The organism is Streptomyces sp. NPDC058691 (genome assembly GCF_042714775.1).
Taxonomy (GTDB): domain Bacteria; phylum Actinomycetota; class Actinomycetes; order Streptomycetales; family Streptomycetaceae; genus Actinacidiphila.
Genome location: NZ_JBHXSO010000012.1, coordinates 35,156 through 91,304, shown reverse-complemented (window position 1 = coordinate 91,304; position 56,149 = coordinate 35,156). Strand labels below are relative to the sequence as shown.

General features: G+C 70.5%; 54 protein-coding genes and 3 tRNA genes (1 of these 57 only partly in view). 26 read left to right on the top strand and 31 right to left on the bottom strand.

All coding sequences use genetic code 11. From position 1 onward, the window contains the following. Window positions 1-631: the start of a ParB N-terminal domain-containing protein gene (locus tag ACFWVC_RS11330; RefSeq protein WP_384282261.1), read on the bottom strand. The gene continues 848 nt to the left of window position 1, outside the view; the window shows 631 of its 1,479 coding nt (coding positions 1-631); it begins with the start codon at window positions 629-631; the stop codon falls past the left edge of the window. Next, window positions 628-1,389, bottom strand: coding sequence for a ParB/RepB/Spo0J family partition protein (locus ACFWVC_RS11325; protein WP_384282253.1), 762 nt, complete (start codon window positions 1,387-1,389; stop codon window positions 628-630). Before ACFWVC_RS11325 ends, ACFWVC_RS11330 begins: the two co-directional genes overlap by 4 nt. A 427-nt stretch (window positions 1,390-1,816) precedes the next feature. Here ACFWVC_RS11325 and ACFWVC_RS11320 point away from each other — a divergent pair, with 427 nt between their 5' ends. Beyond that, a complete protein-coding gene (locus ACFWVC_RS11320; RefSeq protein WP_384282245.1) occupies window positions 1,817-3,412 on the top strand; it encodes a hypothetical protein in 1,596 nt (531 codons plus the stop codon). Between the two features lie 71 nt (window positions 3,413-3,483). On the opposite strand, the gene ACFWVC_RS11315 is transcribed toward ACFWVC_RS11320, so the two are convergent. From ACFWVC_RS11315 to ACFWVC_RS11285, 7 genes are all read right to left on the bottom strand, one after another. Next, a complete protein-coding gene (locus ACFWVC_RS11315) occupies window positions 3,484-4,221 on the bottom strand; it encodes a hypothetical protein (RefSeq protein WP_384282242.1) in 738 nt (245 codons plus the stop codon). After that, entirely contained in the window at window positions 4,188-4,598 is a 411-nt protein-coding gene (locus ACFWVC_RS11310) for a hypothetical protein (RefSeq protein ID WP_384282239.1), read from the bottom strand. Before ACFWVC_RS11310 ends, ACFWVC_RS11315 begins: the two co-directional genes overlap by 34 nt. 11 nt (window positions 4,599-4,609) lie before the next feature. After that, complete coding sequence (locus ACFWVC_RS11305; RefSeq protein WP_384282237.1) at window positions 4,610-4,951, bottom strand: hypothetical protein; 342 nt, start codon at window positions 4,949-4,951, stop codon at window positions 4,610-4,612. Window positions 4,952-5,211: 260 nt separating this feature from the next. Further along, window positions 5,212-5,427, bottom strand: a complete 216-nt coding sequence (locus ACFWVC_RS11300; RefSeq protein WP_384282234.1) for a hypothetical protein — start codon at window positions 5,425-5,427, stop codon at window positions 5,212-5,214. A gap of 56 nt (window positions 5,428-5,483) precedes the next feature. Continuing rightward, window positions 5,484-6,455 (bottom strand): ParB/RepB/Spo0J family partition protein, encoded by a 972-nt coding sequence (locus ACFWVC_RS11295; RefSeq protein ID WP_384282232.1) that lies wholly within the window; start codon window positions 6,453-6,455, stop codon window positions 5,484-5,486. Window positions 6,456-6,627: 172 nt separating this feature from the next. Then, window positions 6,628-6,801, bottom strand: a complete 174-nt coding sequence (locus tag ACFWVC_RS11290; protein ID WP_384282230.1) for a hypothetical protein — start codon at window positions 6,799-6,801, stop codon at window positions 6,628-6,630. Between the two features lie 174 nt (window positions 6,802-6,975). Further along, the gene (locus ACFWVC_RS11285; RefSeq protein WP_384282227.1) at window positions 6,976-7,218 is read right to left on the bottom strand and encodes a hypothetical protein; all 243 of its coding nucleotides are present in this window, start codon (window positions 7,216-7,218) and stop codon (window positions 6,976-6,978) included. A 193-nt stretch (window positions 7,219-7,411) separates the two neighbouring features. Here ACFWVC_RS11285 and ACFWVC_RS11280 point away from each other — a divergent pair, with 193 nt between their 5' ends. Continuing rightward, the gene (locus tag ACFWVC_RS11280) at window positions 7,412-8,383 is read left to right on the top strand and encodes a hypothetical protein (protein WP_384282225.1); all 972 of its coding nucleotides are present in this window, start codon (window positions 7,412-7,414) and stop codon (window positions 8,381-8,383) included. A gap of 17 nt (window positions 8,384-8,400) precedes the next feature. On the opposite strand, the gene ACFWVC_RS11275 is transcribed toward ACFWVC_RS11280, so the two are convergent. Then, the gene (locus tag ACFWVC_RS11275) at window positions 8,401-9,363 is read right to left on the bottom strand and encodes a recombinase zinc beta ribbon domain-containing protein (RefSeq protein ID WP_384282223.1); all 963 of its coding nucleotides are present in this window, start codon (window positions 9,361-9,363) and stop codon (window positions 8,401-8,403) included. A 35-nt stretch (window positions 9,364-9,398) separates the two neighbouring features. Further along, window positions 9,399-9,602, bottom strand: a complete 204-nt coding sequence (locus ACFWVC_RS11270; protein ID WP_384282220.1) for a DNA-binding protein — start codon at window positions 9,600-9,602, stop codon at window positions 9,399-9,401. A 174-nt stretch (window positions 9,603-9,776) separates the two neighbouring features. Between ACFWVC_RS11270 and ACFWVC_RS11265 the strand changes: the two genes are divergently transcribed. Next, on the top strand, window positions 9,777-11,342 hold the full coding sequence (locus ACFWVC_RS11265; protein WP_384282218.1) for a tyrosine-type recombinase/integrase: 1,566 nt from the start codon (window positions 9,777-9,779) through the stop codon (window positions 11,340-11,342). A 97-nt stretch (window positions 11,343-11,439) separates the two neighbouring features. Here ACFWVC_RS11265 and ACFWVC_RS11260 read toward each other — a convergent pair. Beyond that, a tRNA-Arg gene (locus ACFWVC_RS11260) sits at window positions 11,440-11,512 on the bottom strand. Between the two features lie 225 nt (window positions 11,513-11,737). Further along, window positions 11,738-12,241, bottom strand: a complete 504-nt coding sequence (locus tag ACFWVC_RS11255) for a MarR family winged helix-turn-helix transcriptional regulator (RefSeq protein ID WP_384282215.1) — start codon at window positions 12,239-12,241, stop codon at window positions 11,738-11,740. Window positions 12,242-12,346: 105 nt separating this feature from the next. Here ACFWVC_RS11255 and ACFWVC_RS11250 point away from each other — a divergent pair, with 105 nt between their 5' ends. The 3 genes from ACFWVC_RS11250 to ACFWVC_RS11240 all read left to right on the top strand — a co-directional run bounded on the left by ACFWVC_RS11250 (window position 12,347) and on the right by ACFWVC_RS11240 (window position 15,363). Beyond that, complete coding sequence (locus ACFWVC_RS11250; protein ID WP_384282212.1) at window positions 12,347-12,757, top strand: organic hydroperoxide resistance protein; 411 nt, start codon at window positions 12,347-12,349, stop codon at window positions 12,755-12,757. 267 nt (window positions 12,758-13,024) lie between these two features. Then, window positions 13,025-13,651 (top strand): TetR/AcrR family transcriptional regulator, encoded by a 627-nt coding sequence (locus ACFWVC_RS11245; protein WP_384282209.1) that lies wholly within the window; start codon window positions 13,025-13,027, stop codon window positions 13,649-13,651. A 197-nt stretch (window positions 13,652-13,848) separates the two neighbouring features. Next, the gene (locus tag ACFWVC_RS11240; RefSeq protein WP_384282206.1) at window positions 13,849-15,363 is read left to right on the top strand and encodes an MFS transporter; all 1,515 of its coding nucleotides are present in this window, start codon (window positions 13,849-13,851) and stop codon (window positions 15,361-15,363) included. Window positions 15,364-15,457: 94 nt separating this feature from the next. Here the strand turns inward: ACFWVC_RS11240 and ACFWVC_RS11235 are convergent, their stop codons facing one another. Continuing rightward, a complete protein-coding gene (locus ACFWVC_RS11235) occupies window positions 15,458-16,216 on the bottom strand; it encodes a dioxygenase (protein ID WP_384282533.1) in 759 nt (252 codons plus the stop codon). A gap of 15 nt (window positions 16,217-16,231) precedes the next feature. After that, a complete protein-coding gene (ribA, locus tag ACFWVC_RS11230) occupies window positions 16,232-16,861 on the bottom strand; it encodes a GTP cyclohydrolase II (protein WP_384282203.1) in 630 nt (209 codons plus the stop codon). Window positions 16,862-16,968: 107 nt separating this feature from the next. Here ribA and ACFWVC_RS11225 point away from each other — a divergent pair, with 107 nt between their 5' ends. Continuing rightward, window positions 16,969-17,472: a MarR family winged helix-turn-helix transcriptional regulator gene (locus ACFWVC_RS11225; protein WP_384282200.1), complete on the top strand. Its 504-nt coding sequence runs from the start codon at window positions 16,969-16,971 to the stop codon at window positions 17,470-17,472. 37 nt (window positions 17,473-17,509) lie between these two features. Here ACFWVC_RS11225 and ACFWVC_RS11220 read toward each other — a convergent pair whose 3' ends face one another. Continuing rightward, complete coding sequence (locus tag ACFWVC_RS11220; protein ID WP_384282197.1) at window positions 17,510-18,151, bottom strand: GNAT family N-acetyltransferase; 642 nt, start codon at window positions 18,149-18,151, stop codon at window positions 17,510-17,512. Between the two features lie 124 nt (window positions 18,152-18,275). Here ACFWVC_RS11220 and ACFWVC_RS11215 point away from each other — a divergent pair, with 124 nt between their 5' ends. Then, on the top strand, window positions 18,276-19,265 hold the full coding sequence (locus ACFWVC_RS11215; protein ID WP_319663063.1) for a sigma-70 family RNA polymerase sigma factor: 990 nt from the start codon (window positions 18,276-18,278) through the stop codon (window positions 19,263-19,265). A gap of 139 nt (window positions 19,266-19,404) precedes the next feature. Next, window positions 19,405-19,614 carry a hypothetical protein gene (locus tag ACFWVC_RS11210; RefSeq protein ID WP_384282193.1) on the top strand — a complete coding sequence of 70 codons (210 nt, stop codon included), beginning with the start codon at window positions 19,405-19,407 and terminating at the stop codon, window positions 19,612-19,614. A gap of 16 nt (window positions 19,615-19,630) precedes the next feature. On the opposite strand, the gene mscL is transcribed toward ACFWVC_RS11210, so the two are convergent. Both mscL and ACFWVC_RS11200 read right to left on the bottom strand, forming a co-directional pair. Beyond that, the gene (gene mscL / locus ACFWVC_RS11205; RefSeq protein WP_384282190.1) at window positions 19,631-20,110 is read right to left on the bottom strand and encodes a large conductance mechanosensitive channel protein MscL; all 480 of its coding nucleotides are present in this window, start codon (window positions 20,108-20,110) and stop codon (window positions 19,631-19,633) included. 204 nt (window positions 20,111-20,314) lie between these two features. Then, window positions 20,315-20,737, bottom strand: a complete 423-nt coding sequence (locus ACFWVC_RS11200) for a hypothetical protein (RefSeq protein ID WP_384282187.1) — start codon at window positions 20,735-20,737, stop codon at window positions 20,315-20,317. 459 nt (window positions 20,738-21,196) lie between these two features. Between ACFWVC_RS11200 and ACFWVC_RS11195 the strand changes: the two genes are divergently transcribed. Further along, window positions 21,197-21,883 (top strand): helix-turn-helix domain-containing protein, encoded by a 687-nt coding sequence (locus ACFWVC_RS11195; protein ID WP_384282184.1) that lies wholly within the window; start codon window positions 21,197-21,199, stop codon window positions 21,881-21,883. 45 nt (window positions 21,884-21,928) lie between these two features. Here ACFWVC_RS11195 and ACFWVC_RS11190 read toward each other — a convergent pair whose 3' ends face one another. From ACFWVC_RS11190 to ACFWVC_RS11175, 4 genes are all read right to left on the bottom strand, one after another. After that, a complete protein-coding gene (locus tag ACFWVC_RS11190) occupies window positions 21,929-22,939 on the bottom strand; it encodes a zinc-dependent alcohol dehydrogenase family protein (protein ID WP_384282530.1) in 1,011 nt (336 codons plus the stop codon). Between the two features lie 195 nt (window positions 22,940-23,134). After that, window positions 23,135-23,476, bottom strand: coding sequence for an FmdB family zinc ribbon protein (locus ACFWVC_RS11185; protein WP_384282181.1), 342 nt, complete (start codon window positions 23,474-23,476; stop codon window positions 23,135-23,137). A gap of 66 nt (window positions 23,477-23,542) precedes the next feature. After that, entirely contained in the window at window positions 23,543-24,787 is a 1,245-nt protein-coding gene (locus ACFWVC_RS11180) for an MFS transporter (RefSeq protein ID WP_384282527.1), read from the bottom strand. A gap of 297 nt (window positions 24,788-25,084) precedes the next feature. Beyond that, the gene (locus tag ACFWVC_RS11175) at window positions 25,085-26,584 is read right to left on the bottom strand and encodes a potassium/proton antiporter (RefSeq protein ID WP_384282525.1); all 1,500 of its coding nucleotides are present in this window, start codon (window positions 26,582-26,584) and stop codon (window positions 25,085-25,087) included. Between the two features lie 221 nt (window positions 26,585-26,805). On the opposite strand from ACFWVC_RS11175, the gene ACFWVC_RS11170 reads away from it, so the two are divergent. After that, window positions 26,806-29,646 carry a penicillin acylase family protein gene (locus ACFWVC_RS11170; protein ID WP_384282178.1) on the top strand — a complete coding sequence of 947 codons (2,841 nt, stop codon included), beginning with the start codon at window positions 26,806-26,808 and terminating at the stop codon, window positions 29,644-29,646. Window positions 29,647-29,707: 61 nt separating this feature from the next. Here ACFWVC_RS11170 and ACFWVC_RS11165 read toward each other — a convergent pair whose 3' ends face one another. Continuing rightward, window positions 29,708-30,334, bottom strand: a complete 627-nt coding sequence (locus ACFWVC_RS11165) for a 5-formyltetrahydrofolate cyclo-ligase (RefSeq protein ID WP_384282175.1) — start codon at window positions 30,332-30,334, stop codon at window positions 29,708-29,710. Window positions 30,335-30,415: 81 nt separating this feature from the next. Here ACFWVC_RS11165 and galU point away from each other — a divergent pair, with 81 nt between their 5' ends. The 7 genes from galU (at window position 30,416) to ACFWVC_RS11130 (ending at window position 35,462) form a co-directional block, all read left to right on the top strand. Further along, window positions 30,416-31,324, top strand: coding sequence for a UTP--glucose-1-phosphate uridylyltransferase GalU (galU, locus tag ACFWVC_RS11160; RefSeq protein ID WP_384282172.1), 909 nt, complete (start codon window positions 30,416-30,418; stop codon window positions 31,322-31,324). Continuing rightward, complete coding sequence (glp, locus tag ACFWVC_RS11155; protein WP_384282169.1) at window positions 31,321-32,682, top strand: gephyrin-like molybdotransferase Glp; 1,362 nt, start codon at window positions 31,321-31,323, stop codon at window positions 32,680-32,682. Before galU ends, glp begins: the two co-directional genes overlap by 4 nt. A 63-nt stretch (window positions 32,683-32,745) precedes the next feature. Next, window positions 32,746-33,228: a cyclic pyranopterin monophosphate synthase MoaC gene (moaC, locus tag ACFWVC_RS11150; RefSeq protein ID WP_384282164.1), complete on the top strand. Its 483-nt coding sequence runs from the start codon at window positions 32,746-32,748 to the stop codon at window positions 33,226-33,228. After that, window positions 33,225-33,713 carry a molybdenum cofactor biosynthesis protein B gene (locus tag ACFWVC_RS11145; RefSeq protein WP_384282159.1) on the top strand — a complete coding sequence of 163 codons (489 nt, stop codon included), beginning with the start codon at window positions 33,225-33,227 and terminating at the stop codon, window positions 33,711-33,713. Before moaC ends, ACFWVC_RS11145 begins: the two co-directional genes overlap by 4 nt. Next, window positions 33,710-34,330 carry a GNAT family N-acetyltransferase gene (locus ACFWVC_RS11140; RefSeq protein WP_384282522.1) on the top strand — a complete coding sequence of 207 codons (621 nt, stop codon included), beginning with the start codon at window positions 33,710-33,712 and terminating at the stop codon, window positions 34,328-34,330. Before ACFWVC_RS11145 ends, ACFWVC_RS11140 begins: the two co-directional genes overlap by 4 nt. 140 nt (window positions 34,331-34,470) lie before the next feature. Beyond that, window positions 34,471-35,331, top strand: coding sequence for a hypothetical protein (locus ACFWVC_RS11135; protein ID WP_384282155.1), 861 nt, complete (start codon window positions 34,471-34,473; stop codon window positions 35,329-35,331). Between the two features lie 57 nt (window positions 35,332-35,388). Further along, window positions 35,389-35,462 (top strand) — tRNA-Ala (locus ACFWVC_RS11130). A gap of 167 nt (window positions 35,463-35,629) precedes the next feature. Here ACFWVC_RS11130 and ACFWVC_RS11125 read toward each other — a convergent pair. Continuing rightward, window positions 35,630-37,918, bottom strand: coding sequence for a bifunctional polysaccharide deacetylase/glycosyltransferase family 2 protein (locus ACFWVC_RS11125; protein WP_384282150.1), 2,289 nt, complete (start codon window positions 37,916-37,918; stop codon window positions 35,630-35,632). A gap of 839 nt (window positions 37,919-38,757) precedes the next feature. On the opposite strand from ACFWVC_RS11125, the gene ACFWVC_RS11120 reads away from it, so the two are divergent. From ACFWVC_RS11120 to ACFWVC_RS11100, 5 genes are all read left to right on the top strand, one after another. Further along, window positions 38,758-39,162 (top strand): hypothetical protein, encoded by a 405-nt coding sequence (locus ACFWVC_RS11120; protein WP_384282145.1) that lies wholly within the window; start codon window positions 38,758-38,760, stop codon window positions 39,160-39,162. A 125-nt stretch (window positions 39,163-39,287) separates the two neighbouring features. After that, on the top strand, window positions 39,288-39,839 hold the full coding sequence (locus ACFWVC_RS11115; protein ID WP_384282520.1) for an RNA polymerase sigma factor: 552 nt from the start codon (window positions 39,288-39,290) through the stop codon (window positions 39,837-39,839). A gap of 3 nt (window positions 39,840-39,842) precedes the next feature. Beyond that, window positions 39,843-40,637, top strand: a complete 795-nt coding sequence (locus ACFWVC_RS11110; protein WP_384282141.1) for a hypothetical protein — start codon at window positions 39,843-39,845, stop codon at window positions 40,635-40,637. A gap of 290 nt (window positions 40,638-40,927) precedes the next feature. Then, the gene (locus ACFWVC_RS11105) at window positions 40,928-43,240 is read left to right on the top strand and encodes a peptidoglycan recognition protein (protein ID WP_384282137.1); all 2,313 of its coding nucleotides are present in this window, start codon (window positions 40,928-40,930) and stop codon (window positions 43,238-43,240) included. A gap of 363 nt (window positions 43,241-43,603) precedes the next feature. After that, window positions 43,604-46,396 carry an AAA family ATPase gene (locus ACFWVC_RS11100; RefSeq protein ID WP_384282132.1) on the top strand — a complete coding sequence of 931 codons (2,793 nt, stop codon included), beginning with the start codon at window positions 43,604-43,606 and terminating at the stop codon, window positions 46,394-46,396. A 95-nt stretch (window positions 46,397-46,491) separates the two neighbouring features. Here ACFWVC_RS11100 and ACFWVC_RS11095 read toward each other — a convergent pair whose 3' ends face one another. The 4 genes from ACFWVC_RS11095 to ACFWVC_RS11080 form a co-directional block, all read right to left on the bottom strand. Continuing rightward, window positions 46,492-47,100, bottom strand: a complete 609-nt coding sequence (locus tag ACFWVC_RS11095; protein WP_384282128.1) for an RNA polymerase sigma factor — start codon at window positions 47,098-47,100, stop codon at window positions 46,492-46,494. A 124-nt stretch (window positions 47,101-47,224) separates the two neighbouring features. Further along, on the bottom strand, window positions 47,225-48,064 hold the full coding sequence (locus ACFWVC_RS11090) for an alpha/beta hydrolase (RefSeq protein WP_384282123.1): 840 nt from the start codon (window positions 48,062-48,064) through the stop codon (window positions 47,225-47,227). 273 nt (window positions 48,065-48,337) lie between these two features. Further along, entirely contained in the window at window positions 48,338-49,030 is a 693-nt protein-coding gene (locus tag ACFWVC_RS11085; protein ID WP_384282119.1) for an alpha/beta fold hydrolase, read from the bottom strand. 611 nt (window positions 49,031-49,641) lie between these two features. After that, window positions 49,642-49,827 (bottom strand): hypothetical protein, encoded by a 186-nt coding sequence (locus tag ACFWVC_RS11080; RefSeq protein WP_384282114.1) that lies wholly within the window; start codon window positions 49,825-49,827, stop codon window positions 49,642-49,644. 629 nt (window positions 49,828-50,456) lie between these two features. On the opposite strand from ACFWVC_RS11080, the gene ACFWVC_RS11075 reads away from it, so the two are divergent. Further along, window positions 50,457-50,531, top strand: a tRNA-Trp gene (locus ACFWVC_RS11075). A gap of 79 nt (window positions 50,532-50,610) precedes the next feature. On the opposite strand, the gene ACFWVC_RS11070 is transcribed toward ACFWVC_RS11075, so the two are convergent. Then, window positions 50,611-51,480 carry a hypothetical protein gene (locus tag ACFWVC_RS11070; RefSeq protein ID WP_384282109.1) on the bottom strand — a complete coding sequence of 290 codons (870 nt, stop codon included), beginning with the start codon at window positions 51,478-51,480 and terminating at the stop codon, window positions 50,611-50,613. A 217-nt stretch (window positions 51,481-51,697) separates the two neighbouring features. On the opposite strand from ACFWVC_RS11070, the gene ACFWVC_RS11065 reads away from it, so the two are divergent. Next, on the top strand, window positions 51,698-52,690 hold the full coding sequence (locus ACFWVC_RS11065; protein WP_384282104.1) for a zinc-dependent alcohol dehydrogenase family protein: 993 nt from the start codon (window positions 51,698-51,700) through the stop codon (window positions 52,688-52,690). 12 nt (window positions 52,691-52,702) lie between these two features. Here ACFWVC_RS11065 and ACFWVC_RS11060 read toward each other — a convergent pair whose 3' ends face one another. Both ACFWVC_RS11060 and ACFWVC_RS11055 read right to left on the bottom strand, forming a co-directional pair. Then, window positions 52,703-53,959 carry an Ig-like domain-containing protein gene (locus ACFWVC_RS11060; RefSeq protein WP_384282099.1) on the bottom strand — a complete coding sequence of 419 codons (1,257 nt, stop codon included), beginning with the start codon at window positions 53,957-53,959 and terminating at the stop codon, window positions 52,703-52,705. Further along, window positions 53,956-54,753 carry a L,D-transpeptidase family protein gene (locus ACFWVC_RS11055; protein ID WP_384282094.1) on the bottom strand — a complete coding sequence of 266 codons (798 nt, stop codon included), beginning with the start codon at window positions 54,751-54,753 and terminating at the stop codon, window positions 53,956-53,958. The genes ACFWVC_RS11060 and ACFWVC_RS11055 overlap by 4 nt, the downstream gene beginning before the upstream one ends. A gap of 428 nt (window positions 54,754-55,181) precedes the next feature. Here ACFWVC_RS11055 and ACFWVC_RS11050 point away from each other — a divergent pair, with 428 nt between their 5' ends. After that, window positions 55,182-55,904 carry a dienelactone hydrolase family protein gene (locus ACFWVC_RS11050; RefSeq protein ID WP_384282089.1) on the top strand — a complete coding sequence of 241 codons (723 nt, stop codon included), beginning with the start codon at window positions 55,182-55,184 and terminating at the stop codon, window positions 55,902-55,904. The last annotated feature ends 245 nt before the right edge of the window (window positions 55,905-56,149 follow it).

The window sequence follows — 56,149 nt, the reverse complement described above, 5'->3', positions numbered from 1 at the left end:
CGTACACGCCGTACTCGCCGGTGAGGTCGGCGACGAGCGTCGCCGCGTCCATGGACGTGCAGGTCCAGGCGAGAACGTCGAAGTGGTTCGCAGCCGCGACCACGGCGTACTCGGCGTTCAGCGCAATCTGGCCCTGGTCGTCGATGACGACGCTGCCCCACGCGCCGTGCCCGCCGGTCATGTGGGAGATGGCCTGCTGGAACGGCTTGTTGCGGGACTGCGCGACCTCGATGGTCTGCCAGGGGATCCACGACCACTGGCCGATGGGGCCGGGCTGCGCGTACACGATCGACGCTTCGGTCTCGACGCGGTTGTGCAGGAGGTTGAACTGGATCTCGTCGGTCAGGCGCACGACCTGGCCGAGCATCACCGCCGGCGTGTGGGTCATCCCGAGCGCGGTCATCGCCTTGGTTCTCTGGTGGCCTGCGACCAGGGTCCCGTTGGCGTTGAGGATGACCGGCTTGACGATGCCGTGGCGGCCGATGGACCCCTTGAGCCGCTCGAAGGCCTCATCGGACAGATGCCGCGGGTTGTAGTCGGCCGGCCGCAGGTCCTTGAGCGGGTACGCCTCGTAGAAGGTGGTGGCGGGGCCGCTGCTGTTGGGTGCGCTGATACCGCCGGGGATGCTCATGCGTCGTCGTCCTCGGCATCGGCGGAGTCTTCGTCGTCCTCGGCGTCGTCGCCGGTGTCGTCGGCCTGGTCGACGGGCGCGTCCTCGCTGTCGGAGGGCGCCTCGGCGGCGTCGGTGTGCGCCTCCTGCAGCAGGTGCCAGCCAAAGCCCAAGTCGGAGCGGGACTCGGTGAGGTACCGCTCGTAGATGGCGTTCAGGGTCTCCACCTCGGCGGCCGTGATCTGCACGCGGGTGGTGGACCACTGCATGTAGCCCCACTGCAGGTACTCCAGCTTGGCCATCGCCCCGGTGCCCTGCCCTTCCGACGGCAGGTCGATCGTTGCGGGCAGGGCCCGGTTGTCCAGCAGCTTGTCCAGGGCGGTCTGGTCGTAGCCGGTGCCGTCCAGGTTGGGCAGCTCTTCGAGGATGTCGGCCAGCAGCTCGCTGTCGTAGCCGGCCAGGTCGGAGGTGCGGTTGTCGACGACGACGATGCGGGCCGCGTCCTCGTCGGAGACGTCGACCCAGGTGGCAGCGATCTGCTCCCAGCCGAGCTGCTTGGCGGCGGCCCAGGTGTGGTTGCCCGCCAGGATCTCGTTGGGGCGGCCGGAGTGGGTGCCGCGGTTGACGACGATGGCCTTGTACTGGCCGTGGACGCGCAGCGACTCGGAGATGGCGTCGAGGTCGCCGGTGCGCGGGTTGCGGTAGTACGCCACGAGATCGTCGATCGGCACCACCAGCGGCAGCAGCGACTCTGGGATGCGGGCGGGCGCAGCACTCACAGCGGAGTCCTTCGTGTAGGAACGTGGCCCCCCGCGCCCTACGACCGCCCACTCTAAAGGATCTCGCCGGGATGCATCGTGTGCTCAGATGCCGCCGGTCGACCACCGGTCTTTGGTCGGTGTGGTCCAGGGCGTACAGGGGCTGGCAGCTCCGGCAGGTTCGGGCCGGTCCCGTCGCCGGCGGGCTCAGTACGCCTCCGAGAAGCGGTGCTCGGTGATCTCCTGAGGGGTGCCTCGCCAGTGGGTGCGAGAAGGCATCCCGCTGCCGAGCTCCGTACAAGCACCGGATACGGTTCGGCGGTCAACCTGGGATGGCACGCGCCGTCCCCCAGTTCCTGGAGCCGTGCACATGCGCTCTTCTATACGCAAAGTCTCCGGACTGGGCATAGCCGCGCTTACCTTGCTCGGGCCCTCGGCTACCGCCGCGGTGGCGGACGATCCGACGCCCGTATCCCTTCCCCTGGCGTTCACCACGGTCCGCGAACTGGCAGACCCCGTGACCGGTCTCCAGGCCACCCAGGATGCGCAAGGCGCCTACCGTGGCGACGTCACGGTGGTCTTCCACGCCGACCTCCCCGAGGGCCAGCAACTGCTGCCATTCAACGCGACGGTGACCTACCCCACCAGGGCCGGTGGCACCGCCACGGCGTCCGCCCAGGTCAACGGCACAACCGGCTACTTCACGCTCGACACCCGCGGCCTGCCCGACGGCGGCAACACCCTGACCCTCTCCGCGATCGAGGGCACGGACGTCACCAGCACGGACACCACCCCGGTCACCGGGACTCTGGCGCTGCGCACGGCCAACCCTTCCGCCGCATTCACCGCGCCGGCCCGGGACTCCGTCGTCTGGGGATCGGTCACCTGGAGTGTCGACGCCGCCCCGGCAGCAGGCGGAGACGCAATCGACCGGGTGGAGTTCTATTCGCTGGGCTACGGCAAGAAGTCCACTCCCGCCTACGTCGACACCAGCGCGCCCTACAGCTACACGGCCGCCGCCAACGTTCCGAGTGCGAGCCGGGGAATGCAGGCCGTCGCCGTGGACAAGAACGGCTACCGGTCGGCCGTGGCGGGCCGGGCCGTTATCGTCGAGCCAGGGCCGACGGTCACCGCTGATGGCACCCGTCTCCTTGACGCAGAGGGAGCCCAGTACCTGCACGTGGAGTGGTCGAGTGCCGTCGCGGACGGGCTCAACTTCGACCCGAACGGCTACAACGCCACGACCTGGCTCACCCAGGCGGTGATCGCGGTCGACGGGCGTGTCCTCGAGACCGACGACCTGGACGCGATGGGCTGGCTCTGCCCGCGCAAGGCGTACCACTGCCCGAGCAGTATCCCCTGGTCGACCGGGTACGACCTCACGGGCCTCGCCGTCGGCAGCCACACCGTCAAGACGACCGTCACCGACAATCACGGTGCGGTCGGCAGTGCCGCGTTCACCACGGTCGTGGGCCGGGACAAGCTCATCGTGTCGGTTCCTGGCAGCAGCGTCCTCTGGGGTGGCTCAGTGGGCATCGACGGCAGCCTGACCGGTGCGACAGGAGCGACAATTCCCGGCTCCCGCATCGCCGTGCAGGCAAGGCTCGCCGGCAGCAGCACTTGGACGACCCTGACCACGCGGACCCTGAGCGACTACAGGATCGACCTGACGGTGGTGCCGCGGCAGAACGAGAGCCTGCGGGTGGTGGAGCTCACTGGCACAAAGCAGGTCAGTGCGGCGACAGCGGTGACCGTGCAGCCGAAGCTCACCGCGAAGGCGTCTGCCACGAAGGTCCGCCGCGGCACCACGGTGAAGATCACCGGACAGGTCGCCGGAAAGTCCCCCAACGCGGTCGTGCGGCTCCAGGTCTACCGCGACGGTCAGTGGTCGACCCTGGCCACCGCGCGACAGTCCGCCACCGGCACGGTCGCCTTCTCCGTGCCCGAGCGTACGAAGGGAACCTTCTCCTACCGGCTCCACTCCCCGGCGACGACCGCTTTCGCCGCGAGCGACAGCCGTTCCCTGACAGTCCACGTGAACTGAGTCACGTCACCAGCCCAGCCTGGAACGGATGAGTTCGGAGGGCACGGGATGTCTCAGGGCGTCCCGTGCCCTCAAACGTTCCTGCGGCTGGGGGCATCGTCGCCGGGAATACACAGAACTGCCGTGTGGGTGCGGATGCGGCGGTACTTCTGCTCGACGGTGTGCCCGTCCCACTGGGCCCGCGCGTCTTCGGCGGGCACCCGCTGGACGTGGTCGAACAGCGACAGGTCGCCGGGCGCGATGTGCCAGCAGAACTGCCAGCCCCCGGCGCGCAGGAACAGCACGTACCAGCCGTCGCCCGCGTCGGGCGGCGCGGGAGCGACGACGCTGGGGTGCAGGGCTGCGAGCCACGCGGCGAGGTGGGCGCGCTCGCGGTAGGCGGCGCCCAGCAGCTCATCGAGGGCACCGGCGGCGCTCATATGGACGGTCCGTTGCCGGTGCTGGTCTCGGGTGGCGGTGCTGGTGACGGCGGCGGCCTCCAGGCGCGCGGTGTGCGAGCCGGCCAATGGCGGGCCCAGGCGCGTAACGCAGCTGGCCCCGGGGCGCGCATGGCAGAGGGGGCAGTCGACATCGAGGACGGGGCGGGCTCCGCCCGCGAGACGGCGGATGAGGTCGCCCACCTTGGCGTTCAGGCCCGCTTGGCTGGCGACCAGGTGCTCGACGCCGGCGCGCAGCCGCTCGGATTCGACGGCGCTGAGGACCCGGTGCCCGGTGTAGCCGATCAGGTGCCGCATCTGGTCCAGCGTCGGCGGCTGGCTGCCGCGGGCGGCCCGGGTCACCGGCCTGCCGCCCGGTCGGCTTCGGTCCACCGGCGCAGCAGGGACCTGCGCTGGCCGGGCGTGAGCCGCACGGCCCTGACGTACACGGACACGACGCGGGCGGCGGGAACGCACCAGGTGGGGAAGTGGTCCTCGGTGGAGGGCTTCATCTCGCCGACGGGTTCGACGGTGTAGAGGTCGCCGTACCAGCTCAGGGAGGCGTAGAAGCGGCCGTAGTCGCGGTCGGTGGCGATGTAGACCCGGTCGGGGCGGCCGTTGGGCGGGTCGATGGGCTGGCCGTTCAGGGTGGCAGTCAGGCCCTGGGTTCGGGCCTCGCAGATCGCGCAGCCGTCGACGGCGCGCGGCGGGTGCGGGGTGATGAGGTCCCCGGGCCGTAGCCCGGGGACGCCACCGTGGAAGTAGCGCAACGCTGCCTCGTCTAACGGTCGTTGCAGTGGCACATGCCCTGCGGGCTGCACCAGCTGTTGCACGAGTTGCACCAGGTCGCGCCGGGCACCGGCGGGGTGCGCTCCTTGGAGCCGGCGGCGGGGCGCGGCCGACTGGCGGCCTCGGCGATCTCCTGTTGGAGCTCGGCGTAGTGCGTGGCCGCGTCGGGATCGGGGGTGGTTCGGGGGGACATCTGGTGACTCCGGACAGGTTCGGGTGGGGGCGGGACGTCTAGGTCGGCCAGGACCTTGGGCAGTGGTCCGTAGCGTTCGCGCATGAGCCGTTCGAACAGCTCGGGGTCGGCTGCGTGGTCACTGCGGTAGGTCGCGCTCACGGCCTCTCCCCTGAGGACGCGGGGACCCGCCCGGCCTGGTGGCCTGGGCGGGTCCGAACGCGGCCGCGTGGAGCGGCGTCCCCTTGTGGCTCCGCATGGGCGGCGCCGGCGTCTGGCGGGTAGGGCGCGGGGGAGTTGCCACCCGCCAGACACCTTTGGGGGATGCCGCATGCCACGGCATTGCCGATGGGCCGGTTCCGCGGCTGCAGCCGTTCCCGATCAACGAGCAGAACGTACCACGTAAGAATGTTGTGGCACATTTAGCGTTTGACTTCTTGCGTGGCGGCCGGCGCCGCGCCGGCCGGGGAGGCGTCGCCGTCCCACAGGTCGGCGCCGAACATGGCCTCGGTGCCGCCGGCGTCGAGTTCGTCGACGAGGAACAGGCCGCGCCCGTCATGCGGGGCCTTGGGGCGGCGGGTGGTGAAGTCGCGGGGCTTCATGCCCTGCCAGTCGGGGCTGCCGGTGTTGTCGCTCACGGGGGTTCTCCTTGGTCGGTTGCATACGGAAAGGCCGCTCTCGGGGCCGGGGTGGGTCAGGCGGTGGGCACGAACTCCCGGTCGGCCGCGGCAGGCTCTGCCGGAGCAGGCTTGGCGTCCGCCGCCTCAGGGTTGACGACGATCTCGCGGGCCTCGGCGTGCGCCTTGGCCTGCCGCAGGTTGAAGCGGGCCTTCTGGACCGCGTCGGCCACGCGGTCCATCTGCTCGAGGCGGGCGAGGACTTCGCCTTCCAGGGCCAGGGCGAGCTTCATCGGGTCGGCCTTGGCCAGCTCCTCCAGCAGCTCCCGCACCCGCTCGACGGCGTCGAGCTTGTTGCGGGTGGCGGTGCGCTCGCGCTTCCGCTCCGCGCGCTGCTCCTCGCTCAGGTCCTCCACGATCAGCGCGAACGTCTGGTTCTGCTGCTGGCCCAGGGCGTACGCGAAGTGGACCAGCTCGTTGTCGCCGGCGAAGGCTCCCTTGACCCACTTCTTCATGACCGCCGCCTGGTTGCCCGGCGTCAGGGAAGCAATCTGCACGGCGGCTTGCGTACCGATGGCACCGGAGTTGACGTGCTGCTGAACCTCGTCGGTGAGGTTGAGCAGGGCCAGGCGCAGGTTCACGTACTGGGTGGTCTTGCCGAACTCCTTGGCCACAGCGCCCACTTCGACGTCCTCCTGGTCGTCCAGGATGCGCCGGAACGCCTTGGCTTCCTCTATCGGCGTCATATCGGCGCGGTTGATGTTCTCGGCGACCGACCGCTTGAACCGCTCCAGCGTGGTCATGTCGTCGTCGGTGATGATGCACTTGATGTGGGTGATCTCGGCGAGCTGGTGGGCACGCCAGCGGCGTTCGCCCGCGACGATCTCGTAGCCGCCGGCGTCCTTGTCGCGGCGGACCTCGATCGGCTGCATGAGGCCGAACCGCTTGATGGAGTCGGCAAGCTCCTGCAGGGCCACCGGCTCGAAGAATTCGCGGGGTTGACGCTCGTTGCGGTGGATCTTGCCGATGGGGATGGTCCGGATCGTCACAGCAGGCTCCGAGAGGCTGGTCGGGTTGGGGGCCGTTCCCCCTCACCACGCTCCCCTTATTCTACCCGATATGGAGCGTGCGGCCAGACTTTTCCAGGCAATTTTCGCAGGTCAGGGCATACGAAGGGGCGGGCACCAGCCAATGCCCGCCCCGACGAATGTGGTGGTTGTTTCAGCCCACCTGCTCCAGCGCCGCCACGTCGCTGTGCAGATCATCGCGCGGCTCGTCGATCACCACGGCCAGAAGGCGCTGCGCCGCGCACGCCTCCTGAGCATCCAGAGTGCGCCGGCCCGACTGCTCGGCCTCCAGCATGCGCCTCCGGATGCGTGCCGGATCGATTCCCACCTGAACCTCCCCTGTAGGGCGGTACCCCCCGCCCTTGGTACTGCTCTGCGCCTTGAGCACTGGCCGACGCGTGTGAGGACGCGCGGCCGGGCTCCTCCTTCGTCTACAAAGGGGACCGGCTACCTGAGCGGGCGCCCAAGACCCCCCTGCGCGCCCTGTCAGATCGCTGACGACCTACCAAGTCGTGTCGTTGGCGACGAAGACCTTTGCGCCGGTGCGGGGAACGACGCGCCAGGTGGTGTCGTCGCCGACCGGGGTCACAGCCCAGGTGGTGTCGCCGTTGGGGGCCGCAACCCAGGTCGTGTCGCGAGCGACAACGGTGTCGGCCTGCGCGTGGAACGCCCCGGCTGAGGCGAGCCCACTCAGCGCGGCAAGCGCAACGGTGCTGGCGATACGGACAGTTCGGGAGAGAAGCATGGAAACCTCAGAGCTTCGGAGCGACAGTGAGAGAGGGCGCGCAGCGCAGCGGCGGCAACCTGGCCGCCAGGCTGTAGATGAACCGTTACACGCGGTGCGCATGTGCCATTGGCAACCATGTAGGGGACACGTGAAAAGATCAAGGACAGTCAACGTCGGATTTTCACTAGTCCCACAATTCAGAGGTTGCAAGGTGCCACTAGTACCCGACCTGCCCGATCTGTCCGCACAGGTTGTCGGCGCGTATCAGCGCACACTCGACGGCGAGGCCCTGCCGCCGGAAACTCCGGGCCTAGATGCTCTCTTGAGCAACGGATTGGCAGCCACTTACCCGTTCGCACCGGACACCTATACCGCGGTCGAACCGCAGTACGCGGCCTTAAAGATGATGCACATCCTGCATGCCCGCCTTGGGCAACTAACGGCATATGCGGGCGTGATGCCGGAATTACTGGTCGAACTCCGCGACCGATACCAGGCAGCCCGGCCCTCCGATAAGTCCATCGAGCACCTGGCCGGCCGGACGCCGATCAACCAGCACATCGCCGCCGAACACAGCGCAGCCCGTAAGGAAATCCTGGCTTCCCAGCCGGGACCCCGCAGCGCCGAAGACCTGGCCCACTCCTTCGAACGTGACCGCGCCGGACTGCAGCGCGGCCTGGCCATGCGCACGGTCTATCACGGCTCCGTGCGCCGAGTGGCCGCCGTCGGCGACTGGGCACGGAACATAGCCGCCGCCGGCGGCGAAGTACGCACCGCTCAGGGTCGCTTCGCACGCAGCATCATCTTCGACCGCCGTGTGGCGTTCGTTCCCGTGTACACCAGTGAGGGCGAACCGCCCGGCGACGAAGCGGTCATGATCACTGACCCCCTGGTCGTCGGGCAGATCGCTCACGGCTTCGACCTCCTGTGGGAGCGCGCCGACCAGTGGGAGGGTCGGCGCGACAACCCAGATGAGGGCATGACCACGAACGCCATCCAGCGGTGCATCCTGCGCGAACTGTGCCTGGGCCGCACCCAGGCGCAGGCCGCGAAGAACCTCGGCATCAGCTCGGCCTGGGTCAACAAGCAGATGGGGGAACTGCGCGCAAAGCTCGGTGTGGGGACGCTGAACGAGGTCATCTACTGGTGGGCGTCGTCCCCCGACCACGACGTGCAGGACTGACGTCCCAGGCGCACCGGCTACGCGGTACCAGCGGTGCGCCAGGTCAGCGTGACCCGGTCGTCGACATCCCGCACCCCGCGGGCACGCGCCGGATACACCTGGACCTTCTCCAGAAGCAGCACGAGCAGGCCTCGCTTGGAGTGGGACGGCGCGTGGTCCCACCAACGGGCCAGGTCCTCGACCCCGCCCACCGGCACATCCACGGCCTGCTCCAGGTACCGGAGCTGATAACGGGCCTGCTTCAACCTCTCGCTGATGCTCCGATCAGCGGCGACGAAAGCATCCCGGGACACCTGGCCGTGGGCGTACGGCTCGGCCAGCTCGCCTCTCGACTGCTCCAAGTCGGCGATCTGCGCGCGCAGCTGGTCCGCCTCGGCGCCCATCTTCGTGCGTACCAACTCCAGCGCAGCCTGCGCGCCCGGGCGCGCCAGCTCACCGAGAGCATGCTCGGCCAGGTGATCTTCAAGCAACGCCGCGTTGATGCGGACCTTGCCGCATCCGCCGCGCCCCTCGAAGTTGGTCTGGCAGCGGTAGGAGGGCGAACCTGCGCTCGTACGACTGCCGGTCAGCTGCTGCGCGCACTCACCGCACTCTGCGAGGCCGCCCGTCGCCAGGTACTCGTGATCGCCCTCGCGGGCCTGCCCACTGCGGACACTGCCACGCCGGCCAGGACGGTGCTCCTGCAGCCACCGGAACTCCTCCGGCGTGATCAACGCCTCCCGGCCGGTCTCGCGCAGCTCACCGGAATCGGGATCCCGCTCGAGGCCGGCGATCGCCGGGTTGTCCAGCAGACGGCCGAGCGTCATGCTGGTCCACGCGCCGCCCATGGTCCCGCGGTGACCCTCAGCCGTCATCCACGCGGCGGCCTCGGCCTGCGACTGGCCGGCGCGAATACGTCCCACAGCCTCACGGACAACCTGACGCTCCTGATCGCGGACACGCGTCAGGGCTTGATTATCGAAGCCGTACAAGCGCGGCATGCCACCGATCCCAACTCAACTCAGCGGCCCGCGCATCACTGTCGCAGCGAACCGACACCCAGCGCCTCCCACAATGCCGCCGTGGGAATTCGTACCGTGCTGCCCATATTCAGTGTCCGGACGGGGAACTGCCCGGCCTTGATCAGCTCGTACGCCTTGTTGTGCCCGATGCCCAGGGCGCGGGCCGCGGTCACGACGTTCACCGTCGCAGGCAGCGCCAGAACCTCTTGAAGGCTCATCCCGCGCTGATCGACGGCCGGAGTGCTCGTTGTCGCCATGTCGTTGTCGCGTTTCTCCCCCGCGCCAACTTGTGCCACACCATACACGGGGCTCCCGTAAGGAGCAGCGTCCACCAGGGAAGTTAGGGAAGAATACGCCTGCATAGTGATGCAGGGCTTGGGGGTGGGGGGACAGTGTTCGACGACAAGACGTATAAGCGGTGCTCTTGCCACGGCCCGCTGGTCAACAAGGACGGCGCGCCCGTCCTCGGCGACGACGGCAAGCAGAAGATCGGCCGCCTGGACAAGACCTGCCCCAAGCTCAAGCAGCGCGAGCACGGGTCCTGGTACTACTCCATCGAGCTGCCGCCCGGCCCGGACGGCAAACGCCGACCCCGGGCCAAGCAAGGCGGCTTCCGCACGAAGAAGGAAGCCGCCGCCGAAGCCGAGAGGGTATGGAAGCTCGCACAGGGCGGAGTCGACGTCCTCAGCGACGAAACCGTGGCCGACTACCTGCGCCGCTGGTTCGCCAAGCGTGTCGATCTCAAGCGGTCCACCCGCGCAGGGTACGAGGACTACATCGAGCGGGTCTTCATCCCCTACCTCGGCGGAACCAAGCTGCTATCGCTGCGCAGCCGGCACATCCAGGGGATGTTCGAGAAGCTGTGGGCCGACAACGAGGTCCACGCGGAAAACCACCATCAGGCGCACCAGGCCCTCCAAGCCGAACGCGCCGCGCACGCGGCCTGGAAGAACAGCGAGGACCGGCCCCGTCCCAAGGAACTCCGCCTGGCATGGGAGAACGCCAAGGCCGCCCTGCAGGAGGCCCGCGCCCAGCCCTGGCATGTGACCGGCCCCGGCACCCAGACGAGGATGCTCAACACACTCTCCGGCGCCCTGGACGACGCCGTGAAAGAGAAGCTGATCTCCGAGAACTGGACGAAGCAGGTCGTCCTGCCGAAGTACATCCGCCCCAAGCCGCTGGTGTGGACACCGGCCCGGATCGACGCGTGGCGTCAGACCGGCGAAAGGCCCGGCAAGGTCATGGTGTGGATGCCCGAGCAGACGGGGGAGTTCCTGGACGCCGTCGCCGACCACCGCCTGTACCCGATGTTCCACCTGATGGTCTTCCGGGGGCTGCGCCGCGGCGAGGCAGTCGGCCTGCCGTGGGCAGAGACCGACCTGACGCTGGGCACAGTGCACATCAGTGAGCAGCTGGTGGCCTCCTCGTACGACGTGTGGGAGGACACCCCCAAGAGCGAAAGCGGCGCGCGGACGGTCAAGCTGGACTCCGAGACGCGCAGCCTGCTGGAACTGTGGCGCGAGCGGCAGGTCAAGGAGCGCGCCGCATGGGAGGAGGCCACCAATGTCTGGAAGAACACGGGCCTGGTGTTCACCTGGGAGGACGGCGACGCGTACCACCCCGAGTACCTGTCGCAGGTGTTCATGCGCCTGATGAAGAAGCTCGACCTGCCGCCGGTGCGGCTACACGACCTACGGCACTGCGCGGCGACGCTGTCCCTGGCCGCAGGACTGCACATGAAGGCCATCCAGATGCTGCTCGGGCACTCCTCCTACTCGCTGACCGCCGACACATACACCTCGGTGCTGCCGCAGTTCGAGGAAGCCCAGGCTGAGGCGCCACTCGCCCTCGTTCCGCGAAAGTCGCCGGCGCAGCGGGACCTCCACCAGGAGCCGGAAGGGAAGCCCAGCGACCTCGCAGGGGATGCTGCCGACGTTCCCCAGGGGGATGCCGCATAACGACCCGTTCCCCTTGCGTTCCCCTTGAACGTCAAACGGGCCCCTCGGAGATCACTTCGAGGGGCCCGTTCGATGCTCTGACGCAGGTCAGACGTTGTGCCCCAGGCAGGATTCGAACCTGCGACACCCGCTTTAGGAGAGCGGTGCTCTATCCCCTGAGCTACTGAGGCTGAGCCTTGCGCGGGAAGGGTTCCGGCAAGGCGCTGGCGCCACGGAGGGCAGCCCAGGACAGGGTAGCGGATCGGGGGCGGGGCGGGGTGGACGTGCACTCCCGCTGACGGTGACGGCGACGGTGACGCGGCGTGGGTGCCCGTCGTGGTCGCGTCGCCCGCCGGGCGCGGCTCCGGTGCGAACTGGCCAGCCCCCCACGCCCCGTGCCGGTTGCCGGGTACCGGTCACGCGCCGCCAGGCGCCTCGGTGAGGTCGGCCGTGTCGAGTGCGGAGGTCAGTCGCTCCAGGCGGGTGCGCAGGTCGATGATCTCCTCCAGGCCGAGGCCGGTGGCGGCGGAGATGCGGCGCGGCACCTGGAGGGCGGGCTCGCGCAGTGCGGCGCCGTCCGCGGTGAGGTGGACGGTGACCGAGCGCTCGTCGTCGGCGGAGCGTTCGCGGCGTACGAGGCCGGCCGTGTCCAGGCGCTTCAGCAACGGGGAGAGCGTGCCGGAGTCGAGGCGCAGGTGCTCGCCGATCTTCTTCACCGGCAGGGCGCCGTGCTCCCACAGCACGAGCATGACGAGGTACTGGGGGTAGGTGAGGCCGAGGTCCTTGAGGACGACCCGGTAGACGCCGCCGAAGGCGCGGGACGCGGCCTGGAGCGAGAAGCAGATCTGCTGCTCCAGGCGCAGGTAGTCGTCGGCGGCCCGCGCGGATCCGGATGCGGGGGCAGAGGCAGGGGCGGTCATGGGAACAGGGTATCTCGACTGCCCGCGTTTTAGTTGTGCGCAACTGAGTTGTGTGCTCTACTTGTCGCAACGAGTTCGTACGCGATCGAAAGAGGACGGATTCCCATGGACGCGCTGTACACCGCTGTCGCCACTGCCAACGGACGCGACGGGCGGGCCGTCAGCTCCGACGGCCAGCTCGACCTCGCGCTGGCCATGCCCCCGGTGATGGGCGGCAACGGTCAGGGCACCAACCCCGAGCAGCTCTTCGCGGCCGGCTACGCGGCCTGTTTCGCCAGCGCGCTGGCCCTGGTCGGCCGCCAGGCCAAGGTGGACACCAAGGACATCTCGGTGACCGCCGAGGTCTCGATCGGCAAGGACGACACCAGCTTCGGCCTGGCCGTGGTGCTCCGCGCCGAGCTGCCGGCGGAGCTGGAGAACGAGACCGGCCACAAGCTGCTGGAGCAGGCCCACGCGGTCTGCCCGTACTCCAAGGCGACCCGTGGCAACATCCCCGTCGAGCTCGTCGTCGAGTAGTCGATAGGTCGGTAGTCGGCCGCCGGCAGTCACCAGCCGGCGGCCAGTACGAAGAGGGCCCCGGTCGCCACCGCGCGACCGGGGCTCTTCCCTGTCCGGCTGAATGTGAGTCAGATCACAAAAGGGGCCGAAATATCCGGGGACGCCGTCCCCGTTTACCCTTGTGTCGCGCAAGCGGGGACAGCTTCCCCGCTTCGCGTGGCAGCGGACAACCGCCGGTCGGTACACCCGGTACCACCCCGGCACCGTAGGAGAGGAGGACACGTCATGGCCCAGACCGCCGTGAAGCAGCGCGCGGACGCGACGCGTAACCGTGAGCGCATCATGGCCGCGGCCCGCGAAGTCCTCCTGGAGTACGGAGCCGACGCACCCCTCGACGAGGTCGCCCGCCGGGCCGGCGTCGGCAACGCGACGGTCTACCGGCACTTCGCCGACCGCCAGGAACTCGCGATCCAGGTGGCGCACTCGGTGATGGCCCGGATCGCGGACCGTGCCGAGCAGTTGCTCCTCGAGAAGCCGGACCCCTTCGACGCGCTGCGCGCCTTTGTGCACGAAGCGGCCGACGAGCAGGTGGGGGCGCTGTGCCCGATGCTCGTCGCGAGCTTCGGGCGGGGCGATGCGCGCCTGGAGGAGGGCCGGGTACGTCTGCAAGGTGCCGTCACCCGCCTGATGGACGCCGGCCGCCGGTCCGGACGGCTCCGCGACGACATCGACGTCGGCGATCTGATGGTGGCGATCAGCCAGCTCACCCGGCCGCTGCCGGGGTCGCAGTGCGACATGGGCCGCTTCATCCACCGGCACCTGCAGTTGTTCGTCGACGGTCTGGAGGCGCCGGCACGTTCGCCGCTGGCCGGGTCCTCCGTGACGCTCGAAGACCTTCGGGGGCTGGACTGAGCCTCCGCCGGCGGCCGCGCGCCGTGGCCGGCCGACCGGTAATTCATTAGCCGACCATTCATCCGTTACGTACTGTAGGTCCCCTTCGTCTTCTCTGGCCTCATGAGTCGCGCCCGCCCGCATCGGCGCGCGGCGCCCACGCGGTCCGCAGAGTTCACCATCGTGCTCGCCTCTTCCCTCCGTTAGTGAGTTCATCCATGTCTGAAACGGCCCACGCCCAGCGCTGGAAGGCGCTGGCCTTCATCGCGATAGCCCAGCTGATGGTCGTCCTGGACGGCACCATCGTGAACATCGCGCTTCCCTCCGCCCAGGCAGATCTGGGCATCTCCGACGCCAACAAGCAGTGGGTCATCACGGCCTACGCGCTGGTCTTCGGCGGACTGCTCCTGTTCGGTGGGCGCATCGCCGACCTGTGGGGCCGCCGCCGTACGTTCGTCACCGGCCTGATCGGCTTCGCGGCCGCCTCCGCGATCGGTGGCGCCGCGGTCAACGAGGGCGTGCTCTTCGGCGCCCGCGCGCTGCAGGGTGCCTTCGGCGCGCTGCTCGCGCCCGCCGCGCTGTCGCTGCTCGCGGTGATGTTCACCGAGGCCAAGGAGCGGGCCAAGGCGTTCGGCATCTACGGTGCCATCGCCGGTGGTGGCGGTGCCGTCGGCCTGATCCTCGGTGGTGTGCTGACCGAGTACCTCGACTGGCGCTGGACCTTCTTCGTCAACATCCCCTTCGCCGCCGTCGCCGCCTTCGGTGCCCTGCGGTTCGTCGAGGAGCCCGAAGGCGCCCGTAACAACAGCGCCCTGGACATCCCCGGCGTGGTGCTGGCCACCACCGGTCTGGTCTCCCTGGTCTACGGCTTCACCGTGGCCGAGTCCGACGGCTGGGGCGCGGGCAAGACCATCGGCCTGTTCGTCGCCGCCGCCGTGCTGCTGGCGTCGTTCCTGTTCGTCGAGTCGCGTGTGAAGGCCCCGCTGCTGCCGCTGCGCGTGGTCATGGACCGCAACCGCGGCGGTGTCTACCTCTCGCTGGGCCTGGCCATCATCGCGATGTTCGGCCTGTTCCTCTTCCTGACCTACTACCTGCAGGTCGTCCAGGGCTTCTCCGCCCTGAAGACCGGCTTCGCCTTCCTCCCGATGATCGCGGGCATGATCACCGGCTCGACGCAGATCGGCGCGCGTCTGATGACCCGCGTGCGTCCGCGCCTGCTGATGACCCCGGGCTTCCTGGTGGCGGCGCTCGGCATGCTGATCCTGACCCAGCTCAAGGTCGACAGCTCCTACGCGGGCCTGGTCCTGCCGGCGGAGATCCTGCTCGGCCTCGGCATGGGTACGGCGTTCATGCCGGCCATGAGCATGGCCACCTACGGTGTGCAGCCGCGTGACGCGGGTGTCGCCTCCGCGATGGTCAACACCTCGCAGCAGGTCGGCGGCGCCATCGGCACCGCGCTGCTCAACACCATCGCCGCCAGCGCCACCACCGCCTGGGTCGCCACGCACGCCGCGGAGGCCCGCACGCTGGGCAAGCAGGGCTTCATCAACGCCGCGGCGGTGCACGGCTACTCCACCGCGATCTGGTGGGCGGTCGGCATCCTGTTCGTCTCGGCGGTGATCGCCTTCACCTTCATCACCACCGGCCACGGTGGCGGTGTGGTGGCCGCGTCGTCCGAGGACGGCGCGGAGGGCAACGCCGAGGACATCGTCGTCCCGGTGGTCGCCCACTGACCCGGTCGTCCCGGAGAGACATGTGAAGGGCCCCGCTTCCTCCGGGAAGCGGGGCCCTTCGGCCTGTCGTGGCTCCCGCGTGGGAGCGGGGGGATCAGCCGAACTGAACGGACCGCTTGGCCAGGCCCATCCAGAAGCCGTCGATGACGCTGCGCTGCGCGCCGAGATCCTCCCCTGCCGCGCCCATGGCGACGAAGAGCGGGGCGAAGTGCTCGGTGCGCGGATGGGCGAGCGCCCCCGCCGGGGACGTGTGCGAGAAGTCCAGCAGCGCGTCGATGTCCTGGGAGTCCAGGGCGCGCCGGCCCCAGTCGTCGAACTCGGCCGACCAGCCCGGGACCCCGCCCGCGTGCCGCAGTGCCGCCAGGTTGTGGGTGAAGAAGCCGCTGCCGACGATCAGCACGCCCTCGTCGCGCAGCGGGGCCAGCTTCCGCCCGATGTCCATCAGCTTCTGCGGGTCGAGCGTGGGCATCGAGACCTGCAGCACGGGGATGTCCGCGTCCGGGAACATCTCCACCAGGGGGACGTAGGCGCCGTGGTCCAGGCCCCGGTCCGGGATGTCCTGCACCGCGGTGCCCGGGCCGTGCAGCAACTTCCGCACCGAGTCGGCCAGCGCGGGGGCGCCGGGGGCCGCGTACCGGACCTCGTAGTAGTGCCGGGGGAAGCCCCAGAAGTCGTACACCAGCGGGACGGTCGTGGTCGCGCCGAGCGCGAGGGGGGCCTCCTCCCAGTGCGCGGAGATCATCAGGATCGCGGTGGGGCGGGGGAACGCGGCGGACCAGGCGGCCAGTTCACCGGGCCAGACGGGGTCGTCGGCGAGCGGCGGGGCGCCGTGCGACAGGTAGAGGGCGGGCATGCGCATGGGGCCTCCTCAGGCCGGGAGGTCGAGGGTGTGGTGGGTGTGCTCGGCCTTGGCGCGCAGGTAGCGCACGTTGTCCTGCGAGAGGTGCACGCCGGTCGGCACGCGTTCGGCGACGGTGATGCCGAGCGCTGACAACTGCCCCTCCTTGTCGGGGTTGTTGCTGAGCAGGCGGATGCTGTCCACGCCGAGCGCGGCGAGCATCTGGGCGGCGGCGGTGTAGTCCCGCTCGTCGTCGGCCCGGCCGAGGGCGCGGTTGGCGGCGTAGGTGTCCAGGCCCTGGTCCTGGAGGGCGTACGCGTCCAGCTTGGCGTACAGGCCGATGCCGCGGCCCTCCTGGCGGAGGTAGAGCAGATAGCCGCCCGCGGTCGTGATGCGCTCGGCCGCCTCCCGCAACTGGGGCCCGCAGTCGCAGCGCTGGGAGCCGAGGACGTCGCCCGTCAGGCACTCGGAGTGCGGGCGTACGAGCGGCACCTGCGCCCCTTCGTGATCGCCGAGGCCGAGCGCGATGTGCTCCTTGCCGTCGGCGAGGCCGGTGAAGGTGATGACGTCGGCGGAGGTCGTCCAGCCGTCGGAGAAGCGCAGCGGGATGCGCACGCGCGTACGGATCGCTGCCTGGGGGAGTGCGGGTGCGGTCGTCATGGAAGTCAGTCCTTGCCCGAGTGTTTATTCCTTGAACTTTCAAGCGAGCATGCAGGACGCTACCGGGAATTGCTTGAGGTTTCAAGATAACTTCGTACCATGGGGACATGACGACGAGCAGTCCCCAACCCCGCTGGCTGAGCGAGGAGGAGCAGCATGCCTGGCGCGCCTACATGGCGTCGACCCAGCTGGTCTCCGACGCCCTGGACCGGCAGCTCCAGCGCGACGCGAACATGCCGCACGCCTACTATTCGCTGCTGGTGTGGCTCTCGGAGACGCCCGAGCGCAGCATGCGGATGACGGAGCTCGCGGAACGCTCGAAGATCACGCGCAGCCGGCTCTCGCACGCCATAGCGCGACTGGAGGAGAACGGCTGGGTGCGCCGCGAGAGCTGCCCGTCCGACCGGCGCGGCCAGCTCGCCGTCCTGACCGACGACGGCTTCGCGGCGCTCGCCGCCGCCGCGCCGGGGCACGTCGAGGCGGTACGGGGCGCGATCTTCGACCGGCTCTCACCGGAACAGACAAAGCAGCTGGGCGAGATCTGCCGGATCGTCGCGGAGGGGCTCCAGCCGGAGGAGGGGACGTCGGCGGACCTGCCCTGGCTGCGCTGAAAGGCGCCCCCGGCGCCACCGATCCTCGGGGCACGGCTCAGCCGCCGGGGCTGAGCTCCTTCTCGTACCAGGCGACATCCCAGTAGCGGCCGAACTTCCGCCCGACCTCGCGGAAGACGCCGACGGGGGCGAAGCCGAAGCGGGCGTGCAGCCGCGCCGAGGCCTCGTTGGGCTGGGCGATGCCGGCGTAGGCGCGATGCACGTCCTCGTTCCGCAGGGCATGGAAGAGCGCGTTGTAGAGCAGGGTGCCGACACCCCGGCCGGCCGCGCCCGGGGCGCAGTACACGGAGGTCTCCACCGAGGTCGCGTAGGCGGCTTTCGGACGGAACGGGCTGCTCGTCGCGTAGCCCAGGAGCCGGCCGGCCGATGCCGGGGTGTCCGGAGTATCCGGAGTTTTCGCCGATCCGGGTGTTTCCGGGGATTCGAGGGCAACCAAAAGGCGGTGCGGTCCGTCTTCCGGGTGGGAGAGCAGCCATGGACGGCGCTGTTCCGGGGAAAGCGGTTCCAGGTCGAAGGTGACCGGCGTCTCGCGGACGTAGTGGTTGTAGAGCTCGGTGAGGGCCCTCAGGTCCTCCTCCCGACCCGGTCTGACCTGCACTTCCGGGTGCTTCGACAATGATCCACCTCTCGCTGTGGCCGGACAGGGTACTGCAAGATCGTAAAAAATGGGGCCACGCATGGGAATTGTGTCCGGATTCCAGTCGTTATCCCTTTTCGAGTGGGCAGCCGAGAGGTAGTCGCGAAGCTGCTGAGGGGCAGCTCATTCGACCGACACCCGACCGAACCTTCGCAAGGGAGCACGCATGGCAACCCGTGCCGTCGCCCGCAGCACCACCGGCGGGAAGAGCAGCGCTCGCGCGCACGGCCACGGCGAGATGGCCGACCGAGACCTCGTCGGCATGTACCTCGACGAGATCGCGCGGACGCCGTTGCTCGACGCCGCGCAGGAAGTCGAGCTTTCCAGGGCGATCGAGGCCGGCGTCTACGCCGAGCAGCTCCTCGCGGGTGAGGAGCTGGGTTCGGGAGGCGGCGCCGACCGCGAGGAACTGGAGGCGATAGCCGCCGCAGGTGCGCGGGCCAAGGACGTCTTCATCCGATCGAACCTGCGTCTTGTCGTCGCCGTCGCGCGACGTTACCCGCGCAGCGGCCTGCCGCTGCTCGACCTGATCCAGGAAGGCAACGCGGGCCTTGTCCGCGCCGTCGAGAAGTTCGACTACGCCAAGGGCTTCAAGTTCTCCACGTACGCGACATGGTGGATCCGCCAGGCAATCACCCGGTCCATCGCGGACCAGTCGCGCACGATCCGGCTTCCCGTCCACCTGGTGGAGGAGCTGGGCCGTGTGCGCCGGGTGCAGCGCGAGTTCAACCGTGAGCACGGACGCGACCCCGAGCCCGCGGAGATCGCCGCCGAACTCGACTCCACGCCGGAGCGCATCGCCGACGTGCTGGACTGGGCGCGCGATCCCGTGAGCCTCAACATGTCGGTGGACGACGAGGGCGAGACCCAGTTCGGCGATCTTGTCGAGGACACCTCGGCAGCCTCGCCTGAGGACTCCGTGCTCGTCATGCTGCGGCGTGAGGAACTGGAGGACCTGATCGACCGGCTCGACGACCGGACCGCGTCCATCATCCGGGCGCGCTACGGGATCGTGGACGGCCGTGAGCGCACGCTGACCGAGGTCGGCAAGCAGCACGGCCTGACCCGTGAGCGGATCCGGCAGATCGAGAAGCACGCCCTGGCCGACCTGAAGCGCATGGCGCGCCAGACCGGGCTGTCCATCGAGGCCGCCTGACCACCGGCGGGCGCCCTCCGTGGCGCCCGCACCGACCCCCCACCCAAGACTCGGGCTCCGGTGCCACCCCCCTGCACCGGGGCCCGACCCCTGTCCGGGTTCGGTCGGACAGGTTGAGGCTCCCCGTACCCTGGACCCCATGAGCAGTTCCGACCCCCGCCCCGTTTCTCCGTCCGCGTCCGGCCGGCCGCGCGATCAGCGCGACCCCGCGACGGCGCTGGTCTTCGACGATCCGCTGGAGCGGCAGTCGAGCGACGACACCGACGCGGGCTGGGGCGAGCGCGCGGGGCAGGGCGGTGCGGGAGATCTCGCGCGCTTCCTCGACGAGAAGCCCCCGCACCACATCTGAGACGGGCGCGCCGTGCCTACTGGCGCGTCCGGTTCCCGCCGCCGTGGTCGTAGGGCGCCGGGACGGTGTAACCGCCGCCGTTGCCCTGCTGGCGCGCGAGCAGGTCGCGGATCTCGGTGAGCAGCTCCAGCTCGGTCGGACCGGCCTCGGCCTCTTCGCCCTGGCCGGCCTTGCGCCGCTCGTTGAGCTTGTTCATCGGGAGGATCAGCAGGAAGTACACGACCGCGGCCGTGATCAGGAAGGTCAGCGCGGCACCGGCCACGGAGCCCCACAGCAGGCCCACGCCTTTCGTGAGCTCGCCTCCGGAGGCGACGCAGGGCTTCTCGATGCAGACGATGTAGCCGTCGAGGTTCTTGGTGCCGATGGCACCGATCACCGGGTTGATGAGGCCCTTCACGAACGCGTCGACGATCTTGCTGAAGGCCGCGCCGACGACGACGGCGACAGCGAGCTCGACGACATTGCCACGCAGAAGGAAGGCTTTGAAGCCCTTCAAGGGACGATTTCCTTTCGAACGACCGTGCAGGTTCGGCCTACGGAACCCCGACGAGCAGCGGGTCCCACCACGGGACGGACGGCGGAACCCTGGGGTCCGTGGGCGGTTCGGCCTCTGAGGGTACGGGCTCGCGGGCCGTGCGACACGCCCCTGTCCGACTCGCCCCGACCCGCCCCCTCCGACCCGGGCCGCCTCGGTCCGCAGTCACCGCACCGCCAGCGACAGAGGGGTCTCCGTCGCGGCGCCGGAGAGCGCGGCGGCCGTCCCGCGCGGAACCGAGAGCACGATCAGCGCCCCGCTGCCGCCGCCCCCGGAGTCAAGGCCGAGGCCCCCGGAGAAGGCGGCGGACTCCCGCGGCACGGCCACCACGGGCGCGCCCCGCGCGACGATCCGCGCCGCGGCCATCACGTCCACCCGGTCGCCGGGGCGCACGAGCCGTACCGCCCCCGCGTCCGCGATCCGCACCGGCGCGCGCACCGTGTCCCGCGCCGCCGCGACCGCCGCCGGCGTGGGCCCCGCCCGGCCGGACCACGCGGGACGAGGGGCCTCCCTGGGCGTGGAGGCCGCGACCGCCGCGGCCGTCATGGCCAGGCCCGCCGCGACCATCCGGCGGCGCCGCCGCAGCACCCGTCGCAGGCGATGGCTCCCACCGCCCGCCCTGATCGGTGCGAAGTCCGGCACCGGGTACGGCGCCGGCGCCCCGGCCCCCGCCCGGGGGACCGCACCCGCTGCCGCTGTCGCCACACCACCCACACCCGTCGCGCCAGCCACGCTCTCCGTGCCATTCATGCCTGCCGCGCCCCTCACGCCGTTCATGCCCTTCACGCCCCTCACGCCCGTCATGTCCATCACCGGGACCACCCCCGTCACTCGCCTCTGCGCGGACCTCGCTGTCCGGACCGGCACGAACCACGATGCCGCACCGCGCCGACGCCCGTTTCCGGCCTGTGGACAACTCACCGGTTGTGGATAACTTCGTCGCCCGGTCGAGGGGATGACGAGCCCAGACCTGGCGGCACGGCGCGGGCGGTGGTGTGCTGGTTAGCGAACCGAAGTGCCTGAGCCCGACAACGGGAGGTGGTCGACGTGCCCAGGCAGACCTTGCACGACGACCCGTCCGGAAACTCCAGGTCCCACCCGGGCGATGTGGCCCGCCGCGTCGCACGGCGGCGGGAGCAACTGGGGCTCAGCCGCGAGGAAGTGGCCACACGGGCCGGGATGACCCCGGGCTACGTGCGCTACGTGGAGGAGCAGTGCCACCACACCATCGGCACCAACGCCCTGCTCCGTCTTGCGGGCGCCTTGCGGACCACAGCGAGCCGGCTGCTCGGCGGCGACACCGAGAACTGCCCGGACACGGCCGCGACCGGGCATCCGGTCCCGTGCGACCTCGGTCCTGACGAGTGCTGGAGACGGCTGTCCGGGCAGGATGTCGGCAGGGTCGCGCTGACCACCACCACGGGCCATCCCGCCGTGCTGCCGGTCATCTACGCCGTTGTCGACGGCGCCATCGTCTACCGCACGGCGCCGCAGTCCCCGCCGGCAGCCGGGCACGGCACCGAGGTGGCCTTCGAGGTCGATCAGTTCGACGCGTCCCTCAGCGCCGGCTGGAGTGTGCTGCTCCTGGGGATAACCGAGCACGTCACCGACTCCGACGAGGTGCGCGCGCTCGCCGAGGACGCACACCCGGATCCGTGGGCCGACGGCACCGACGACCTGTGGATACGCATCGTCCCCTCGAACGTCACGGGCTGCCTGATACGCGGCGAGTGAGCCGGGGGCCGGAGGCCGGGAGCCGGGGGCCGGGGCCTCCTGCCGTCAGCCCGGCACGAGCACGGCGGCGCCGTTCACGCGGTCGGCGGCCAGATCTCCCAGGGCCCGGTCGGCGTGGTCCAGCGGGTACGGGGTGGCGGTCACCCTGATCCCGATCCTGGCCGCCAGGGCCAGGAACTCCTGTCCGTCCTGTCTGGTGTTGGAGGTGACACTGCGCAGAGTCCGTTCCTGGAACAGATGGCGCTGATAGTTGAGCGAGGGGATGTCGGTCAGGTGGATGCCGGCGACGGCCAGCGTGCCACCCCGGTCCAGGGCCTCCAGGGCGACCGGCACCAGATCGCCGACGGGCGCGAAGAGGATCGCCGCGTCGAGCGGTTCCGGGGGCCGGGCGTCGGAACCGGCCGCCGAGGCCGCACCGAGTTCCAGCGCGAGCTCGCGCGCCTTCGCCGACCGGGTGAGCACATGCACGGTCGCGCCTTCGGCCAGCGCGACCTGCGCGGCGATGTGCGCCGAGGCCCCGAAGCCGTAGATGCCCAGTCGTCCACCGGACGGCAGATCGCTGCGGCGCAGCGCGCGGTAGCCGATGATCCCGGCGCACAGCAGGGGCGCCAGGTGCACGGCGTCGCGGCCCTCGGCGTCCTCGGGCAGGGCGTACGCGTAGTCCTCCGGGACGCTGGTGAAGTCCGCGAAGCCGCCGTCGGCGTCCCAGCCGGTGTAAAGGGAGTGCGGGCACAGGTTCTCCCGGCCGGACCGGCAGTAGGCGCAGCTTCCGCAGGTGCCGCGCAACCAGGCCACGCCGACGCGGTCGCCCTCGGTGAAGCGGTGGGCGAGCTCACCGGTGGCGATGACGCGCCCGACGACCTCGTGCCCGGGGACGGTCTCCCGGCGGTGCGGGGGAAGGTCTCCCTCGGCCAGGTGGAGATCGGTCCGGCAGACGCCGCACGCCTCGACGCGCAGCAGCAGCTCCGTCGGTCCCGGTACCGGTTTCGGCCGTCCGACACGCACCAGTGGCTCCGTGATCATGGGCCCGGGCCGGTCGACCACCCAACCGCTCAGCATGCTTCCAGTCTGCGGCCCAGGGCCTTGGCCGTGCACGGCGAAACCCGTCGGGGACGGCCGCGCTGCGACCACTCGCGCAGAAGGCCCCCGACGACTTCCGGAACGGAAATCGTCGGGGGCCTTCGCCCGAAAGTGAGGCGCCGCTCAGGCGATCCGGTCAGGCGGCCGCTCAAGCACTCCGCAGCACTCCGCTCAGGCGGCGGAGGTGCTCGCCGAGCTCGACGAGGAGCCGCCGGTGCCCGAGGACGAGCCCGTCGAAGAAGACGACGAGCCGGACGAAGACGAAGACGAAGACGAGGACGACTTCGACTCCGAGCCGCTGCCGGCCGTGGCCGCCGGGGCGCTGCTGGACGACGAGCCGCGGCTGTCGGTCCGGTAGAAACCGGAACCCTTGAAGACAACGCCGACCGCCGAGAAGACCTTGCGCAGGCGGCCGTGGCACGCCGGGCACTCGGTGAGCGCGTCGTCGCTGAACTTCTGCACCGCCTCGAGGCCCTCGCCGCACTCGGTGCACTGGTACTGATAGGTCGGCACTTGCTCCTCCTGGCACTCTGACTCAGTGAGTGCTAACGACGGTCAATAGTGCAGCATTCCGCGGCGTCAGTCCACCGTGACCGGCACTCGGTGACCGATACCACTGCCGTCGCCGCGTGCCGCGACCAGTCCCGCGGACCTCGGGGCGAGCCTGCCGCGCAGTGCCAGCAAGGTGATCAGGGCCAGCGCGGTACCGGCCAGGGGCACGGTGAATCCGGCGCTCGCGCCGATGCCGTCAGCGAGCCGGCCGGCGGCCGTCGCCGCCACCGCCTGCCCGAGCGCGACCGCGCCCGTCAGCCAGGTGAACGCCTCCGTGCGGATCCGCGCCGGCACCAGCGATTCCACCAGGGTGTAGCCGGTGATCAGCGCCGGGGCGATGGTCAGCCCCACCAGCAGCCCGAGTCCGCCGAGCAGCGGAACGGCGTGTGCCGCCCAGAGCATCGAGGTGGCCGCGGTCAGCGCGGCGTAGCCGACGACCATCCGCCGCCGGGGCCCGGACTTCCAGGCGATCGCGCCGCAGACGATGCCCGCCAGCATGTTGCCCGCCGCGAAGGTGCCGTACAGCAGGCCGTTGATGCCCGGCCGCCCGATCTCCTCGGTGAAGGCCGTCATCGAGACCTGCATGCCGCCGAAGACGGCGCCGATGCCGAGGAAAGCGACCGCGAGCACCCGCACGCCCGGCACGGCCAGCGCCGAGGGCGGCCGCTCGCGGGCGCCGCCCGCGCCACGGGCGGCCGGCTCGGGCGCGGTCCGTCGCTGCACCGCGAAGATCAGACCGCCGGCCAGGGTCAGCGCGGCCTCGGCCAGCAGCCCCGCCGCCGGGTGGACGCCGGTGCTCAGCGCCGTGGCCAGCACCGGTCCGATGACGAAGGTGAACTCGTCGGTCACCGACTCGAAGGCCGCGGCGGTCTGCAGCAGCGGGGACCCGGCCGGCAGGGTGGCCGCCCAGCGTGCGCGCACCATGGGCCCGATCTGCGGAACCGAGGCGCCCGCCGGCACCGCCACCGCCAGCAGCGCCCACAGCGGGGCGTGCGCGAGGGCGAGCAGTGCCAGCAGCGTCACGGCCGCCGAGTGCACGATCACACCGGGAACGAGCACCGCGCCCTGCCCGAAGCGGTCGGCGAGCTTGCCGCTCTGCGGGGCGAACAGCGCCATGGCGACGCCGGTGACCGCGGAGACCGCCCCCGCCGTGCCGTAGGAGCCGGTGGTGTGCTGCACCAGCAGCACGATGCCGATCGTCAGCATCGCGAAGGGCTGCCGGGCCGTGAAGCCGGGCAGCAGGAAGCTCCACACGCCGGGCGTGCGCAGCAGCTGTCCGTAGCCGGGGCGCGCCGCGCCGGACGCGCGGTCCCGGAGGTCCCGGTTCCGGCGGCCCCGCCGGTCCCGGCGGGGCTTCAGCGGCGAACGACGGGAGGATCGAGTGACCGTGGATGCCACGGCCCGGGCCTTTCTGCCGCCTGGTAGCGCACCCTGGACGCCTGGTCGCGTGCGGTGCGCCGAGAGCTGTCCTCTCGCGCTTGACCGAGGTAGATACCGGGTGTCCGGCCGCCGGGCGGTCGCGCCAGCTCTGCGTCAGGCAGAGTTGGTGGTGACTGTCGAGCACCCATGTTAACGGCTGGTTTCGCGGCCCGATTCCAGCCATCCGGCCAGCTTGCCGCCCCGACCGACCGCGCGGAGGCGCGCCTCGGCCCGGTCGCGCACCGGGTCGGTCGCGACGACCAAAAGCTCGTCGCCGGTCCGCAGCACGGTCGTCGGCAGCGGCACGAAGCTCTTGCCCTCCCGTACGACCAGCGTGACGGCCGCCCCCGGCGGCAGCCGCAGTTCGTTGACCTCCACGCCGTGCATGCGCGACCGCGAGGGGATGCGCACCGACAGCAGGTGGCCGCGCAGCCGTTCCAGCGGGGCCGATTCGATGCCCAGGTCCTCGGCCGCGCCAGGGTCGCCGATCCGCAGTGCCTTGGCGATCCACGGCAGGGTCGGCCCCTGCACGAGGGTGTAGACGATCACCAGCACGAAGACGATGTTGAAGACCCGCTCGCTCTGCTCGACCTTGGCCACCATCGGAATGGTGGCCAGCACGATGGGTACCGCGCCGCGCAGTCCCGCCCAGGAGATCAACACCTGTTCGCGGAAGGGCGTACGGAACGGCAGCAGGCTCGCCGTCACCGACAGCGGCCGGGCCACCATCGTCAGCACGAGCCCGACGACGATCGCCGGCACGATGTCGTCGCCCAGTTCGTGTGGGGTCACCAGCAGGCCCAGGAGGACGAACAGCCCGATCTGCGCGATCCAGGCGAGCCCCTCGGCGAAGCCGCGGGTGGCCGGCCGGTGCGGGAGCTTGGCGTTGCCGAGCACGACGGAGGCGACGTAGACGGCGAGGAAGCCCGAGCCGTGTGCCATGGCCCCGCCCGCGTACGCGACGACGGCGATGGCCATGACCGCGATCGGGTAGAGGCCGGAGGCGGGCAGCGCGACGTGGCGCATGGCGTACGCGCCGAGCAGGCCGACCGCGATGCCGACGACGGCGCCGATCGCCAGCTCCAGGATGATCTCGCCCAGCAGGACACCCCAGTTGTGCACCGGCCAGTGCTCGGAGAAGGCGACGACCAGGATGACCACGGGCGCGTCGTTGAAGCCCGACTCGGCCTCCAGGATGCCGGTCAGCCGGGTCGGCAGCGGCACCCGGCGCAGCACGGAGAAGACCGCCGCGGCGTCGGTGGAGGACACCACGGCGCCGATGATGATCGACTGCCGCCAGTCGAGCCCGACGAGATAGTGCCCGCCCGCCGCGGTGACGCCGACGCTGAACGCGATCCCGACGGTCGCGAGCGCCGCGGCGGCCGGCACCGCCGGCTTGATCTCCCGCCACTTGGTGCCCAGGCCACCTTCCGCCAGAATCACCACAAGCGCGGCATATCCCAGCACTTGGGTCAGTCCGGCGTTGTCGAATTTGACGCCGAGGCCGTCCTGCCCGATCGCGACGCCGATGCCCAGATAGATCAGCAGGGTCGGCAGTCCGCTGCGCGACGACAGGCGCACCGCGGCGACTGCGATGAGCAGCACGGCGGCGCACACCAGCAGGAGCTCGTTGAGGCGGTCGACAGTCAGGAGCCCGTCCTTTCACCGCAGTTCATTGCCTTACCTAATATTTTACCTGTGCTTGGGGTCGCTGCGATCTCTGCGGGCCGTCCGGGAGCCGCTGTCGCACCGCTTTCATCCCGCTTCCATACCGCTTCCGTCCTCGCTCCCGGCACCGCTTGGGAGGCCGCCGGACACTACGCCTAAGGTGGCCCCTAGCAATCGGTCCACCCTGCCCTCGAAGGACATCGATGCCCCCCAAGACAAAGTCCCGCCGCGTGCGCCTGATCGTGATCGGGGTCGTACTCCTGCTGGTGGCGGGCATCGCCTTCGGGTCGTACTGGAGCGTGGCGACCGTCCGCGCCTCCCTCCCGCAGACCACCGGAACCCTGCAGCTCAAGGGCCTGTCCGGGCCCGTCCAGGTCAAACGGGACGGCAGTGGCGTCCCGCAGATCTACGCGGACACCCCGCAGGACCTCTTCCGCGCCCAGGGGTATGTCCAGGCCCAGGACCGTTTCTACGAGATGGACGTGCGCCGGCACCTGACCGCCGGCCGCCTCTCGGAGATGTTCGGCAGCGGCCAGGTGGAGACCGACGCCTTCCTGCGCACGCTGGGCTGGCGCCGGGTCGCGCAGACCGAGTACGACGACAAGCTCTCGCAGACCACCAAGGACTACCTGCAGGCCTACTCGGACGGCGTCAACGCCTACTTGGCGGGCCACAAGGGTGCCGACCTGTCCGTGGAGTACGCGGCCCTGCAGCTGACCAACGACTACACGCCGGAGAAGTGGACGCCGGTCGACTCGGTCGCCTGGCTCAAGGCCATGGCGTGGGACCTGCGCGGCAACATGCAGGACGAGATCGACCGCGCGTTGCTGACCAGCCGGTTGAACGCGAAGCAGATCGCGAGCCTCTACCCGACATATCCGTACAAGCAGCACAAGCCGATCGTCGACACCGGAACGGTCAATACCGTTACGGGTGCTTACGAACCGCCCAATTCCACCACGAGCGGTGCATCTGGCGACACTTCGGGCACCGGTACGGGAACCGGCACCGGCACGAACGCCGACACCGGCACGGGAACCGGCACTGGCACCGATGCAGGCACCGGCACCACCGTCGACGAAGCCGCCGGCAGCCTGCAGTCCCAGCTCGCCTCGCTCTCCGGCACCCTCGACCAGATCCCGGCGCTCCTCGGCCCCAACGGCAACGGAATCGGCTCCAACTCCTGGGTCGTCGCCGGTGACCACACCACCACCGGCAAGCCGCTGCTCGCCAACGACCCGCACCTGGCGCCCCAGATGCCCTCGCTCTGGTACCAGATGGGCCTGCACTGCACGACGGTCTCCGAGGCCTGCCCCTTCGACGTCGCCGGCTACACCTTCTCCGGCATGCCGGGCGTGGTCATCGGCCACAACCAGTCGATCGCCTGGGGCATGACCAACCTGGGAGCCGACGTCACCGACCTGTACCTGGAGAAGCTGAGCGACGACAGCTACCTCTACAACGGCAAGCAGGTTCCCCTCGGTACCCGCCAGGAGACGATCAAGGTCGCCGGGGGAGCGGACCGCACGATCACCGTCCGCACTACCAACAACGGCCCGGTGGTCTCCGACCGCAGCTCCGAACTGCTCAAGGTCGGCGACCGGGCGCCGGTGCCCAACTCCGCCCCCGACCGCGGCGACGGCTATGCGATCTCCCTGCGCTGGACGGCGCTGGACGCGTCCAACACCATGGACGCGGTCTTCAAGCTCGACACGGCGACCGACTGGAATCAGTTCCGGGCCGCCGCCCGCGACTTCGCCGTTCCGTCCCAGAACCTGATCTACGCCGACAACAAGGGCGCCAAGGGCCACATCGGCTACCAGGCCCCCGGCCGGATCCCGGTCCGCGCCAAGGGCTACGACGGCACGTACCCGGCCCCCGGCTGGGACCCGAAGTACCACTGGGGGGCGAACGGGGAGAAGTGGATCCCCTTCGATGCCATGCCGTGGGAGTACGACCCCCCGCGCGGCTACATCGTCACCGCCAACCAGGCCGTCGTCGACGAGCGCTACCCCTACCTGCTGACCAAGGACTGGGGCTATGGCACCCGTAGCCAGCGGATCAACGACCTGATCCAGTCCAAGATCAAGGACGGCGGTCTGGTCTCGATGGACGACATGCAGAAGATGCAGAGCGACAACAGCAGCGAGATCGCCAAGCTGCTGGTGCCGGTCCTGCTGAAGATCGACATCAAGAACGACAAGGACGACTACGTCCGCAATGCGCAGAAGCTGCTGGAGACCTGGGACTACAACCAGGACGCGGACTCCGCGGCCGCGGCCTACTTCAACGCGGTCTGGCGCAACACCCTCAAGCTCGCCTTCGGCAACAAGCTGCCCAAGGAGCTGCGGCCGAAGGGGCAGTGCCTGACCGTGCCGGCGATCGACAGGTCCGGTCCGGTCGACGACCTCAGCGGCAAGTCCAAGCTGGTGCGGGAGTGCGGCCAGCGCGACGCGGACCAGGCGCAGCCGGACGGCGGCGACCGCTGGTTCGAGGTCGTGCGGTCGATCATCGACGAGCCGGACAACCCGTGGTGGACCACGTCCCCGACGGCCTTCTTCGACAAGGACAGCGGCAAGCCGCGCACGACCCGCGACGAGCTGCTCGCCCAGGCCATGAAGGACGCCCGCTATGAGCTGACCGCCAAGCTCGGCAAGAACATCGACACCTGGAGCTGGGGCCGGCTGCACCAGCTGACCCTGCGCAACCAGACGCTGGGCACCGGCGGCCCGGCCGTCGTCCGCTGGCTGCTCAACCGCGGCCCGTGGAACCTCGGCGGCGGCGAGGCGGCGGTCGACGCCACCGGCTGGAACGCGGCCGGCGGCTACGAGGTGGTCTGGGTGCCATCGATGCGGATGGTGGTCTCGCTGGACGACTTCGACAAGTCGCGGTGGATCAACCTCACCGGCGCCTCCGGCCACGCCTACAGCGCGCACTACTCGGACCAGACGACGAAGTGGGCCAAGGGCGAGCTCCTGCCGTGGGCGTTCACCCAGCGGTCCGTCGACGCGTCGACGGAGGACACACTCGCGTTGACCCCGTGAGGAGTTGACGCCGGAAGTACGTTGAGGGGCGGGCCCGGATGGGCCCGCCCCTCACGCGTGTTCAGCGGCTCTCGTGGCTCTCGTGGCTCTCCGGCCCCCCGAAACGCCGTACACCGTCCGGGGTGACCACCGCGTCCACCGGCCGGTCGTGCGGCTCGGCGGGCACGCGCTCCAGCACCTCGTGCCCGTACAGCAGGACCACCAGGGCCGGTGTCGCCCCGGCCGCCTCCAGCCGGGCCAGCACGCGGTCGTAACTGCCGCCGCCGCGCCCCAGTCGCAGGCCGCGCGCGTCGACCGCGAGGCCCGGCAGCAGCACGGTGTGGGCGCCCGTGACGGCTTCGGGGCCGAGGCGGGGGCCGGTGGGCTCGTACAGGCCGCGTTCGGTCCGCACGAGCGCGTCCGGGCCCTCGTAGCGCCCCCAGTCCAGATCGTTGTCCGGCAGCAGGACGGGCAGCAGCACCCGCTCGCCGCGCTCGCGCAGCGCCTCCAGCAGCGCGCGGGTGCCCGGTTCCGCGCCCATCGAGACGTAGGCCGCCACGGTCTGTGACGCAACCGACAGTTCGGGCGACTCCAGCGCGTGTCGCGCGATCCCCCGCTCCGCCTCCGCGCGGAAACCAGCCGTAAACTCACTCCTCACCTGGAGGAGATGTTCTCGCAACCCGGCCTTGCTACCGTGGCTGCCACTCATTTGGCCCACAATCGCCGCCTATCCCCTTCAAGCAACCGGAACTTCATCTTCACCTCATATGCAGCGGTTATTGTGCAGACCATGACTCACGCGCGTACTCGGATCAGCAAGGCTGTCATCCCCGCAGCCGGCCTCGGCACCCGTTTCCTTCCCGCCACCAAGGCGACGCCCAAGGAAATGCTGCCGGTCGTGGACAAGCCCGCCATCCAGTACGTGGTCGAGGAGGCCGTCGCGGCCAACCTCTCCGATGTCCTCATGATCACCGGCCGCAACAAGCGCCCGCTCGAGGACCACTTCGACCGCAACTACGAGCTCGAAGAGGCCCTGACCCGCAAGGGCGACGAGTCGCGGCTCGCCAAGGTCCAGGAGTCCAGCGACCTGGCCACCATGCACTACGTCCGCCAGGGCAACCCCCGGGGCCTGGGCCACGCTGTGCTCTGCGCCGAGCCGCACGTCGGCGACCAGCCTTTCGCGGTCCTCCTCGGCGACGACCTGATCGACCCCCGCGACCCGCTGCTCAGCACCATGATCGACGTGCAGGAGCGGCACGGCGGCAGCGTCGTCGCGCTGATGGAGGTCGACCCGAGCCAGATCCACCTCTACGGCAGCGCCGCGGTGGTCCCCACCGACGACGCGAACGTGGTCAGGATCACCGACCTCGTGGAGAAGCCCGCACCGGGCGAGGCCCCCTCCTCGTACGCCATCATCGGCCGCTACGTCCTGGACCCGGCCATCTTCGGCGTGCTCGGCAAGACGCAGCCGGGCCGCGGCGGCGAGATCCAGCTGACCGACGCCCTGCGCGAACTGGCCCAGGAGGGCGGCCCGGACGGGCCCGTGCACGGCGTGATCTTCAAGGGCCGGCGTTACGACACCGGAGACCGTGCCGACTATCTGCGTGCCATTGTCCGACTGGCATGCGAACGTGATGACCTGGGCCCGGACTTCCGGTCCTGGCTGCGTTCGTATGTCAACGAGGAGATGCAGGCTTGAGCAGAAGTACGGCCGCCGGTGCCGATCGCGTCTGGTCCGTCTCGGAACACCTCGACAACATCCTCCGGCAGTTGAGGCCACTGGAGCCGATCGAGCTGCAAATCCTCGACGCCCAGGGGTGCGTGCTGGTCGAGGACGTCATGGTGCCGGTGTCGCTGCCGCCCTTCGAGAACAGCTCGATGGACGGCTACGCGGTCCGCACCACCGACACCCAGGGCGCGAGCGGCGAGCATCCGGCCGTGCTCACCGTCATCGGTGACGTGGCCGCCGGCAGCGGCGAGCCACCGGCCGTCGGCCCGGGCGAGGCCGCGCGCATCATGACGGGCGCCCCGCTGCCGCCCGGTGCCGAGGCCGTCGTCCCGGTCGAGTGGACCGACGGCGGCAGCGGCGAGGCGGGCCCCGTCACCGGCATGCCCGCCGCGAGCCGCACCCCCGGCGCGTCCAGCGGAGAGGTCCGGGTCTACCGGCAGGTCGAGGCGGGCGCGCACGTCCGCGCCCGCGGCAGCGACGTGGCCGCGGGTGAGCTGGCCCTTGCCGCGGGCACGGTGCTGGGTCCGCCGCAGATCGCGCTGCTCGCCGCCGTCGGCCGGGCCGCGGTGCGGGTGCGGCCCCGGCCGAGGGTCGTCGTGGTGTCCACCGGCAGCGAGCTCGTGCCGCCCGGCGAGGCGCTCGGCCCCGGGCGCATCCACGACTCCAACAGCTACATGCTCACCGCCGCCGCGCGGGACGCCGGTGCCCAGGCGTACCGCGTCGGCGCGGTCGCCGACGACGCCGAGACCTTCCGCGCCACCGTCGAGGACCAGTTGATCCGCGCCGACCTGGTGGTCACCAGCGGCGGCGTCAGCGTCGGCGCGTACGACGTGGTCAAGGAGGCGCTGGGCGAGGAGATCGAGTTCCGCACGCTCGCCATGCAGCCCGGCAAGCCGCAGGGATTCGGCTTCGTCGACGCGGGCGCCCGCGCCGAGCCCCCGACCACCGACGCCGCCGCGGAGGACGAGGAGGCGGCCGCGGAGCCCGAGCGCACCCCGCTGGTCGCCCTGCCGGGCAACCCGGTCAGCGCGTACGTCTCCTTCGAGCTTTTCGTGCGCCCCGCGATCCGCACGCTGATGGGCGTCGAGCCCGTCCACCGTCCGTCGCTGCGCGCGGTCTGCACGACGGCCGTGGCCTCCTCGCCGAAGGGCAAGCGCCAGTTCCTGCGCGGCCGCCACGAGGCCGCGGCGGGCACGGTCACCCCCGTGGGCGGCGCGGGATCGCACCTGGTGGGGGCACTCGCCCACGCGAACTCGCTGATCGTGGTCCCGGAGGACGTCACGGAGATCGCCGCGGGCTCCGAGGTGGACGTGGTGCTGCTCGACTGAGCGGGTAGCGTACTGCCCACGCGAGCACGCGAGCACGCGCGAGCAGTGGGAGTGCCGGTAGCGATGACAGAACAGCAGCGTCTGACACACGTCGACGACGCGGGGGCGGCCCGGATGGTCGACGTCTCCGGGAAGGACGTCACCTCCCGCACCGCGCGCGCCACCGGCCGCGTCCAGGTCTCCCCGCGCGTCATCGAACTGCTGCGGGGCGAGGGCGTTCCCAAGGGCGACGCCCTCGCCACCGCGCGCATCGCCGGCATCATGGGCGCCAAGCGCGCGCCCGACCTGATCCCGCTCTGCCACCCGCTGGCGGTCTCCGGAGTGAAGGTCGACCTCGTCGTGGGCGACTCCTCCGTCGACATCACCGCCACCGTGCGGACCACCGACCGCACCGGCGTGGAGATGGAGGCCCTGACCGCGGTCAGCGTCGCCGCGCTCACCGTCGTCGACATGGTCAAGGCCGTGGACAAGGGCGCGGTCATCACCGACGTACGGGTCGAGGAGAAGACCGGCGGCAAGTCCGGGGACTGGAGCCGCAGCTCGTGAAGGCGCTCGCGATCACCGCGTCCAACCGCGCCGCCGCCGGGGTCTACGAGGACCGGGGCGGCCCCCTCGTCGTGGCCGGGCTCGCGGAGCTGGGCTTCACCGTCGACGGCCCGCGCGTCGTCCCGGACGGCGAGCCGGTCGGGCACGCCCTGCGGCAGGCGGTGGCGGAGGGCTACGACGTCGTCGTCACGACCGGCGGCACCGGCATCTCGCCCACCGACCGCACCCCCGAGGTAACCCGCGACGTGCTGGACTACGAGGTCCCCGGCATCGCCGAGGCCATCCGCGCCGCCGGCCGCGAGAAGGTGCCCACGGCGGTGCTCTCCCGTGGCGTGTGCGGGGTTGCCGGGCGCACCCTGGTGGTGAACCTCCCCGGATCCACCGGCGGCGTCAAGGACGGGCTGGCCGTGCTGGCCCCTCTGCTCGTGCACGCCGTCGACCAGCTCCGCGGCGGCGACCACCCTACGTCTGGGAGACCGAGCTGAACGTGTCCTGGCCGGCCGAGCTGGTGGACGGGGACGTCCTCCTCCGCCCGATAAAGATGCGCGACCAGCGCGCCTGGCGCGAGGTCAACCGCCGCAACCGCGACTGGCTGCGGCCGTGGGAGGCCACCGTGCCGCCCGCCCCGCCCGGCCACCTGGCGCTGCGGCCCACCTACCGGCAGATGGTGCGGCACCTGCGCCACGAGGCCGCCTCCGGCCGCATGATGCCGTTCGTCATCGAGTACCAGGGGCGGCTGGCCGGGCAGATCACCGTCGCCGGCATCACCTGGGGCTCCATGTGCAGCGCCCATATCGGCTACTGGGTCGACGAGGCGGTCGCCGGGCGCGGCGTGATGCCGACCGCCGTGGCGCTCGCGGTGGACCACTGCTTCCGCGCGGTCGGCCTGCACCGCATCGAGGTGTGCATCCGGCCGGAAAACGCGCCGAGCCGGCGGGTGGTGGAGAAACTCGGCTTCCGCGACGAAGGACTGCGCCCCCGCTATCTGCATATCGACGGGGCGTGGCGGGACCATCTCGTGTTCGCGCTGACGGCGGAGGAGGTGCCGGAGGGATTGCTTCACCGCTGGCATCAGGCACGACCCGGCACGGCTCACAAATAAAATATCTGTTCGAAATATGTCGCCGTTCCGACTCTCGCACGAACGCAATCAGAAAAAAATTTCGGCGTATCAGCCAGATCGTGCGACACACCGCGCCAAATTGCGTATCCACCGTCGTGAACCCCCCTACCGTGTGATGCGTGAGCAGCAGCGGCCTCATCTACGCAGTCATCGTCGGGGCCTGGGCTGCCTACTTGGTGCCGATGTGGCTCCGTAGGCAGGACGAGCTCAACGAAGCGCGCCCGACGGAACGCTTCAGCACCGCCATCCGGCTGCTGTCCGGACGCGCGGCCCTGGAGCGCAGGTACGCCAAAGCGGCGGACCCGGACGAGGAGGCCGAGGGGGACCCCACGGTCGACGTCCGGGACCTCGCCGTGCCCGCGCCCGAGGTGCCGGCCGAGCCCAAGCCGCTGCAGGCCAAGCCGCAGCCGCAGGCGCAGCCCGGGGCGCAGGTCCAGAGGAAGAAGCCCAATCCCCGGGCCAAGGTGCTCGCCGCCCGCCGGCGCACCACCACGCTGCTCTTCCTCACCTTCACCTTCGGCATGATCGTGGCCGCCGTCGGCGGCGTCGCCTTCCTGTGGGCCCCGGGCATCCCCGCGGTGCTGCTCACGATCTACATCGCCCACCTGCGGGCGCAGGAGCGCCGCCGCTTCGAGGTCAAGATCGACCAGCGCCGTGCCGCCGAGGCCGCCAAGCGCCTCCGTGACGCCCGTACGGCCCGCGAGTACGCTCCCGAGGCCCCCGAGCTGACCGAGCCCACGCCGCTCCCCCTGCCCGAGGAGCCGGCCACCGCCGACCGCCGCGCCCTCGTGGAGCAGACCGACCACGCCGAGTGGGTCGACCAGCAGCGCACCCCCACCGAGGACACCTGGGAAGTCCCGGCCCCCCGGCCCACCTTCTCCACCGCCCCCGTCGCCCCCCGCCGTACCCGCGACCGCTCCCGCACCCCCCTCTTCGACCAGCACACCGACCACGACCGCCCCCGCGCCGCCAACGAGTGACCCGCCCGGGGTGAGCGGAGCACCCCCGCCGGGATGCTAGAGTTTTCCTCGTTGCAAGGGCCTGTGGCGCAGTCCGGTAGCGCACCTCGTTCGCATCGAGGGGGTCAGGGGTTCGAATCCCCTCAGGTCCACAACACATGAAGATCCCATCCAGATCAGCTGTCTGGATGGGATCTTCTGCGTTTCAGGCTGGACACCCCGATACCCGGTTCTGGGAGTCTGCTGCGTGCTCGACGACTCCCCTCGGGTTGCAACACGGAGCGGCACCGGGCTTCAAGCCCGGTGCCGCTCGTTGCCGCTACCGGTCCGGTTGGCCGGTCCACGGCGTGCCGGCAGGTTCCTCGAGCAGGTCCGAGGTCTCCCCGCTGCGGAGGTGGTGGACGTCTGCCTGGCGTGTGGCGGCGTGCGCTTCCCGCAACCATGTGTCGGCCAGGCCCGTTGCGTGGGGGGCCGGGGGATTCGGCACCTGCGCGGGCGCAGGCTGGGGTCGCGTTCCGGCCCCCGGCACGGAGAGGCTGCCGTATCGCTCCATGCGCTGCCAGCGCAGCCTCGATCCGGCGACCGCGGTCACCACCGACTGGATGACCACGAGATACATCAACTGCCGGTACACGAATTGCTGTAGTGGCAGGCTCCACAGGGGTCCGGCATGTTCGCCGTCGAGCCGGAAGGCGTAGACGCCCATGGCGCCCTGGAGCGCGAGGAAGCCAAGCCAGAGCGCCAGGATCCGGACCGGGTCGAGGAAGACCAGGCCGTAGACGGCGAAGATGTCGACGACCGGGGCCAACAGCGGCAGCAGGACCTGGAAGAGCAGCAGGTAGATCACTCCCCGTCGGCCCAGCTTGCCTGCCGCGCCGCTCTGCAGCAGGGCGCCGCGGTGCTTCCACATCGCCTGCAGGGTGCCGTAGCACCAGCGGTAGCGCTGTCGCCACAGCGCGCCGAGCGAGGCCGGCGCCTCGGTCCAGGCGACCGCGTCCTCCTGGTAGACCACCCGCCAGCCGTCCCGGCACAGCGCCATGGTCAGGTCGGTGTCCTCGGCGAGGGTGGCGTCGCCGACGCCGCCGACGCGCAGCAGGGCGCCGCGGCGGAACGCGCCCACGGCCCCGGGGACCGTGGGCATGCATTGGGCCAGGTCGAACAGGCGGCGGTCGAGGTTGAACCCGACGACGTACTCGATGTGCTGCCAGCGGCCCAGGAGGCCGCCGCGGTTGATGACCTTGGCGTTGCCGGAGACCGCTCCGACGCGGTGGTCGGCGAACGGCTGAACGAGCGCGCGGACGGCGTCGGGTTCGAACACGGTGTCGCCGTCGACCATCACGAGCAGATCGTGGGAGGCCGCCGCGATCCCGGTGTTGAGCGCAGCGGGTTTGCCCGCGTTGGGCTGCCGGATGACGCGGACGGACGGGAGGCCGAGGGATTCGACGAGGTCGGCGGTGCCGTCGGTGGAGCCGTCGTCGACCACGATGATCTCGACCGGGTGGTCGGAGGCGAGCAGCGAGTGAACGGCGGCCTCGATACCGGCGCTTTCGTTGTACGCCGGGACGATGACGCTGACCGGTTCGGTGACCGACGGCCCCCATGCGATGCGGCGCTTCCGGACGTGCCGTCGGGCGGCCACCACTACGGCGGCGGCCCGCAGGACGGCGAGCGCGCCGGCCGCATAGAGCAGCCAGCCGAGGATCCGCAGGGCCCACGCGGTGCCGTCCAGGGTCGCGATGAGGCCGAGACCCAGCCAGTGGTCCTGGGGGGCGGCGGATTTCACGGCCTGTGGGACGCCCACGGCCTCGCCGACCGTCGTGACGGTGAATCCCCGGGCGCTCAGCCGCGGCAGCAGCCGGTCGAGGGCGGCCACGGTCTGCGAGCGGTCACCGCCCGCGTCGTGCATGAGCAGGATCTGGCCGGCGTTGCCGCGCGGAGTGGCGTTCGCCACGATGCGGTCGGTGCCGGGGCGCTGCCAGTCCTCGCTGTCCTGGGTGCTCAGGACGGTCAGGTAGCCGGCCTGCCCGGCCGCGCGGATCGCGTCCCAGTCCTGGTTGTCCAGGGCGTCGTTGCCGGAGGAGTAGGGCGGGCGCAGCAGCGAGCTGGTCCGCCCGGTGGCTCCGGCAAGGGCCAGCTGGGCCTCGCGCAGTTCAAGGCCGCGCTGCCAGTCGGGGATCTTCCCGAGGTCGGCGTGAGTGAAGGTGTGGATGCCGATCTGGTGACCCTCGGCGAGGATCCGCCGCACCAGTTCGGGATGGGCGGCGACCTGGGTGCCGACGACGAAGAACGTGGCGTGGACGTGGTGGCGTCGCAGCACGTCCAGGATCCTCGGCGTCCACGTCGGATCGGGCCCGTCGTCGAAGGTGAGCGCGATGGTGTGCGGCCGGGGACGGGCGGTACGTGCCGGCACGGCAGCGCTGTCGATCACCGGGCCGCCCCCGGCGACAGCGGTGGGAACCCGGTCGGCGGGGCCGCCGCCCGCGACGGCCGCGTCGTCACTGATCCCGAACATGTGCTGGGTGTAGCCCTGGATGAGCAGCGCCGAGCAGAGCGTGAGGACCAGGGTGGTCAGCAGCAGCCAGTGGGTACGCACAGGTACGTTGCGCACATCGCCTCGGCGGCCTCGGCGTCTTCGCGATCGGGTGCTGTCGGGGGCGTGCGTCATCGGGGGGTGCTTCCTTCGCGGCGGGGTCCGGCTGCCGGAGTCATCCGTGGCCTCGGCCGGTGTGCTTGGGCCCGGGATGCGTCGCCGTGCTCTTGCCGTGGGTCACCGTGGGGGCGGGACTGGAACTGGTGGCGGACCCGCTCGGAGAGGGGGCCGGGGCCGGCGTTCCGGCCGTGCCGGTTGCGCTGATTGCGCCGGTTGCGGGGGTGACGGCGGGTCCGCCGCGCGAGCCGGTACCGGCCGGGCGGGTTCCCGTGCCGGAGGACGGCATCGGGTGAGCCGTGTTCGTAGGTGTGGGCTTGCCCGAGGCGGAACTGCCGGCGCCGGGACCGGACACGGCGGGGGATCGGTCGCCGGCCTCGGGCAGGGGGAGGTAGGGGGAGGACACTGTCGGCCCGCCGAGGGCCGCGCTCAGCAGCAGCGCGATGTATCCGACAGCCGGGACGACAAGGAACCAGCCGGAGCGTCGCACCCACCGCTGCCGCCGTCCCGAGGCGTCGACGAATACGGGCCGGGCGGTGGCATGCCGGCGTACGACACGTCCCTGGGGATTGTCGGCCGTCGTGTCGGTACCGGAGGTGGTGTGCACAGCCGCGCACCATACAAGCCATGTTGGCCAGTTGGCGACGCGAAGGATATATCGGATATGCCCCGATATGAAAGCCGGCTTTCATCTGGACCGCGCTCGGTGTAACACATTTGCGAAGCGCTGCGCCTTCCGTATGAGCCGCGCCGTCCGCGCGGACGGTTGCGATGAGCGGAGAAGCGCGATGGAGCACGGCGTGAGAAAGCCACCGGCGATACCCGGCCCTCGTCTCGCTGCGGACATCGTGACCGTGGTGCGGGAGGGGGCCAGAATCCGGCTCGACTACTCGCCGGCAAGTCTGGCCCTTGTCGATCGCGTCATCGACGGCATCCGGCGCGAGGGACCCCCCGCCGAGGCGGTCAGCCGCACACTCCTCGGCTTCGGCGCTTACACCGGCGAGGTGCTGGTGCGCGGGTCGGGGGCGGCCTGGGTGGAGTTCGACGCGGAGCAGCGCGGTACATTCGGGCAGTCGTTCGGTATCCGTACGCTCGACGGGCGCGTCTGGAACCCGCTCGGAAAGGCTCTCAAGAGGTACGAGAACGGAGCGGCGGACAGTTTGCGCCTCTTCTATCTCTCCGTGGTGGGCCAGGCCCGGATGTGACGCTGGACGGACCGCAGGGCTGAGGCCGGACGGCCGGGTCCTACGGTGAGACTGAGACTTGGCACGGTGTCGGCGAGCACGAAGAGGACGTAGTGGGCAAGGCGGAGGTCCGTCGGCGCAAGCGGATGGACGACGGGGAACTGGGCGAGGCCGTCCAACGGGCCCGCAGCGGGGACGAGTCGGCGTTCGGTGTCCTCTACCGGGAAGTCCATCCGCTGCTCCTGGGCTATCTGCGCGGCCTGGTCGGCGACGAAGCCGATGACGTCGCCTCCGAGACATGGCACGACATCATCCGCGATCTGCGCGGCTTCCGCGGCGACGGAGTGGCGTTCCGGGGCTGGGCGGCCACCATCGCCCGGCACCGCGCGCTGGACCACCTGCGCAGGATCAAGGCCAGGCCGCGAACCACGGCGCTGGACGAGAGCACCGCCGAGCCGGTGGCGGGCCAGGATTCGGAGCGTGCCGCGCTGGAGAACCTCTCCACCGAACGTGCCCTGGCCCTCATCGCCGCGCTGCCGCAGGACCAGGCCGAGGCCGTGCTGCTGCGGGTGGTTCTCGGGCTCAACGCGCCCACCGCAGCGAAGGTACTGGGCAAGCGGCCGGGTGCGGTACGGATCGCCGCCCACCGAGGCCTCAAACGCCTGTCGGACCGCCTGAGCGGCGCCAGGGAGAAATGACGGATGAACGACAGCCGAGAGCACGAGGAATGGATGGACGCGGCCCTCGTCGAGCGACTGCTCGACGGGGACGACGTCGCGCAATCCGACGACCGGGTGGCCGATCTGGCGCGCGTCCTCACGGCGGCGGCCGAACCGGTACCGGGCAACCCGGAACACGAGCGGGCGGCGCTGGCGGCTTTCCGTGAGGCCCGGGACGCCTACCAGGAGGGCGCGGCACGTACGGCCTCCTGGCGCCCCTGGCGCGGCCGCCAGGGCGGGCAGAAGACCCGCAGGCAACGACGTCTCAAGGCGGTCATCGGCGGCGCCGCCGCAGTCTTCGTGCTCGGCGGGGTGGCCATCGCCGCGCAGACCGGCACACTGCTGCCAGGCCCCCTCCCCTCAGGCCCCGGCACTCCAACGCGGGTACCTTCCGCCACCGCGTCCGGTGTCGGTACTGCCACCGCGCACCCCCACGCGACCTCTGGCAGCGCCCCGGCCACGGCTTCGCCCCGCACATCCCGGCGGACATCGCCGGCACCCACGCACCCGGGGGGCGCCCCCGTCACACCTCCGGCAGCGGCACTGAAGGGACTGTGCGAGTCGTACGTCAAGGCGGCAGCGCACGGCAAGTCCCTGGAGTCCTCCTCCAAGGCGCGGCTTGAGCGGGTCGCCGGCGGCAAGGGCGAAGTCGCCGCCTACTGTGCCCGGCTGACCGGCACTGTTGCGGGCCACGACGGTGGCGCGACCACCACCCGTGCCGCCCAGCCGTCGCACCCCGCCGGCCCGAAGGCGTCGCCGCCCGGCGGGCCGAAGTGACCGATCGCAGACGCCAGGGCCGGAGGGCGTGGTGCCGCCGAGGCTGCCATGTCCTGTCAGGCTGAGAGAGATGCTCCAGGTTCGGCTCAGCGACGTAATGCTTCGTGGCAAGGTCTCCCCGCCCTGGCTTTCTGTCCGATCCACCCAGGAGCGTCCAACACCCGCTACCTCACGGCTATTTGCCCGACTTGATGTGGTTGATCCAGGGGCGTGAGAGGCGGGCGGTGCGTCTGGTACAACGATGCGCGTCAATTCGATGCTCAATGCACGCGTATCAGGGGCGGGGCGATATGAGACACAGGCGGATACGCCTGCGCGGCCGGGCATGGATCGCGGTCGGTGCGGTCCTCCTCGGCGGTGCCGGGGCGGCTACGGCCGTGGCCGTGCAGGAGAAGCCGAAGCCGAAGCCGGTGACGGCGGGCAAGAAGCCTGTGCCGAGCGCCGTGCACACGATGAAGCTGGAGGGCACGGGCGGGAAGCGCGATCTTCCGCAGCGCCGTACGGATGACTTCGGCATGCTGGGCGTGACGTGGACCGACCCGGACACGCAGCTCAAGGGCACCGTGCAGGTGCGGACCCGGTCGGTGGAGAGCGGTAAGTGGTCGGACTGGCACTCGGTCGACCCTTTCAACGACGAGCTCCCGGACCCGGGCAGTGAGGGCGCCGTCCGGGGCGGCTCGGCTCCGGTCTACGTGGGCCTGTCCAACGGCGTCCAGGTCAAGATGGTCGGGAAGAACGGCGAAGCCGGTCTCCCGAAGGGCCTGCGGGTCGATTTGGTCGGCGACGCGGATCAGGCCACCGGCGACATGGCGATGGCTCCCGCGGCCTACGCCGTCGACGCGGACGTCACCGACTCCGCGTCCCCGACCAGCACCGACCCTGCGGTGACCGACTCCCCCTCGGACACCGTCTCCCCGTCCGCGAGCGGCTCCACGTCGCCGTCGGTCTCGGCCCCGCAGTCGAGCCCTCCGGCGAGCAGCAGCGCACCCGCCACCTCCGCGAGCGCCACGAAGAGCGCGTCGGCGAGCCCGACGTCCACGCGGCCGACCGCTCCGGCGTCCAGCGTGGCGAAGCCGTCCATCGTGACCCGGGCCGGCTGGGGCGCCGACGAGACGATCCGCGAGTCCGGCGACCCCGACTACGCGGACAAGGTGAGCGTCGTCTTCGTCCACCACACCGACACCCAGGCGTCCTACGACTGCTCGGACTCGGCCGCGATGGTGCGGTGGATCTACGCGTACCACGTGCAGAGCCTGGGCTGGCGCGACATCGGCTACAACGCTCTTGTCGACAAGTGCGGCAAGATCTTCGAGGGGCGCTACGGCGGCATCGACCTGCCCGTCATCGGCGCGCACACCTACGGCTTCAACACCCGCGGCTGGGGCATCGCCGCCCTCGGCACGTACCAGGTCATCGACGGTGTCCCAGCCACGCCGATCACCTCGCAGATGCTGGGTTCGGTCGCCGCGCTGTCCGCCTGGAAGCTCGGCCAGTACGGCATCAACCCCAACCCCGGCAGCAAGACGCAGTCACTGGTGGAGGGCGCAAGCGACAGCTACGGCTTCACCAAGGGCACGACGTACCACTTCAACCCGATCTCCGGGCACCGCGACGGCTTCGCCACCGCCTGCCCCGGCCAGGACCTCTACGACAAGCTGGGCACGATCCGCTCGTACGCCGCCGGCCCCGTCGCCGCACCGACCCTGACCGGGGTATCGGGCGGCGCCGCGCTGTCCGGTTCCTCGTACTACACAAAGGGCGCGGCCACCGTGTCCTGGAAGACCACGACGCCGTCCGCCGTCATCAAGCGCTTCGAGGTGCTGGTGGACGGCACGGTCGCGGCCACGGCAGGCCGTACCGCCACCTCGGCGGCGATCACGGTGCCGGCGGGCAAGCACACGGTGACGGTGCAGGCCGTGCACATCAGCGGCAAGACGTCGGTCTCGGGGTCCTCGTACACGATCGTCGGTGACACGACGAAGCCGACGTTCACCATCGCGCCCGAGGTGAAGATCCGCAACGCCACGGTGTCCAGCACCGTCGTGCCGGTCTCCGTAACCTGGAAGGCCGCCGACAACGGCGCCCTCAAGAGCGTCGCGGCGACCGCGCCGACCGCGGCCACCTTCGGTCTCACGACCACCAGTTGGAGCACCACTGGTAAGCCGTCCACCGCGGTCGCGTACGGCCTCAAGGCGACCGACATGGCCGGCAACTACGGCACCGCCTCGGTGAGCCGCACGACGGCGATCCTCCAGGAGACCTCGGCGACGAGGTCCGGGACGTGGACGGCGAAGAGCTCCACGAGCTACCTGGGCGGGAAGTCGCTCACCTCATCGTCCAAGAACGCCGGCCTGACCTGGACGTTCACCGGACGCTCGGTCGGCTGGGTGGTGTCCCGGGCATCGACGTCCGGGCAGGCGTACGTCTACGTGGACGGAGTCAGGAAGGCCACCGTGGACCTCAAGTCCAGCACCACGCTGTACCGGCAGACCATCTGGTCCACGTCCTGGACCACCAGCGCCAAGCACACGCTGAAGATCGTCGTGGTCGGCACTACGGGTCGGCCGACCATCACGACGGACGGCATCACGTACATCAAGTGACAAGCCGGTAAGAGGGCATAGGTCCGGGGGACGCGCCGAGCGTTCCCCGGACCTTCACTTTGCGCCGGGACCGCACGTGCGTGGGGCGATCTGCTGGTCTCTGCCGCTCTCATCGGGTGCCTGAAGGACCCGGACGGCGGTGATCTTTCCGTCGGTGAGGGTGGCGGATACCTGCACGGTCCCGTACCGGGTGTCGACGGGCGCGCCCGTGAAAACAGCGGTGGGCTGTGCGACGGCGCAGGCAGCGGTGGACGCGTTGCCAGAGGGACGCTGGTGCTGCCGCAGGGCCCCTCCCGCATCGGCAGCGCGACACGAGAGGGCGCGCGGCTAGGCTGGAGTCGGTAGCACTATTCGGAGGCTGCTATGGACGCCGGCGACATACTTCGGCAACGCCCCGCGAAGCGACTCTTCGGACGTGACGACGACCTCGCGGTCATCGACTCGATCGTGTGGGGCAACGCCGGGCAGGCCGGCGTGCTTCTTCTGGTGGGCGAGGCCGGTGTCGGCAAGTCGAGCCTGCTGGACGCGACCGCGGACCGAGCGGAATCCGACGGAAGCCGGGTGCTGCGGGCCGCGGGGAATCAGTTCGAGAGCCACATGGGCTTCGCGGGGCTGAACCAGGTCCTCCATCCCCTCCTCGGTGAGATCCACCGTCTGGGCCCGGCGCGGTCCCGGGCGCTGGACATCGCTCTCGGCCGGGCTGTCGGGCCACCGTCGGATCAACTGGTCGTCTCGCAGGCGGCGATGGACCTCGTCGTTCAGGCGGCCGCCGAGAGCCCCCTGTGGATCGTCATCGACGATCTCCATTGGCTGGACCGTGCCAGCGCCACCACGCTGGCCTTCATCGCCCGCCGGTTGGCCGGTTCCCGGGTGCGCCTGCTTGCCGCGGCACGATCGGAGGAGGACACCTTCTTCGCCGGCAGCGGCCTGCCGGAACACGAGGTGTACCCCCTCGACGACACCGCCGCGGCCGAACTGCTCAGCAGCCGCTTCCCCGCCCTGTCGCCGCGCGTCCGCCGGCGTCTGATGGCCGACGCCCAGGGAAACCCCCTGGCCCTACTGGAGTTGCCCATCGCGCTCAGCCGCATGAAGGCGAACTCGAAGAGGCCGCTGCCCGCCGTGCTGCCGCTGAGCCGGCGCCTTCAGGCACTGTTCACGTCACGCATCGAAGCCCTGCCGGCCGCGACCCGCCATTTGCTCCTGCTCGCCGCCCTGGACCCCGCCGGGGACCTCCTCACCCTCGGCAAGGCCGCCGAAGGCGTCGCTCTCCTGGACGATCTGGCTCCGGCCGAACGTGTGGGACTGGTCGAGGTGGACCACGAGACCTCCCGCCTGGTCTTCCGCCACCCGCTGGCCCGCTCGGCCGTCGTGGAGCTGTCGACCAGCGACGAACGCCGGCGGTGCCACAAGGTGCTGGCCGATCAGTTCCTCGACCAGCCGGAGCGCCGGGTGTGGCATCTCGCCGACGCGCTCGTCGGGCCCGACGACCATGTCGCCGGCCTGCTGGACGACACCGCCTACGCCGTACTGCGTCGTGGCGACGCGCTCGGTGCCATCACAGCGCTCGTCCGCGGCGCGGAACTCAGCACCGACGGGACCGCCAAGTCCCGCCGGTTCGCCGAGGCCGCCTACATCAGCGCACACGTGACCGGGGATCTGAGCAACGTACCGCGCCTGCTGGACAACGCTCTGCGCGCCAGCCCGGAGCGGACGGAGTCGCTGACCGCCGCTGTCGCGGCCGCCAGTCATCTGCTGAACGGCGACGGGGACGTCGACACCGCCCACCGTCTCCTGGTCGCGGCCATCGAGATGTATCCGCACCCGCACCGCGCGGACGACAACACCCTCGTCGAGGCGCTCTACACCCTGCTCCTGGTGTGCTTCTACGGCGGGCGCAGCGACCTGTGGGCCCCGTTCGACGCGGCGGTCGGCCGCCTGGTGCCAGAGCCCCCCAGTGTCCTCGGCGCGCTGGCCGGCGCCTTCGGTGACCCGGCCCGGAGGGCCGATCCGGTCCTGGGCGACCTCGACACGCTGATCGACGGTCTGTACCCGGAGGCCGATCCCGCCCGCATCGTGCGGATCGGCAGAGCGGCGGTCTACGTCGACCGGCTGCCGGGTTGCCGCGGCGCCCTGTGGCGGGTGGTGAGGGACGGCCGCGCCGGAGGCGCCGTCGCCTCGGCCATCGAGGCCTTGTTCATGCTGGCCAACGACGCCTTCATGACAGGGAAGTGGGACGAGGTCGATCCGCTGGCCGAGGAGGGCCTCGCCCTGAGCAGGGAGCACCACTACCAACTCCAGGCCTGGCCGGGACTGTTCGTACGCGCCCTGCTGGCCGCCGCGCGCGGCGACAACGCCACGGTCAAGGACCTGACCGACAAGATGATCTCGTGGGCGGCCCCACGGGGAGTGCGGGCGGTCCAGATCTACGCCTCGCACGCCCGGGCTCTCACCTCGCTCGGACGCGGCGACTTCGACAGCGCCTATCACCACATCACGGCCGTCAGCCAGGCCGGGGAACTGGCGCTCCACACCCCCCACGCACTGTGGCTGGTGATGGAACTCACCGAGGCCGCCATGCGCAGCGGCCGCTGCGAGGAGGCCGCCTCCCATGTCGTCGCCGCACGACAGGCGAACCTCCCCGCCATCTCGCCACGCCTGTCGTTGATCACGGCAGGGGCGGCGGCCATGGCCCACCCCGACTACCTCGAGCGCGACCTGTTCGAAGCGGCCCTGGCCACCCCGGACGCCGACCGCTGGCCGTTCGACACCGCGCGTATCCGGCTCGCCTACGGTGAGAGGCTGCGCCGGGGCCAAGCCCCGGCCGAGGCCCGCACGCACATCACCGCGGCACTCGACACGTTCCAGCGTCTCGGCGCCGGGCCCTGGACGGCACGGGCGGCCAATGAGCTGCGGGCCGCCGGTGTAGCCCCCGAGCAAGTCCCCCTCACCGACGTGTCGCTGACCCCGCAGCAGCGGCAGATCGGCGAGCTCGCGGCGACCGGCCTGACCAACAAGCAGATCGCCGAACGGCTGTATCTCTCGCCCCGTACCGTCTCGGCCCACCTGCGTCAGCTCTTCCGGAAACTCGGCGTCACCAGCCGCGCCGCGCTGCGCGACGCGCTCGAGGCCCTGGACTCCAATCAATCGCTCCACTGAGGCACGTCGCGGCGGGTGCCGGACCCGCAGGCCCGGGCACCCGCTGACCAGCCCCTCGGCCTCGAGCGCGGTGAGGCCGGTCGCGTTTCAGGGGGTCACGGAACTCCCACGGTGGTCTGCGGCACGCCCGGCAGAGCGGCCATGACGACCGGCTGAGACAGATCGTCGAGTGCCCGCCACTCGTGCCCGACAGCGGTCTCCCAACCGCCTTCGGCCGTCAGGCCGTACTCCTCGCGGCGGGAGCCGATGTAGGCACTGGCAAGGATGCGGTAGAGCCAGACCTGGAGGTCAGCGCCGGGGAGCAAGCCCCGAAAGGAGAGGTATGCCCGCTCGAATGTCTCCAGTACCAGGTCTTCCGCAGAGGCCGGGCTTCCCGTCAAGCACAGCGCGGCGTGATACATGGGATCGAGGAGGGCGAGCACGCCCCGTTCGAAGTCCCGATCGAGGGGGTCGGGGCAGGGCCTGAAATCCTCCTGGGGCGTCAGGAGCGCCGGCGATTCCATCCGGTTGCGAGGATCGGGACTGTGCCCGAGGAGTGACGGGGGAACGACCCAGTGAGGACAGGGGAATTCGGCGATCGCGGCGCCCTCATGAGGAGCCGGTTCCTCCTCGGCGACCCGGTATCGATGTCGGCCGCTGCCCGGACCGAATGTCGCCATCCCGCTCCGGACCGTGTGCTGCAGGTTCGCCAACCAGTTGGGCATTGCTGTTCTTTTCCTTGAAGGTATTCGCTGCTCTTGAGAACGGTGTGGACAACCTTCACTGCTCCACGGCGGACAGCCCGCCCGCTTGCGGGCGGGCTGCCACAGTGGATCGAACCGGATGAGATCAGCGCGTACCGCGGTCGGCGTCCTGGATCAGCTTCTCGACCGCTTCGGGGTGGCTGATCATGACGGAGTGGGACGCACCACGGACTTCCATCGTTCCGCGGGCCTTGGCGCGCTGGTACTCGAAGCGCTCCAGAGCCGCGGGAATGGCCTTGTCCTCGGACGCGACGAGCCCCCAGGAGGGAATCGTGCGCCAGGCGGCTTCCGTGGTCACGTCGGTGAAGGAGTTCGCGCTGAACGGCCGCTGAGCCGCGAACATGATGTCGGTGTCCCGCTCCGGAAGGTCGGCCGCGAACGCGCTGCGGAACTTGTCGGCCTTCAGGTACAGGTCGGTCCCGGTGGTGCCGTCGGGGTTGGTGTACGGCACGGGGCTGAGCCCGGCCTCGATCTCACTGCCCGGGAACTTGTTGATGAGCTCGCCGAGCTTCTCCCCCTTGTCCGGAACGAACGCGGCGATGTAGACGAGCGCCTTGATGTTGGGGTTGTCGGTCGCGGCGTTGGTGATGACCGCGCCGCCGTACGAATGGCCGGCGAGGATGATCGGGCCCTTGATCGACTTGAGTACGCTCTTCAGGTAGGGCGCATCGGTCGGCAGGCCGCGAAGCGGGTTGGCGGGCGCGACCACCGGGTAACCGTCGCGCTGGAGCCGCTTGATCACGTCGTTCCAGCTCGCGCTCGCGTCGGCGAATCCGCCGTGGACGAGCACGACCGTCGGCTTGGGGCCGTCCGTGTGGTGCAGGGGTGCCGGGGCAGCGGAAGCGGTGGACGCCAGAACGGCTGCTGCTGCGGTGGCGGTGGCGCCGGCGGCGATCATCCCGCGGCGCAAGGTCTTTTTACGCATGCCAAGGACTTCCTTCTCTGTGGTGGTAGTTGCTGCGCAATTCGCGCGGCGAAAAGCGATGAGCGGCGTGGGCGTATGCCATGCGGGCCGCAACGCGAAGCTCGCGAATACGCGCGAGCTCGGTCACGCGTATTGACAACGTGTGACACGATTCCTGCCGCCGTGCGGCAGGATTGATGCCCCGCGGCTGCTGTGCCTCTCGGAACAGGCGGCGGGGTGCTTCGGGGTGCTTCGGGGTAACGCCCTTCTGGGGCGGTGTCAGACCGTGCCGGACTACGCCTGATGGCCGGCGGCGGCCTGCTTGATCAGCTCTGCCACGGCCTCCGGCCGGGAGACGTAGACGGCGTGGCTGCCGGGGACTTCGTGCACGGTGGCGCCGGCCCGGTCGGCCATGGCCCGCTGCGCGGGCGGCGGGATCATCTTGTCGTCACCTGCGACGAGGTACCAACTCGGCTTGCTGCGCCAGGCAGCCTCCGTGACCACGCCGCCGAGCGCGTCCACGCCCCAGGGCACCTGGGAGTCGGCCATGAACCGGGCGTCCTCGGGCGCCACATCTCCCGCGAACGAGGCGGCGAACTTCTCGCGGTCCAGAAAGAGGTAGCCGTCACGCGGGGGCAGGATCGGGGGCACCGGCGCCCCGGGCGGCGGGTCGGCGAGGAGGGAGTTGACGGACTCGCCCGCATCCGGCGCGAAGGCCGCGATGTAGACGAGCGCCGCCACACTCTCGTGACGGCCGGCCTCGGTGATCACGGCGCCGCCGTAGGAGTGGCCGACCAGTACCGCGGGGCCGTCCTGGACGTCGAGGATCTGTCGGGTGGCCTTGGCGTCGCCCTCAAGGGAAAGCGTCGGGTTCTGCACAACGCTCACGTTGAAGCCCTCACGGGTAAGGAGCCGATGGACCGGCTGCCAGCCGGAACCGTCGACGAACCCTCCATGCACGAGAACGACGTTCTTCACTGTGCTCATGTGATCGCTCCTGTTATGACCCGGACGTCTTCCGGGCCGGGAGTAAAGCTAGGCTGCACTGGTCTTCTCGGGCTTCGACTGAATGGCCTAGTTCGCGGCTGTCGTTGGGAGCCCCGACTTCGGCCCTTTGGCCGCCGCACGCGGGGCATCGCGCGGGGCATCGCGCGGGGCATCGCGCGGGGCATCGCGCGGGGCGAGGGCGCATCGACCGGCGAGTGCGTCGGCACTTCGTCGGCGTCGCCGCCTGAGGCCGCCTCAACTGCAAGTTGCCTGCGGCCGCGTCCAGGGCGCCGCGGGCCCTCCCACCTGAGCACGGCATATATGCGCGGAAATCCGCAGGTTCCCGGAACATGGGATCTCGAACATCCCGGAATCCGGACAATGGGCGACTGAGACCCGCAAACAGCGACGTGGAGTTGCGTCTCCGCAGGCGCGCCGACCGTGTCCAGATGGAAGTAAGGGACTCCGACGTGAGCCCTCCGGTGTTCACGCACTACGCCTCGGAAGAGCTCGGAAGAGGAGGAGCAGCAGTCCGAGCACGGGCGCGGCCTCGTCATTGTCGATGCGCTCGGCGTGACCGAGAGGGCCTTTTCGCAGCTCAGCGCGCCGCCCTAGTCACGTATGACGAGGAGGCCTCCGATCACGAAGGCAAATACCAGCAAAGTCCCCACTGCCACGATGGCGACAAGGAGGCAAGCCACACCGGCACTCACTGCCAATCCGCCCCGTGCCATGGCGTTACCCTGCTCGGCGGCAGCCTCGTACTCGGGATCGCTGTCCCAGTTGTCCGTGCGCATGGGGCACCTCCGGCCAGACGGTACCGCGCCCTTCCCCATGGCGATCTCTCGGGTCACGACCTACAGCGCTCGAAGTCCGCCGAGGTCCAGGAGCTCGTTTTCGAAGCCGTGGGCCGTAACTGCGTCGAAGCTTGGCGGGTCAAGTCGCGCCAGCCGGTTCGCCCCCGGGCGAAGCACGCGTGAGCGTCGCACCGGGCGTGCTTCTTGGCGGCAGCCCGAGCGGCATCCTCGCTGTCGTACCGCGTCACGTTGCGCCGCTTCGAGGGGTGATCTGACAACGGCAGCCGGGCCCGCTGAGTCGCCGGGTCAGCCGTCATCCGCATACGGCGTCTTCCGAACCGGGGCTCCCAGGAGGTGGTGAGGGGGGTGGGATCCACGGCCTGCGACATAGTCCCGAGGTGGCTCCCGGGGACCTTTGTGCCCACCCCCCTTGACCGCGGACCTCTAGGGTTCTCTGACCGGTCTCTCTCCGCTACGAAAGCTAGCAGGGGCCACCGACAGCGGTCAGATGCCAGTCCTCCACGCCGGTGACGGTCGCCTCGGAGGCACCATCTGCCGTGGCCGTGATCAAAGTCGACCGGTGCCTCGTCAGCAACCGGATAGTGGCGGGACTAGGATCCCAGCCGGGCGAAGCCGTAGCGCAGAGGCAGTCGCGCGCGGTCTCCAAAATCGCGAGGACGCCGGTTCGAATCCGGTCGGCTTCGCCTGCCTCGGCTGTGCATCCAGGGCGAGCAGCGACCGTGCCGGAACGGCCGGCTGACATCACCGCATGTTGTGCGGACGTCAGTCACTGTTGCCGGGGCGATGGCGGCTGCGCGGTGGCGGCGTGCCGGGCGGTGCGTCCTTGCGTCGTGGGGCGATGGCGCGTTCGGCGAGGTGCCGGGTGACCACCTGGGCCAGGACTCCCATGGCGGCTTGGGCCTCCAGGTGGTCAAGGGCGTCCATGCCGTCGTTCATCAGCGGACTGTCGGTGGACATGGTGGTCCAGCCCGTTTCGTCGACAGCGAGGTTCACCGTGACGGTCTCGCCCGTCGGCACGGTCACCGTGAGGGTCACGGCGTCGGTGACGGCGTTCCGGCCGGAGTGCAGGATCGCGCGGCGCCGGAAGTCGGCTGAGGCCGCGAGTTCTTGAGACGTGGCGATCCCGGCCAGCGCACGGTGGGCCTGATGGGACAACTCCTGCCCCTGCCCGGCCAGGTTGGGGAGGGTGTCCTTCGGATCCCAGCCCGGTCCCTGGTCCGTCGGCGGGTTCATCGCATCGGCGACGCCCTCCAAGGCGTGGGATGCGGCTCGGGCGGCACGCGTGAGCGGGTCGTCCGGAGCGTGTGCCCAGGCGGGCAGAGTGACCGCGTCCGCCACGTGCGCGACCGCGCGGACCGATTCCGAGTTGAGCGGCGTGCCCTGACCCGTCAGCGGCCCGGCGATGCCCTCGTCTCGCTTGCTCACTTCGACACCCCGCGCGGTGAGATCGGCGTAGACGGTGTCGCGTGAGACGCGGGCCGCCCTGGCCAACTCGGCGACGCTCCTGGTGCCCGTACGCCAGGCGCCGGCCATGAGATCGGCTCGGTCGGATGACAGCCGTTCCCTGCGGTCGGCCCAGCCGATGAGCGCGGACAGGGCGGTGATGCGTTCGGCTTCGGTGTACGGGGTCACTCACTCAGGCTATGTCGACTCACTCGACATGTCGAGTGAGTCGACATGATCGAAGGGTGGCGCCGGGGTGGCCCGCCGGCCCATGGGGCGGGTGGGCGATGCCCCGCACCGCATGCGGAGGAAACAGATCGGTGTACAGTGGCGACGGCCAGGAAACAGATCTGTTTCCTGGCCTCCAGGAGCCACCGCTCCTCTTCATCGAAAGGCACGTACAGAGATGACCCGACAGATCCACTTCACCGAGACCGGCGGCCCCGAGGTCCTGCGCCTGCGCGAGGTCGAGCTGGGGGCGCCCGGTGCGGGTGAGGCGCTGATCCGGGTGGACGCCATCGGCGTCAACCGGGCCGACGTCATGTTCCGTCTGGGTCGCTACTTCTACCTCCCGCGGTTCCCCTCCACGCTGGGGTACGAGGCCGCGGGTGTCGTCGAGGCGGTCGGTGAGGGCGTGACCGAGGTCGTCGTCGGCGACAGCGTGGCCGTCATCCCGGCCTTCGAGCTCACGGAGTACGGCACCTACGCCGACCGCGCGATCGTCCCCGCCCACGCGCTGGTGCGTCGCGCCGCCGACAGCGACCCCGTCGAGGCGGCGGCGACCTGGATGGCGTACGTCACCGCTTACGGCGCGCTGGTCGAGGGCAGCCCCGTGGCCGCGGGGGACCACGTGCTCCTGCTCGCGGCCAGCGGCGGTGTCGGCCTGGCGGCTCTCGAGGTGGCGAACCGGATCGGCGCCGTCCCGATCGCGACGACCCGCTCCGCCGACAAGAAGCAGCGCCTTCTCGACGCCGGTGCCGCGCACGTGATCGTCACCAGCGAGGAGAACCTCGCCGAGCGGGTCCGCGAGATCACCGGCGGGCGCGGCGTCGTCACCGCGATGGACCCGGTCGGAGGCCCCGGCATCGTCGAGACCATCGGCAGCATGGCACCGGGCGGCCGCCTGCTCCTCTTCGGTCTGCTCGACCCGCGCAACGACCCCTCCCAGGCGCTGCCGACCGTCCCGGGCGTCGAGCTGAGCGTCTACACCCTGTTCCCCGTCACTGCCGACCCTGAGCGTCGCCGGGCGGCGATCACGTTCGTCGAGGCCGGGATCGCCGACGGTGCGTTCCAGCCGGCCGTGGACCGCACCTTCGACCTCTCGGAGTACGTCGAGGCCCACCGCCACATGGAGTCGAACTCCCAGTTCGGGAAGATCGTCCTCACCGTCCGGCACTGAGCGCTGTTTCCGTCAGCCGAGGGCGGAGCCCGCCTGCCACTGCTGCCAGGTCATGTTCCAGCCGTTGAGGCCGTTGTCGGGGGCGATGGTGTGATCGTGGGAGTGCTTGACGACGACCACGTCGCCGATGAGGGAGTTGTCGTAGAACCACGCGGCTTCCTGGCCCGGATCGCCGCCGCCCTGGACGTCGTTGAGGCCCACGCAGCCGTGGCTCACGTTGGAGTGGCCGAAGGTGGAGTCCGGTGCCCAGTAGTTGCCGTGGATGAAGGTGCCCGAGGTGGACAGGCGCATGGCGTGGGGGACGTCGGGGATGTCGTACTCCCCGGCGTATCCGACGCTGGCGCCGTCCATGCGGGTGGAGACGAGCTTCTGGGAGATCACCATCTGCCCGTTGTAGGTGGTGCGGCCGGGTGCGCCGGAGGTGATGGGGATCGTGCGGATGGTGTCGCCGTCGCGGACGACGCGCATCGTGTGGGTGGCGACGTCCACGGTGGAGACCTGGCGGCGGCCGACGGTGAAGCGGACCGTCTTGTCCTGGGTTCCGTAGGCGTTCGCGGCGCCCTTCACGCCGTCCAGGCGCAGCTTGAGGGTGACGTGGGCGTGGGCCTTCCAGTAGGCCCGGGGGCGCAGGTCCAGACGCTGGTCGCCGAACCAGTGGCCCACGACCTCCTGGCCGCTGTCGCTGGTGACGCGTATGCCGCGTTCGACGGCCATCTTGTCGGTGACCGGCTTGTTGAAGGTCAGCGAGACGGGCATGCCGACGCCGACGGTCGAACCGTCCTCGGGGGTGAAGGTGCCGATGAGGCGTTCGTCCTTCGCGAGCGTGGTGAAGGACAGGGTGCGCGTCTGCTTCCGGCCCGCTTCGTCCGAGGCGTGGACGACAAGGCGGTATGAAGTGCCGTAGGCCAGCGCGCCGTTGGGGGACCAGCGGCGGTGGTCGGCGGCCGAGGTGCCGGATACCGGCTGTCCTCCCGCGGCCGTCAGGCTGACGGACGTGATCTGCCCGCCGGAGACTTCGACATCGCCCCCGCTGCCGATGGCCGCGTGTCGATCGCCGTCGCCGGCGCCCGTGGTGAGCCGGAAGGCGGTGGCGGCCTGTGGCGAGGACGATGAGCCCGTGGACGATGACGTCCCGTGCGCGGCGGGCGTGGTGGCGGCCTGCTGACCCGCGCAGGCGGTGAGCACCGACGCCCCGAGGACGGCAAGGGCGATCATGGTGCGGTGGGAAAGGGACGACACGCTTGCTCCTGTGGGCCGCGGAATGGTCATCGGGCGAGAGAGGCCGCGTCGCCCATGACGACGACGGGGTGGTCGGCGGGGTCGAGGGCCCGCAGCAACTGCCGCATATGGCTCTTGGAGAGGCTGACGCAGGCGTGGGTGGGACCGCCGTGGTCGACGTGGATCCATATGCCGCCGCCGCGGCTCGCGCCCATCGGCTGGGCGCCGTTCATCGGTGACGTACCGGGTTGCCGGTTGTAGTTGATGGCGATCACGTAGTCGAAGGAACCCGCGAGCGGTTCGCCCTCGAAGCCGGTGCCGCCGATGGAGAAGGCACCGGAACGGTGGTAGGGCAGTTTGGTGCCGGGGTCGGCCAGCCGGCCGCCGGCGTCGGTGAGACCGAACACTCCTATGGGGCTGTGCAGGTCGCCCGCGTAGTGTTCGTCGGTCCAGCCCCTGTAGCCGTTGTGCGCGTCCCAGACCGCTCCGGGACGCCAGCCGCCGTCGGCGCGCTCGTAGAGCACGACCTTGGAGGACGCCGAGTTCTTGCCGGCTCCCGTGACCAGGACGACCTGGCGGGTGTGGGCGGGGATGTGCGACAGGGTCCTGGGGCCGAGCCCCGGCAGCCGGGCGGGGTACTGCGGCTTCGGCGGGACCGTCGTGCGGGGTGCGGCGGGAGCGGCCGCCTGCCGGCCGGTCGCCGGGGCGGCGGCGTCCTGCACGACCATGGCCCGATCGTGGGCCGGGGTGCGGTTCCCCTCGGGGACGTGGTGGTAGGCGGCGATGCCGATCAAGGAGACGATGACCGCCGCGGCCGCGGATATGTACGGCCTGTGGAGGGGCATGGGTACGGGCTTTCTCGAGAGAACGGGGGATCGAGTGCGGCCCCGTGGCGGAGCTCGCGGTCCCGGACGGCCGGGTGATGTGCGGGGGCGTTGCGGCGCGCCTGGCGCGGCTGCCCGCGTCGAGGAGGCGGTCCGGGCCCGCGGAGGTGCTCTCACACCCGTTCAACCGGGCGGATGCCAGTTCGGGTTGCCTGACGTTCGAGGACCGGGGCAAGCCGGTGGGCCCGGCGGCATCCGGTCACGGAGCCCGCGTCGGAAACCCTTTGCGGGCCACGGCGGCCACTGCTACGTTTCCGGAGGCCGTGCGAGAGAACGAGGAGGTGGTACCCGTGAACGCAGTATCGACATGGGTGCTCCCCTCCGGGGTCATGGTCGGGCGATAGGTCGTCCGGGAGCGCCGTTCAAGAGCACTCCCGAAAGGCACGACCATGCACTTCACTTCCGAACAGCGCCTCGACGACGGCGTCATCGAGCGCGAATTCACCCTCGGCGAGATCCCCGGCACCCTGTGGACGCCTGAATCCGCCGCGCCGGCCCCGCTGATCCTGATGGCGCACAACAACGGCCTGCCCAAGCGGGAACCCCGGCTGGTGGCCCGGGCCCGAATCACCGCTGCGTGCGGCTACGCGGTGGCCGCCATCGACGCCGCCGGGTGCGGTGACCGACCCCGTTCCGCCGCCGAGGAGCAGGCTCGCGCCGAGCTCCGCCGGGCGATGCAGGCCGGCGAGCCGGTCGATGAGATCTTCGAGTCCTTCGTCGGCCCGCTGGTCGAAAAGGCGGTCCCGGATTGGCGGACCACCCTGGACGCCCTCCTTGCGCTGCCCGAGATCGGCGGCCCGGTCGGGTACTCGGGGTGGACCGCCGTCGGCGTCCGGCTGGCGGTGGCCGAGCCGCGCATCGCGGCCGCCGGTTTCTTCGCCGGGGGTTACGTGCCCCGCGCCCAGCGCGAGGAGGCCCGGCAGGTCACCGTCCCGCTGCTGTTCCTGCTGCAGTGGGACGACGAAGGCAACCCCCGGCAGCGGGCCCTGGACCTGTTCGACGCCTTCGGCAGCAAGGAGAAGACGCTGCACGCCAACCTGGGCGGGCACACCGGGACCCCGCCGTTCGAGTTGGAGGACGGGATCCGGTTCTTCGGCCGGCACCTGAAGTGAGGCCGGGCCGCCGCCCGACTCTGGTGCGCCGCGCCGTCCCGCCGATCTGCACGACGCGGAACTGCTCACCGTAGGTCTCTGCGCCCACGCAAACGCCCCCGGACCGGTCGGCGCGGTCCGGGGGCGTGCGGCCGGAGCGGCCGGACTTCCACAGCAAGCGGGGCCGGCCACCCCCGCGGGCCCCCCCCCGGGGTTGGACCGCTGCAATCCGAATCAGTGATAGCGGATACTAAAGGGAGGCCCGG

Excerpts from the sequence above, each read along its gene's own strand:
- ACFWVC_RS11285 (WP_384282227.1), bottom strand. The coding sequence starts at position 7,218 with ATGCTTCTCTCCCGAACTGTCCGTATCGCCAGCACCGTTGCGCTTGCC.
- ACFWVC_RS11275 (WP_384282223.1), bottom strand. The coding sequence starts at position 9,363 with ATGCCGCGCTTGTACGGCTTCGATAATCAAGCCCTGACGCGTGTCCGC.
- ACFWVC_RS11270 (WP_384282220.1), bottom strand. The coding sequence starts at position 9,602 with ATGAGCCTTCAAGAGGTTCTGGCGCTGCCTGCGACGGTGAACGTCGTG.
- ACFWVC_RS11255 (WP_384282215.1), bottom strand. The coding sequence starts at position 12,241 with ATGACCGCCCCTGCCTCTGCCCCCGCATCCGGATCCGCGCGGGCCGCC.
- ACFWVC_RS11250 (WP_384282212.1), top strand. The coding sequence starts at position 12,347 with ATGGACGCGCTGTACACCGCTGTCGCCACTGCCAACGGACGCGACGGG.
- ACFWVC_RS11245 (WP_384282209.1), top strand. The coding sequence starts at position 13,025 with ATGGCCCAGACCGCCGTGAAGCAGCGCGCGGACGCGACGCGTAACCGT.
- ACFWVC_RS11240 (WP_384282206.1), top strand. The coding sequence starts at position 13,849 with ATGTCTGAAACGGCCCACGCCCAGCGCTGGAAGGCGCTGGCCTTCATC.
- ACFWVC_RS11235 (WP_384282533.1), bottom strand. The coding sequence starts at position 16,216 with ATGCCCGCCCTCTACCTGTCGCACGGCGCCCCGCCGCTCGCCGACGAC.
- ribA (WP_384282203.1), bottom strand. The coding sequence starts at position 16,861 with ATGACGACCGCACCCGCACTCCCCCAGGCAGCGATCCGTACGCGCGTG.
- ACFWVC_RS11225 (WP_384282200.1), top strand. The coding sequence starts at position 16,969 with ATGACGACGAGCAGTCCCCAACCCCGCTGGCTGAGCGAGGAGGAGCAG.
- ACFWVC_RS11220 (WP_384282197.1), bottom strand. The coding sequence starts at position 18,151 with ATGCGTGGCCCCATTTTTTACGATCTTGCAGTACCCTGTCCGGCCACA.
- ACFWVC_RS11215 (WP_319663063.1), top strand. The coding sequence starts at position 18,276 with ATGGCAACCCGTGCCGTCGCCCGCAGCACCACCGGCGGGAAGAGCAGC.
- ACFWVC_RS11210 (WP_384282193.1), top strand. The coding sequence starts at position 19,405 with ATGAGCAGTTCCGACCCCCGCCCCGTTTCTCCGTCCGCGTCCGGCCGG.
- ACFWVC_RS11170 (WP_384282178.1), top strand. The coding sequence starts at position 26,806 with ATGCCCCCCAAGACAAAGTCCCGCCGCGTGCGCCTGATCGTGATCGGG.
- ACFWVC_RS11165 (WP_384282175.1), bottom strand. The coding sequence starts at position 30,334 with ATGAGTGGCAGCCACGGTAGCAAGGCCGGGTTGCGAGAACATCTCCTC.
- galU (WP_384282172.1), top strand. The coding sequence starts at position 30,416 with ATGACTCACGCGCGTACTCGGATCAGCAAGGCTGTCATCCCCGCAGCC.
- moaC (WP_384282164.1), top strand. The coding sequence starts at position 32,746 with ATGACAGAACAGCAGCGTCTGACACACGTCGACGACGCGGGGGCGGCC.
- ACFWVC_RS11115 (WP_384282520.1), top strand. The coding sequence starts at position 39,288 with ATGGACGACGGGGAACTGGGCGAGGCCGTCCAACGGGCCCGCAGCGGG.
- ACFWVC_RS11110 (WP_384282141.1), top strand. The coding sequence starts at position 39,843 with ATGAACGACAGCCGAGAGCACGAGGAATGGATGGACGCGGCCCTCGTC.
- ACFWVC_RS11105 (WP_384282137.1), top strand. The coding sequence starts at position 40,928 with ATGAGACACAGGCGGATACGCCTGCGCGGCCGGGCATGGATCGCGGTC.
- ACFWVC_RS11100 (WP_384282132.1), top strand. The coding sequence starts at position 43,604 with ATGGACGCCGGCGACATACTTCGGCAACGCCCCGCGAAGCGACTCTTC.
- ACFWVC_RS11095 (WP_384282128.1), bottom strand. The coding sequence starts at position 47,100 with ATGCCCAACTGGTTGGCGAACCTGCAGCACACGGTCCGGAGCGGGATG.
- ACFWVC_RS11090 (WP_384282123.1), bottom strand. The coding sequence starts at position 48,064 with ATGCGTAAAAAGACCTTGCGCCGCGGGATGATCGCCGCCGGCGCCACC.
- ACFWVC_RS11085 (WP_384282119.1), bottom strand. The coding sequence starts at position 49,030 with ATGAGCACAGTGAAGAACGTCGTTCTCGTGCATGGAGGGTTCGTCGAC.
- ACFWVC_RS11080 (WP_384282114.1), bottom strand. The coding sequence starts at position 49,827 with ATGCGCACGGACAACTGGGACAGCGATCCCGAGTACGAGGCTGCCGCC.
- ACFWVC_RS11065 (WP_384282104.1), top strand. The coding sequence starts at position 51,698 with ATGACCCGACAGATCCACTTCACCGAGACCGGCGGCCCCGAGGTCCTG.
- ACFWVC_RS11060 (WP_384282099.1), bottom strand. The coding sequence starts at position 53,959 with ATGACCATTCCGCGGCCCACAGGAGCAAGCGTGTCGTCCCTTTCCCAC.
- ACFWVC_RS11055 (WP_384282094.1), bottom strand. The coding sequence starts at position 54,753 with ATGCCCCTCCACAGGCCGTACATATCCGCGGCCGCGGCGGTCATCGTC.
- ACFWVC_RS11050 (WP_384282089.1), top strand. The coding sequence starts at position 55,182 with ATGCACTTCACTTCCGAACAGCGCCTCGACGACGGCGTCATCGAGCGC.